At 53.8% G+C, this 51042-nt stretch carries 46 protein-coding genes, 1 tRNA gene and 2 pseudogenes; 28 read left to right on the forward strand and 21 right to left on the reverse strand.

Annotation, left to right across the window (positions count from 1 at the left end; translation table 11 throughout):
• Positions 1 to 74: 74 nt before the first annotated feature.
• On the forward strand, positions 75 to 2357 hold the full coding sequence (recJ, locus tag ACK4IR_RS08425; protein WP_409873929.1) for a single-stranded-DNA-specific exonuclease RecJ: 2283 nt from the start codon (positions 75 to 77) through the stop codon (positions 2355 to 2357).
• Between the two features lie 18 nt (positions 2358 to 2375).
• Here recJ and psb30 read toward each other — a convergent pair whose 3' ends face one another.
• A complete protein-coding gene (gene psb30, locus ACK4IR_RS08430) occupies positions 2376 to 2516 on the reverse strand; it encodes a photosystem II reaction center protein Ycf12/Psb30 (RefSeq protein WP_011057084.1) in 141 nt (46 codons plus the stop codon).
• A gap of 152 nt (positions 2517 to 2668) precedes the next feature.
• On the opposite strand from psb30, the gene larE reads away from it, so the two are divergent.
• Positions 2669 to 3499 (forward strand): ATP-dependent sacrificial sulfur transferase LarE, encoded by an 831-nt coding sequence (gene larE, locus ACK4IR_RS08435; RefSeq protein WP_409873930.1) that lies wholly within the window; start codon positions 2669 to 2671, stop codon positions 3497 to 3499.
• On the opposite strand, the gene ACK4IR_RS08440 is transcribed toward larE, so the two are convergent.
• Entirely contained in the window at positions 3453 to 4925 is a 1473-nt protein-coding gene (locus ACK4IR_RS08440) for a helicase C-terminal domain-containing protein (RefSeq protein ID WP_409873931.1), read from the reverse strand. The two genes, larE and ACK4IR_RS08440, sit on opposite strands and share 47 nt — an antisense overlap.
• Before the next feature lie 41 nt (positions 4926 to 4966).
• A complete protein-coding gene (locus ACK4IR_RS08445) occupies positions 4967 to 6460 on the reverse strand; it encodes a UDP-N-acetylmuramoyl-L-alanyl-D-glutamate--2,6-diaminopimelate ligase (protein ID WP_409873932.1) in 1494 nt (497 codons plus the stop codon).
• Positions 6461 to 6777: 317 nt separating this feature from the next.
• Between ACK4IR_RS08445 and ACK4IR_RS08450 the strand changes: the two genes are divergently transcribed.
• On the forward strand, positions 6778 to 7083 hold the full coding sequence (locus ACK4IR_RS08450; RefSeq protein WP_409873933.1) for a hypothetical protein: 306 nt from the start codon (positions 6778 to 6780) through the stop codon (positions 7081 to 7083).
• Positions 7084 to 7120: 37 nt separating this feature from the next.
• Positions 7121 to 9001 carry a glutamine--fructose-6-phosphate transaminase (isomerizing) gene (gene glmS / locus ACK4IR_RS08455; RefSeq protein ID WP_409873934.1) on the forward strand — a complete coding sequence of 627 codons (1881 nt, stop codon included), beginning with the start codon at positions 7121 to 7123 and terminating at the stop codon, positions 8999 to 9001.
• Positions 9002 to 9022: 21 nt separating this feature from the next.
• On the opposite strand, the gene ACK4IR_RS08460 is transcribed toward glmS, so the two are convergent.
• Together ACK4IR_RS08460 and ACK4IR_RS08465 are read right to left on the reverse strand one after the other, a co-directional pair.
• Positions 9023 to 9349 carry a 2Fe-2S iron-sulfur cluster-binding protein gene (locus ACK4IR_RS08460; protein WP_300873273.1) on the reverse strand — a complete coding sequence of 109 codons (327 nt, stop codon included), beginning with the start codon at positions 9347 to 9349 and terminating at the stop codon, positions 9023 to 9025.
• A 213-nt stretch (positions 9350 to 9562) separates the two neighbouring features.
• Positions 9563 to 10303 (reverse strand): FHA domain-containing protein, encoded by a 741-nt coding sequence (locus ACK4IR_RS08465; protein WP_409873935.1) that lies wholly within the window; start codon positions 10301 to 10303, stop codon positions 9563 to 9565.
• Between the two features lie 332 nt (positions 10304 to 10635).
• On the opposite strand from ACK4IR_RS08465, the gene ACK4IR_RS08470 reads away from it, so the two are divergent.
• Complete coding sequence (locus ACK4IR_RS08470) at positions 10636 to 10773, forward strand: hypothetical protein (protein ID WP_409873936.1); 138 nt, start codon at positions 10636 to 10638, stop codon at positions 10771 to 10773.
• Here ACK4IR_RS08470 and ACK4IR_RS08475 read toward each other — a convergent pair.
• A complete protein-coding gene (locus tag ACK4IR_RS08475) occupies positions 10770 to 13532 on the reverse strand; it encodes an AAA family ATPase (protein WP_409873937.1) in 2763 nt (920 codons plus the stop codon). The genes ACK4IR_RS08470 and ACK4IR_RS08475 overlap by 4 nt on opposite strands.
• Positions 13533 to 13853: 321 nt before the next feature.
• Between ACK4IR_RS08475 and ACK4IR_RS08480 the strand changes: the two genes are divergently transcribed.
• Positions 13854 to 14213, forward strand: a complete 360-nt coding sequence (locus tag ACK4IR_RS08480) for a hypothetical protein (RefSeq protein ID WP_409873938.1) — start codon at positions 13854 to 13856, stop codon at positions 14211 to 14213.
• 11 nt (positions 14214 to 14224) lie between these two features.
• Here the strand turns inward: ACK4IR_RS08480 and menD are convergent, their stop codons facing one another.
• The 3 genes from menD to ftsH3 all read right to left on the reverse strand — a co-directional run bounded on the left by menD (position 14225) and on the right by ftsH3 (position 18024).
• Positions 14225 to 15913: a 2-succinyl-5-enolpyruvyl-6-hydroxy-3-cyclohexene-1-carboxylic-acid synthase gene (menD, locus tag ACK4IR_RS08485; protein WP_409873939.1), complete on the reverse strand. Its 1689-nt coding sequence runs from the start codon at positions 15911 to 15913 to the stop codon at positions 14225 to 14227.
• Positions 15914 to 16059: 146 nt separating this feature from the next.
• Positions 16060 to 16130, reverse strand: a tRNA-Gly gene (locus tag ACK4IR_RS08490).
• A gap of 55 nt (positions 16131 to 16185) precedes the next feature.
• Entirely contained in the window at positions 16186 to 18024 is a 1839-nt protein-coding gene (gene ftsH3 / locus ACK4IR_RS08495) for an ATP-dependent zinc metalloprotease FtsH3 (RefSeq protein ID WP_409873940.1), read from the reverse strand.
• Between the two features lie 110 nt (positions 18025 to 18134).
• Here ftsH3 and ACK4IR_RS08500 point away from each other — a divergent pair, with 110 nt between their 5' ends.
• Entirely contained in the window at positions 18135 to 18950 is an 816-nt protein-coding gene (locus ACK4IR_RS08500) for a pentapeptide repeat-containing protein (RefSeq protein WP_409873941.1), read from the forward strand.
• On the opposite strand, the gene hisB is transcribed toward ACK4IR_RS08500, so the two are convergent.
• Both hisB and ACK4IR_RS08510 read right to left on the reverse strand, forming a co-directional pair.
• Entirely contained in the window at positions 18947 to 19579 is a 633-nt protein-coding gene (gene hisB / locus ACK4IR_RS08505) for an imidazoleglycerol-phosphate dehydratase HisB (RefSeq protein WP_409873942.1), read from the reverse strand. The two genes, ACK4IR_RS08500 and hisB, sit on opposite strands and share 4 nt — an antisense overlap.
• A 6-nt stretch (positions 19580 to 19585) precedes the next feature.
• Positions 19586 to 20206 (reverse strand): hypothetical protein, encoded by a 621-nt coding sequence (locus ACK4IR_RS08510; protein WP_409873943.1) that lies wholly within the window; start codon positions 20204 to 20206, stop codon positions 19586 to 19588.
• Between the two features lie 128 nt (positions 20207 to 20334).
• Between ACK4IR_RS08510 and ACK4IR_RS08515 the strand changes: the two genes are divergently transcribed.
• Positions 20335 to 21249, forward strand: a complete 915-nt coding sequence (locus ACK4IR_RS08515; protein ID WP_409873944.1) for a cell division protein FtsQ/DivIB — start codon at positions 20335 to 20337, stop codon at positions 21247 to 21249.
• A gap of 49 nt (positions 21250 to 21298) precedes the next feature.
• A complete protein-coding gene (locus ACK4IR_RS08520) occupies positions 21299 to 22018 on the forward strand; it encodes a peptidylprolyl isomerase (protein WP_409873945.1) in 720 nt (239 codons plus the stop codon).
• Here the strand turns inward: ACK4IR_RS08520 and ACK4IR_RS08525 are convergent.
• Positions 21978 to 22511 carry a DUF2062 domain-containing protein gene (locus ACK4IR_RS08525; RefSeq protein ID WP_409873946.1) on the reverse strand — a complete coding sequence of 178 codons (534 nt, stop codon included), beginning with the start codon at positions 22509 to 22511 and terminating at the stop codon, positions 21978 to 21980. The genes ACK4IR_RS08520 and ACK4IR_RS08525 overlap by 41 nt on opposite strands.
• Before the next feature lie 77 nt (positions 22512 to 22588).
• Positions 22589 to 23800, reverse strand: a complete 1212-nt coding sequence (locus tag ACK4IR_RS08530; RefSeq protein WP_409873947.1) for an MFS transporter — start codon at positions 23798 to 23800, stop codon at positions 22589 to 22591.
• A gap of 309 nt (positions 23801 to 24109) precedes the next feature.
• Between ACK4IR_RS08530 and ACK4IR_RS08535 the strand changes: the two genes are divergently transcribed.
• Positions 24110 to 25513 carry a BCD family MFS transporter gene (locus ACK4IR_RS08535; protein WP_409873948.1) on the forward strand — a complete coding sequence of 468 codons (1404 nt, stop codon included), beginning with the start codon at positions 24110 to 24112 and terminating at the stop codon, positions 25511 to 25513.
• Between the two features lie 6 nt (positions 25514 to 25519).
• Here ACK4IR_RS08535 and ACK4IR_RS08540 read toward each other — a convergent pair whose 3' ends face one another.
• Positions 25520 to 26770, reverse strand: a complete 1251-nt coding sequence (locus tag ACK4IR_RS08540) for a hypothetical protein (RefSeq protein ID WP_409873949.1) — start codon at positions 26768 to 26770, stop codon at positions 25520 to 25522.
• 296 nt (positions 26771 to 27066) lie between these two features.
• On the reverse strand, positions 27067 to 27471 hold the full coding sequence (locus ACK4IR_RS08545) for a hypothetical protein (RefSeq protein ID WP_409873950.1): 405 nt from the start codon (positions 27469 to 27471) through the stop codon (positions 27067 to 27069).
• A gap of 154 nt (positions 27472 to 27625) precedes the next feature.
• Between ACK4IR_RS08545 and ACK4IR_RS08550 the strand changes: the two are divergent.
• The 3 genes and pseudogenes from ACK4IR_RS08550 to cobA all read left to right on the forward strand — a co-directional run bounded on the left by ACK4IR_RS08550 (position 27626) and on the right by cobA (position 29610).
• Positions 27626 to 28048: pseudogene (locus ACK4IR_RS08550) on the forward strand (DUF29 domain-containing protein).
• 104 nt (positions 28049 to 28152) lie between these two features.
• Positions 28153 to 28794 carry an L-threonylcarbamoyladenylate synthase gene (locus ACK4IR_RS08555; RefSeq protein ID WP_409873971.1) on the forward strand — a complete coding sequence of 214 codons (642 nt, stop codon included), beginning with the start codon at positions 28153 to 28155 and terminating at the stop codon, positions 28792 to 28794.
• A 54-nt stretch (positions 28795 to 28848) separates the two neighbouring features.
• Positions 28849 to 29610, forward strand: coding sequence for a uroporphyrinogen-III C-methyltransferase (gene cobA / locus ACK4IR_RS08560; protein WP_409873951.1), 762 nt, complete (start codon positions 28849 to 28851; stop codon positions 29608 to 29610).
• Here the strand turns inward: cobA and ACK4IR_RS08565 are convergent.
• Together ACK4IR_RS08565 and ACK4IR_RS08570 are read right to left on the reverse strand one after the other, a co-directional pair.
• Positions 29590 to 31482, reverse strand: a complete 1893-nt coding sequence (locus ACK4IR_RS08565; RefSeq protein ID WP_409873952.1) for a chloride channel protein — start codon at positions 31480 to 31482, stop codon at positions 29590 to 29592. The genes cobA and ACK4IR_RS08565 overlap by 21 nt on opposite strands.
• Before the next feature lie 67 nt (positions 31483 to 31549).
• Positions 31550 to 32275: an NnrU family protein gene (locus ACK4IR_RS08570; protein ID WP_409873953.1), complete on the reverse strand. Its 726-nt coding sequence runs from the start codon at positions 32273 to 32275 to the stop codon at positions 31550 to 31552.
• 131 nt (positions 32276 to 32406) lie between these two features.
• On the opposite strand from ACK4IR_RS08570, the pseudogene ACK4IR_RS08575 reads away from it, so the two are divergent.
• From ACK4IR_RS08575 to ACK4IR_RS08595, 5 genes and pseudogenes are all read left to right on the forward strand, one after another.
• Positions 32407 to 32940: pseudogene (locus tag ACK4IR_RS08575) on the forward strand (AI-2E family transporter); the annotation flags it as partial.
• Between the two features lie 61 nt (positions 32941 to 33001).
• A complete protein-coding gene (locus ACK4IR_RS08580; RefSeq protein ID WP_409873972.1) occupies positions 33002 to 33454 on the forward strand; it encodes an AI-2E family transporter in 453 nt (150 codons plus the stop codon).
• 121 nt (positions 33455 to 33575) lie between these two features.
• A complete protein-coding gene (rpsD, locus tag ACK4IR_RS08585; RefSeq protein ID WP_409873954.1) occupies positions 33576 to 34184 on the forward strand; it encodes a 30S ribosomal protein S4 in 609 nt (202 codons plus the stop codon).
• Positions 34185 to 34202: 18 nt separating this feature from the next.
• Positions 34203 to 35297: a peptide chain release factor 1 gene (gene prfA, locus ACK4IR_RS08590; protein ID WP_409873955.1), complete on the forward strand. Its 1095-nt coding sequence runs from the start codon at positions 34203 to 34205 to the stop codon at positions 35295 to 35297.
• A 9-nt stretch (positions 35298 to 35306) separates the two neighbouring features.
• Positions 35307 to 35576: a YciI family protein gene (locus tag ACK4IR_RS08595; RefSeq protein WP_409873956.1), complete on the forward strand. Its 270-nt coding sequence runs from the start codon at positions 35307 to 35309 to the stop codon at positions 35574 to 35576.
• A 25-nt stretch (positions 35577 to 35601) separates the two neighbouring features.
• On the opposite strand, the gene chlP is transcribed toward ACK4IR_RS08595, so the two are convergent.
• Entirely contained in the window at positions 35602 to 36810 is a 1209-nt protein-coding gene (chlP, locus tag ACK4IR_RS08600) for a geranylgeranyl reductase (RefSeq protein ID WP_409873957.1), read from the reverse strand.
• 281 nt (positions 36811 to 37091) lie between these two features.
• Here chlP and gpmI point away from each other — a divergent pair, with 281 nt between their 5' ends.
• Complete coding sequence (gpmI, locus tag ACK4IR_RS08605; RefSeq protein WP_409873958.1) at positions 37092 to 38687, forward strand: 2,3-bisphosphoglycerate-independent phosphoglycerate mutase; 1596 nt, start codon at positions 37092 to 37094, stop codon at positions 38685 to 38687.
• Between the two features lie 352 nt (positions 38688 to 39039).
• On the opposite strand, the gene ACK4IR_RS08610 is transcribed toward gpmI, so the two are convergent.
• A complete protein-coding gene (locus ACK4IR_RS08610; protein ID WP_409873959.1) occupies positions 39040 to 39699 on the reverse strand; it encodes a MotA/TolQ/ExbB proton channel family protein in 660 nt (219 codons plus the stop codon).
• Positions 39700 to 39857: 158 nt separating this feature from the next.
• On the opposite strand from ACK4IR_RS08610, the gene ACK4IR_RS08615 reads away from it, so the two are divergent.
• Genes ACK4IR_RS08615 through ACK4IR_RS08625 form a run of 3 tightly spaced genes read left to right on the forward strand, consistent with a single transcriptional unit; the run spans position 39858 to position 41259 of the window.
• Positions 39858 to 40463, forward strand: coding sequence for a sigma-70 family RNA polymerase sigma factor (locus ACK4IR_RS08615; RefSeq protein ID WP_409873960.1), 606 nt, complete (start codon positions 39858 to 39860; stop codon positions 40461 to 40463).
• Positions 40460 to 40780 (forward strand): hypothetical protein, encoded by a 321-nt coding sequence (locus tag ACK4IR_RS08620; protein ID WP_409873961.1) that lies wholly within the window; start codon positions 40460 to 40462, stop codon positions 40778 to 40780. Before ACK4IR_RS08615 ends, ACK4IR_RS08620 begins: the two co-directional genes overlap by 4 nt.
• Before the next feature lie 38 nt (positions 40781 to 40818).
• On the forward strand, positions 40819 to 41259 hold the full coding sequence (locus ACK4IR_RS08625) for a Spy/CpxP family protein refolding chaperone (RefSeq protein WP_409873962.1): 441 nt from the start codon (positions 40819 to 40821) through the stop codon (positions 41257 to 41259).
• A gap of 38 nt (positions 41260 to 41297) precedes the next feature.
• On the opposite strand, the gene lpxB is transcribed toward ACK4IR_RS08625, so the two are convergent.
• The gene (lpxB, locus tag ACK4IR_RS08630) at positions 41298 to 42488 is read right to left on the reverse strand and encodes a lipid-A-disaccharide synthase (RefSeq protein ID WP_409873963.1); all 1191 of its coding nucleotides are present in this window, start codon (positions 42486 to 42488) and stop codon (positions 41298 to 41300) included.
• A gap of 2 nt (positions 42489 to 42490) precedes the next feature.
• Positions 42491 to 43630: a glutamate--cysteine ligase gene (gshA, locus tag ACK4IR_RS08635; RefSeq protein ID WP_409873964.1), complete on the reverse strand. Its 1140-nt coding sequence runs from the start codon at positions 43628 to 43630 to the stop codon at positions 42491 to 42493.
• 186 nt (positions 43631 to 43816) lie between these two features.
• Between gshA and ACK4IR_RS08640 the strand changes: the two genes are divergently transcribed.
• The 6 genes from ACK4IR_RS08640 (at position 43817) to ACK4IR_RS08665 (ending at position 50943) form a co-directional block, all read left to right on the forward strand.
• A complete protein-coding gene (locus ACK4IR_RS08640) occupies positions 43817 to 44254 on the forward strand; it encodes a hypothetical protein (RefSeq protein ID WP_409873965.1) in 438 nt (145 codons plus the stop codon).
• A 314-nt stretch (positions 44255 to 44568) separates the two neighbouring features.
• A complete protein-coding gene (gene cas10 / locus ACK4IR_RS08645) occupies positions 44569 to 47607 on the forward strand; it encodes a type III-B CRISPR-associated protein Cas10/Cmr2 (protein ID WP_409873966.1) in 3039 nt (1012 codons plus the stop codon).
• A 30-nt stretch (positions 47608 to 47637) separates the two neighbouring features.
• Positions 47638 to 48750, forward strand: a complete 1113-nt coding sequence (locus ACK4IR_RS08650) for a type III-B CRISPR module-associated Cmr3 family protein (RefSeq protein WP_409873967.1) — start codon at positions 47638 to 47640, stop codon at positions 48748 to 48750.
• A gap of 64 nt (positions 48751 to 48814) precedes the next feature.
• The gene (cmr4, locus tag ACK4IR_RS08655) at positions 48815 to 49618 is read left to right on the forward strand and encodes a type III-B CRISPR module RAMP protein Cmr4 (protein WP_409873968.1); all 804 of its coding nucleotides are present in this window, start codon (positions 48815 to 48817) and stop codon (positions 49616 to 49618) included.
• Positions 49619 to 49620: 2 nt separating this feature from the next.
• Positions 49621 to 50010 (forward strand): hypothetical protein, encoded by a 390-nt coding sequence (locus ACK4IR_RS08660; protein WP_409873969.1) that lies wholly within the window; start codon positions 49621 to 49623, stop codon positions 50008 to 50010.
• A 12-nt stretch (positions 50011 to 50022) separates the two neighbouring features.
• On the forward strand, positions 50023 to 50943 hold the full coding sequence (locus tag ACK4IR_RS08665; protein ID WP_409873970.1) for an RAMP superfamily CRISPR-associated protein: 921 nt from the start codon (positions 50023 to 50025) through the stop codon (positions 50941 to 50943).
• Positions 50944 to 51042: the final 99 nt, after the last annotated feature.

The raw sequence follows: 51042 nt of genomic DNA on the forward strand, positions 1-51042 counted from the left end.
ATCTAGCCAAGACTCGGTGAATGGGGAATCTCCCGCTATACGAGAAGCGTTAGCGGGATGAGCGTCAATGCCTCATGGGTGCACTTCCCCCTCAACGTTGGCGCTTGCCACCGATTGATCCAGAGCTTTGTGAGGCCTTGAAAGAGGCGCTGGGGTGCGACGCTGCGTTAGCGGAAATTTATCTGCGGCGAGGTCTGAGGACTGCGGCAGCGGTAGAAGCCTTTCTCAAGCCTGAAACGATGGCACTGCCACCGCCCAATACCGTTTTTGCCGACCTTGATCTGGCGGTGGAATTGCTGCAACAGGCGATCGCGCGCGGGGACAAGATGCGCATTTGTGGCGATTATGATGCCGATGGCATGACCAGTACGGCTCTCCTCTTGCGTGCCCTGCGCCATCTGGGTGCCGACATTGACTATGAAATTCCCTCGCGGATGCATGAGGGCTACGGTATAAATGAGCGCATTGTCCAAGAGTGCTATGAGCAAGGGGTTAAACTCATCCTCACGGTGGACAACGGTATTGCTGCTCTCGAACCGATTCGGAAAGCACGGGAGCTGGGGCTGACGGTCATCGTTACGGATCACCACGAGGTTCCGCCGCAACTGCCTCCTGCCCATGCCATTCTCAATCCCAAATTGGTACCTGCCACTTCTCCATACCATAGCGTTGCAGGGGTGGGGATGGCCTATATTCTGGCCTTGTCCTTGGCGCAGCGGTTACGAAAGTGGCGGGAATTGGTGCGCCCCCTGCGGGAACTCTGCACCCTCGGTACCATTGCCGACTTGGCACCTCTGACAGGGGTCAATCGCCGCTGGGTGAAGCAGGGGTTGCAGACCTTGCCGACTTCGCCGTTGGTGGGGGTTCAAGCCCTCATGCAGACGGCAGGTTGTGTGCCTGCAGAAAACACGTCTCTCACGCCGGCAGCCGTGGGGTTTCGCCTAGGACCGCGCATTAATGCCGTGGGTCGCATCGGCGATCCACAGGTGGTGATTGACCTGCTGACCACAGAGGATGCTTGCCGCGCTCAGGAATTGGCCGCCCTCTGTGAGGCAACCAACCGCCGCCGTCAGGAACTTTGCACCGAGATTGAAAGGGAGGCGATCTCCCACTTGGAAGCCACAGGCTTTGATCCTCAACAGGAGTGGGTGTTAGTTATTGTTCGCCCCAATTGGCACCATGGGGTGATCGGGATTGTGGCCTCTCGGCTGGTGGAGCGCTATGGGATTCCGGTGTTTATCGGCACCTATGAGGATGAGACCACCATCCGCGGTTCAGCCCGCGGTATTCCGGAGTTTCATGTATTTGAGGCTCTAGAGGCCACCAAAGATCTCTTGGTGAAATACGGTGGGCACAAAGCGGCCGGCGGGTTCAGCTTGCGGACAGACCATTTAGCCCCTTGGCGCGATCGCCTGCGGGAGTTTGCCCAAGCCTGTCTTAAAGCGGAGGATTTGCGTCCCCTAGTGACCCTTGATGCTGAAGTCTCCTTTGACCAACTGACGTGGGACTTTTATAGACAAGTGGAGCAGCTACAGCCCTTTGGTATTGAGAATCCCCAGCCCGTTTTTTGTACGCGCGGGGTCAAGATTCTTGAACAAGCGCCCTTGGGTCAGCAGGGGGAACATCTGAAATTGACCCTAGAGCAGAATGGACAGAAGATGAGTGCCAAAGCTTGGCGCTGGGGCGAATTTTTCCCGTTGCCGACCCGCGTGGATATTGCCTATCACCTGACGACCCACACATGGAATGGGGAAACCGAATTAGAACTCGAACTCAAGGGCGTTAAACCGACTTTGGCTTGGTACGTCCCTCATCCACCGAGTCACCCGCTTCCGCGGTGGTACCCCCTGCCGCCGTTGACAACCCTCCTACCCCAGTTGCGGGATCATGTCTTGCTCTACGGCTATGGCCGCCCCCATGTCCCTCCGAACCTTACTACGGCCACCCTTCACTACGATCGCCCCCGCGTTCAGCTTACTGCGGGCGTTCGCTGTCGCACCCTCATTCTTTGGTCTCTGCCGCCCTCGGCCACCCATTTGCGTTGGCTGTTGGCAACTGCCCGTCCCGACGTGGTGTATGTGGGGAACCAACAGCCGGCCATTGCTCCCCTCACCACCCTCATCCTCGCCGTTCAAAATGACCTCAGGGAAACCACCCAAGTCAATCTCTTAGCCCTCAGTCAAACCTATTGGATTGCCCCCCGTACACTGGTTGCTATTCTGCGCCACTTGGGCTACAGCTGTGAAGATTTTGCCCCCACCCTCGCCCCCACCGAGGAACTGGCTCGATTGCAGCGCTGGTATCAACTGCAAGCCAAGGATTTGGCACGGCTGGCGCAGACGTGGGGGGCTTCCTGAGTCTTGATAAACGGCGGCCTACAAATTGCCCCGCCGCACCGCCAACAGGAAAATAATCATCGGCCCAGCTATACCGATCATGGCAATCATGGTCAGTTGGGCAATCACTTCAAAGTTGATATTGCTAAGAAACTCAATAATGCCGTTGAAAATTCCCATAGGTTCTCCCCAACAATCAGCGGTAATCGGTGTCGTGATTTTATTTTAGAGCAGGGGGGCACTCCCAGTATTGGGTTAAGGGGCACTTGAGCATTCTCCTCCCATGCCTAGGCTAAACTGGAGAGCAGGATTCTCCTCAAGATTAGTTGGTGATGGGCGTGGACAAACTGGCAGCCTTACGCAATCTCATTGGCGAACTCGATCAAGCCTTAATTGCCTACTCCGGTGGCATTGATAGTACGCTTGTGGCCAAAGTCGCCCATGATGTCCTCGGCGATCGCGCGGTAGCGGTCACGGCGGTGTCCCCCTCGCTATTTCCGGCGGATTTAGAGGATGCCCGAATTCAGGCAGCGGCGATTGGCATTCGCCATGAGCTGATTGAGACCCATGAACTGGAAAACCCCAACTATGCCGCAAACCCTGTGAATCGCTGCTACTTTTGCAAAAGCGAACTCCACGATCGCCTGCGGGAACTGGCTCAAGCTTGGGGCTATGAGCATATTCTCGATGGGGTGAATGCCGACGATCTCCAGGACTATCGCCCCGGCATTGCAGCAGCCAAAGAACGGGGGGTGCGATCGCCCCTTGCCGAGGTGGGGATTAGCAAACTAGAGGTGCGCGAAATTGCCAAATCCCTCGGGCTGCCGTGGTGGAATAAACCCGCCCAACCCTGCCTCAGTTCACGCTTTCCCTATGGTGAAGAAATTACCCTTGCCAAGCTGCAACGGGTGGGCAATGCCGAATACTACCTGCGCCGGCAGGGCTGGGAACTGTGCCGCGTCCGCAGTCAGGGGGATACGGCTCGCATTGAGGTACCCCGAGAACAAATTGCCGACTTTGTGACCCTGACCGATTTGGAGAAGCTGGTGAGCCACTTTCAGTCCTTGGGCTTTACCTATGTCACGCTAGACCTCGAGGGCTTTTGCAGTGGCAAACTCAACGCGGGGATCGGGCGCGATCGCGAACCCGGTTGTAGGGACTGAGACTCTGGAGAATTTCGCGGCCATAGCTGCGCTCTGTAAGGCGGCGATCCAAAATAGCCACAAGGGTCTGCTCCTGACGCAGCGGGGCAAGGAGACGATCAAGCATCGTCAAGCACTCCGGCAAAAGATACTGGCGAAACCAGTCCTGTTTTTGCCGCTTATGCCACTCAATGCGGGCGCTCACCACCGCTTTTTCCGGTGAGGGAAAGGGCAATGTCGTCAAGACAAAGAGGGCCGGACAGGGCAACTGTGCCCCCTGCAACAGCCAAAAGTGCTCCCCCGTCACCAGGATCGTGTTCGTGTCGAGGGTGGGGGTCTCCACCTGGACCCGTGAGCCGTACAGAGCCGCCAATTGACTCGCCAACTGCTCCCGCAGGGGGACATCGCTGACCAAGATCACCGCCTGCTGCTGGCCAATGGTGCCAATGAGATCGTAGAGGCGCCGCAGAACCGCCGCGGCAAATTCGGGGGTATTGGGTAGGGGTAAATCTTCGGCAATTGTAAGGGTAATGGCTTCACTGTGGCGATCGCCCCCGAATTTAACGGTTGTTTGGGGAGGGATGCCCAGTTCCTGTTGCACATAGCTTAAGGGGGAGTCGGTCTCCGGTCCACTGCCGATGAGCACAAAAGGTGCCTGCGACCAGAGGGACTGGAAGTAGGGACGCAAATCAAGGGGATGGCCTTGGAGGCTAAAGTAGCCTAGGGTGGGGTGGCGGCGTCCCCAGAGGACCGTATCCGGCCGGTTGAGGTAATCCCGCAGTTGCGCCCATTGGGGAGGCAGAGCCTGCGGCCATTCATTGAGCAGCTCCAGCAGCGGTTGCCATTCGCCGGGGCTGAGGCGATAGTCCCCGTAGGGATTCTCAGGCCGTTGAAAGAGGTGCTGGGCCAAGTGGGCATAGATGTGGCGAATCCTCTCAAGGGCAGGGGGGATGGCCAGTTTCAAGTATTCCCAGTCGCTTGTAGTCACAGTGCAGGTCATCTGCTGGCGGGCAATTTGGGGTAGAGCTTCAAGGCCATCAATGAGGGTGACCACGTTGGGGTGGGCGGTGGCTTGGCGACACCAGTCCTCAAGGCTCATCACGAGCAACCCCTCCACAGCCGGCAGGAGGCAGGAGCTATGCTGAATGGGTTTCGTGACCGCCAAAAACGTCAGCAGTTCCGGAATTTCTTGATGCAGCAGCCGTGGCAGTCGCTCTTGGGGCACCACCAGCAGGGCAGGCTCGGCAGACAACAGCAGCGGCAGCAGATAACTCAGGCCATAGCAATGCTGCAACACTGCTCGTTGGGTCACTTGCAATAAACACCCCCGCCGCAGCCGCAGGGCACGGGCAACCAACCGCGCCAAGGTGAGATGATGAGGCCACCGGCGATCGCCACTCCTGCGTAAAAATGCCCGTAGTTGGCGGTGAACCTCTGCCTCAATCACAACCTGCTCGCTGTGGAACAACAATCCCCTATTGTGGCACGTCAGTCCTGAGTCCGCTGTTGTTTGCGTCGCTGTTGGAGGGCAGTGCGGGCTTCCTCGCGATCGTCGAAGGGGACTTTTTCGGTGCCGAGAATTTGGTAGTCCTCATGGCCTTTACCGGCAATGATTACGCCATCGCCGGGGGCTGCGGTCAAAATCGCTTGGAAAATTGCTTGGCGGCGATCGCCCTCAACGATCGTCGGCGTTTGTGGGGGGATACCGGCAAGGATGTCGTCGAGAATACGGCGGGGGTCTTCGGTGCGCGGGTTATCGGAGGTGACCACCACCTGATCCGCAAAGCGGGCAGCAATGGCGCCCATCTGGGGACGTTTTGTGCGATCGCGATCGCCCCCACAGCCAAAGACGCAGATCAGCTTGCCAGGAATAAAAGGACGGGCTGCCTTCAGCAGGTTCTCAAGGCTATCGGGGGTATGGGCATAATCCACCAGCACCGTTATGTCTTGGTCTGGGCCAATACGCACCTGCTCCATCCGCCCCGGCACGCCCGGAAACTGGCGAATGGCTGTGAGCATTGCCTCTACGGGAAGCCCCACCGCTGCCCCCATGGCGATCGCCGCCAGCACATTGGCCACATTAAACTGTCCCACCAAAGGGGAGTCTAAAGTCCCGCTACCCATGGGGGTATGCACCGTGCCCGTCACCCCATTGACCCGATAGTGGAGATTCTCCGCCCGAAAATCCGCCCCCTCGCCTAGGCCATAGGTCCAGTAGCGATCGCGGGGCAACTGTTGCGCCAGTCGCCGCCCAAAGGGATCGTCGGCATTGAGAATGGCTCTGCCCTTGAGGTAGTCGGCACCAAAGAGCTTGGCCTTGGCGGCAAAGTAATCCTCCAAATCGCGGTGGTAATCCAGGTGGTCTTGGGTCAAATTGGTAAAGGCCGCCACCTCAAACTGACAGCCCCACACCCGATCCTGGGCCAAAGCATGGGAACTCACCTCCATCACCCCAAACCGGCAACCCGCCGCCACCGCCGCTGCCAACTGTTTCTGAAGCGTCACCGCAAAGGGTGTGGTGTGACCGGCAATTTCGCAGTGTCCCGGCCACCGACTATAGAGGGTCCCCAGGAGCGCCGTTGGATAGCCCCCCCTGTTGAGGAGATGTTCCACCAAGTGGGTCGTTGTGGTTTTCCCATTGGTGCCCGTGACCCCCAACAGGCGGAGATGTTGACCGGGGTAGCCATAAAAGGCGGCAGCCAGCCGGCCACAGGCGCGTTCAATATCGGGCACCACAACCACACAGGCCTCCCCTTCACGGGGTTTGGCTTGGGGAGAGACCACTGCGGCGATCGCCCCTGCGGCCAAGGCACTCGGCCAAAAATTGCCTCCATCCACACGCGTACCGGGCATGCCGATGAACAACGAGCCGGGGCGGCACTCCCCGGAATTGATACTCAGGGACTTGACCTCTTGATCGAGGGCGGGGTGCTCAAAGGTGGGCGTAATCGCTGCCGCTGTCAGGAGTTCCCGTAGGTTCATGGCCGTGTATCTCCAGTGATAGGCCGTTTACGGTATTGTGGCACTACGGCACTTGCCTGTGAAAGATACGGAATTAGGCTTGTAGTCTCTAGAAAGGCACGTACCAGTTTGTGAAGTGTCTTGAGTTACACTGAAACCGCATGGAGGCCGGCAAAGAGGCGTAGTTGCTCAACACGGTGGCTGCCGGCAGTTGCAGGCTGTCCCTTGAGGCTCCTGTAACAATTTTTGCCCAAAGCTTGCCTTTTGTTAAAAATCCGATAATCTAGTTGATAAAAATCCGCCAAATTAATCTTTTATTAAGGTGTGGGTGTCGGGTGATGAGTGAGTGGCACAAGCTAGAGTGGAACATGGAGGATCAAGAATGGCAGGCGATCGCCAATTCTCGCCGTCAAATTGAGCAGTCGTGCCGCAGAGCTACCCAGCGGGTTCAGGGTCCCTCCCAACTCCCTTCAACCTCTTTAGACGCAGGCGGAACTTCAACGGTTTCCCCACCCCCTTCAGTTCAGCCCATCGGCATTCAACCTTGGCAGGCGGAGCTGACGAAAGAGCGATTTGCTGGCCGGTCGCAGCTTTCCCGAAAGTGGGCACAGGTGGAACTACCGCAGTTTGCCCGCCGTCGTTAGGGCATTCCTGCTGATTTCAAATTACGAGGTCTATCCCATGTGTGGCATTGTTGGCTATATTGGCCCTCAGCGAGCAACCCAAGTCCTGCTTCAGGGGCTGCAAAAGCTGGAGTATCGCGGCTATGATTCCGCCGGCATTGCCATCCTCAGTGAGGGGGAACTCCTCTGTGTGCGCGCCAAGGGCAAACTCCACAACTTGGCCGAGAAGGTTGAACAGCTCGACAGTCTTGCCCATGTCGGCATTGGCCACACCCGTTGGGCAACCCACGGTAAACCAGAGGAGTACAATGCCCATCCCCATCGGGACAGTCGCGATCGCCTAGCCGTAGTGCAAAACGGCATCATCGAGAATTACCGCGAATTGCGGCAGCAGCTCGAAGCGCGGGGGCACATTTTCCGCTCCGAGACCGATACCGAAGTCATTCCCCACCTGATTGCCGAAGCATTGCCGAGTCCTCCCACTGCCGATGGTCTTTTAGAAGCAGTACGCCAGGCCGTCCATCAATTGCAGGGGGCGTTCGCGATCGCCGTTATCTGTGCGGACTACCCAGATGAATTAATCGTGGCACGGCAGCAGGCTCCCCTAGTGATCGGTTTTGGCCAAGGGGAATTCTTCTGCGCCTCCGATACCCCCGCGATTATTCCCCATACCCGTGCGGTTTTACCCTTGGAAAATGGAGAGCTGGCTCGACTGACGCCCACCGGGGTTGAAGTCTATGACTTTGAGGGACATCGTCTGCGCAAAACCCCCCGCACCCTCAACTGGAACCCCGTCATGGTCGAGAAGCAGGGCTTTAAGCACTACATGCTCAAGGAAATCTATGAACAGCCGGGGGTGGTGCGCACCTGCCTAGAGGACTATTTACGCGCCGATTGGGAGGCGGACAGTCCCTTTAGCCCTGTGCAGTTGCCCCTAGACCCCAGCCTCCTTGAAAATCTCCAGCACATTCAAATCGTTGCCTGTGGTACCAGTTGGCATGCTGGCCTTGTGGGCAAATATCTGCTCGAGCAGGTGGCTCAAATTCCCACCAGCGTCCAGTACGCCTCTGAGTTTCGCTATGCGCCACCGCCCCTGCTTCCCCATACCCTCACCATCGGTGTCACCCAATCGGGGGAAACCGCAGACACCCTTGCGGCTCTAGAGATGGAACTAAAACGCCGTCAAGGACTGGCGGGCGCTCTTCAAACCCGTTTGCTGGGAATTACCAACCGCCCGGAAAGCAGTCTAGGCCGGCTGGTGCCCCATCTCATTGACACCCGGGCGGGCATTGAAATTGGTGTGGCCGCCACAAAAACCTTTGTTGCCCAGTTGGTGGCCTTTTACCTGCTTACCCTAGAATTGGCGTGGCAGCGCCAGTCTTGCGATCGCTCCCGTTTAGCGGAACTGGTGACCGGCTTGCGCCAATTGCCCGCCCAGATGGAGCAAATTCTAGAAGGTCAAGAACGCTATATCGAAGCCCTCTCCCACGACTTTGTCGAAACCCAAGACTTTATCTTTTTAGGACGCGGGATTAATTTTCCCATTGCCCTTGAAGGTGCCCTCAAACTCAAGGAAATTAGCTATATCCATGCCGAGGGCTATCCAGCAGGGGAAATGAAGCATGGCCCGATCGCCCTCCTCGATGCCAAGGTGCCGGTGGTAACGATCGCTATGCCGGGGCGTGTCTTTGAAAAAGTTCTCTCCAATGCCCAAGAAGCCCGTGCCCGCGATGCCCGCCTGATTGGGGTCACCCCCCTTGACGAAGCCGAAGCGCAGCACACGTTCGATGACCTTTTACCCGTGCCCGAGGTGGATGAGCTTCTTTCCCCCATCCTGACGGTGATGCCTCTCCAGCTGTTGGCCTACCACATTGCCGCGCGTCGTGGCCTCGATGTGGATCAACCGCGCAACCTTGCCAAATCGGTAACCGTTGAGTAACCCCCTTTAACGGCGCAGAGATTAGGTCAAATTCAATAAATTATCTTCCTCGTGGGTTGAGATCACACAATCAGAGGTGGGATAAGCAGCACACAGGAGTACAAATCCGGCATCCAACTCCTTGGGCTTCAAAAAGGAGTGATCCGACTGATCCACTGTGCCCTTGATGATGCGACCGGCACAGTTCACACAGGCGCCCGCGCGACAGGAGTAGGGTAGCGCAATGCCTTGGGCTTCGGCGGCATCGAGAATATACTCGTCGGCGTGAACGCGAATGGTTTTATTCAACCCTCTAGCTTCGTTGACGAGGGTAACATTATAAACTTTGCTATGATCCCGCTTTGTCATGCAAGTTCTCCTAAAATTTTCCTTGCAAGTATCTGTATCTGTGGGTTTGTCAACTTAATCCTGACTATAGAGCGATCGCAACCCCAAAGGCAGTTGTAGAACGCATTCCATCATTGATTTCATTTTAGCAAAGGAACTCAGGGGAGCGACTGTTATAGGGGATTGTTTATACTTTGAAACTATTTATCAAAGCGATGAAGGATCTGGGTTGAGCTAGTTGCCGGTTTGAGTGGCAGGTGGGGTACCCTGCGGTTGACTGGGGGAGAAGCCCGATCGCCAGACCAGTCCTGCGATAATGGCAACAACCACAAGAGCGATCGCTCCTAGACCCAGCAAGCTGGTTTTTGATCCTTGGTTCTCTTTTTCATGGACGGTTTCTTTGTTGTTCCCCTTCGGCTCGCTGTCGCTCTCACTAGCCAAGGTATCTTTTGCTGGTTCGGATTCAGGGTGTAACTGGGTGGCTCCCGCTGCCACCAATTCCCGGTTGGGGCTTCGCCGCAGTTCGCCACTGAGTTCCATACCCACAAGGGTTTCCTTGGCACCCCGCAGATCGGATTTAATGCTTTGGAAGGCAATGGATTGTAGATATTCGCTAAACTCGGTCTCCGCCATGGAGAGTATGAGATAGGAAGCCTTGGCCTTACGACCAAAAAGAATGACATCCCCATGTTCCAACTCATGGCTACTGATGCGCTTGCCGTTGACAAAGGTGCCGTTGGTGCTGGGCTTGCCGTTGACATTGCCGTCCACAAGGCGATAGCGATAGCTGGTAGTGCCGGGGACAGGTACCCGCAGGAGAATGGCGTGCTGGCGGGAAACCGTTTCTAAATCAATCACAATAGCATTGCTCTCATCGCGCCCAATGGAATAGGCTGCTGCCTCAAGAGCGATCGCCCGCCGCCCACCAACGGTATTCAAAATCAAGACATGACGTTCCTGTTGCAGGCTATTCATTATCTCTATCCCCCGTGTTTCAACAGCCCTCAAGAAATCATCCCCTCTGCAAATCTGAATACTGCCCGCCTTCATCTTGAGTTAGGGCAGGAGCAACGTTACAAATCGTGACACTTCAACAAGTGGTCTAGGCTGTGCACTTAACTTCTACCTTTGCCTGTTTTACCTAAGGTTGCTGTGATATTGATCACATTTAAGAGGGTTTTTAGGGAGCGCTACAGATCGTAACAAGTTGTTCCGTAACAAGTCGTTATCCTTAACCCCACGGCCAGAGAAGCAGCCTAAAATTAATTTGGTTAATGTGGATTCAATGGTGCTTGGAGTTGATTCCTATGGCCACGGATTTTAATCGCGGCATTATGAAGTTTGATGGTGCCGACAGCCCAGCAATGATCGCGATTTCTGCCGTTTTGATTCTCGGCTTTATTGCGGCACTGATTTGGTGGGCACTCCAGACCGCCTACGCCTAAGAGAGCGATCGCGCCAAATGGATCGTGTGCTCGGTGAGGGCTTCAAAGGTTTCATCGTGGCTGATGACAAAAAGTTGATGAAAACTCTTGAGGTTGCTGAGGCTCTCGGCCAGTTGTTGGCGGCGCAGCTGATCCATATTGGTGGTCGGCTCATCAAAAAAAGCAATATCGGTGTTGACCAGTACCCGCAGCAGGGCAAGGCGCACCGCTAAGGCAGCACACATTTGTTCACCGCCGGAGAGGCTTTTGAAGGGGCGCCAGTAGCCGCCTTCATTCATCTGAATCTCGTAGTCCGATGTCCATTGAAGCGCTACATCAGGACGGTTGAGGAGTTCGCGCAACAGGCGATCGGCTTCGGCGGAAACCGTGTGCAAATAGGCTTCACTGACGCGGGGAGCACTTTTTTTGAAAATGTCGCGAGCCGTCTCGATCAAGCAGTGGTATTTTTGGGCTGCGGCGAGCTTTTGCAACGTCTTTTCCCTTTCGGCGGCCACTGCATCAAGGTGCTTGAGGGTTGCAAGACAGTGTTGATACTGCTTTTCCTTTTCGGGAAGGGCACCCAAGAGCCGTTGATACTCCCGGTGTAAGCGCTCGTAGCGATCGCGCACGGTGGCCAGAGCGGCTAGATCAACGCTTTGCGCTTGGGCTTTGTACGCTGTTTGGGCCTTGGCAAGGGCGGCTTTCAACTCATTGGCAGCTTGGGTGGCTGTTTTCAGGGCAGCTTCATAGGTTTCTACTTGGGTGGCCTGCTGCTGGTGTTGGAGATAGGTCTCATAGCTGGGACGTAGGCGAGCGAGTTCATCGCTCAGTTGTTGCCGCTGCTCCTCAAGGGAGGCGTAGTGTTGGCGTTGCTCATAGAGGGGAGTAAGGCGAGCTTGAAGGGTGGCCTGTTCGCTGCACAAGCGCTCATAGTCGGCTTCCAGTTGGGGGGCTGCTGCCTGCTGCGCCAGTAACAGTTGCCGCTGGATATGGGGTTGACCGAGGGTGGTGCGTTCTGCCCGTAATTTTTGGAGGCGGCGTTCTAAATCCGCCAGCTCTTGGCTCAGGGGTTCTAGGGGTTGGCGGCGATCGCCCAACTGCCTCAGGGCAGCTGCCAAACGGTTGCGCTCCTCCTCTAGGGCTTGGGCTTGCAAGAGCGATCGCTCGGCGGCGACGGCTAGGGCAATCTCGGCTTCTAACTGTTCTAAGGTGCGAGTGAGGGCAGGAATGGCTTCGGGATCGGTGAGGGTTTGGCGCAGCGCCACAAGTTGATCCAAGAGCCAGTGATAATTCTGCTGAAGCTGCTGAAGTGCCTCTAGCCCCCGTTCAACGGCGGTGGCAACCAAGGAAAATAGCTGAGCAGCCCTGAGGTCTGCCATGGCCGTCGTGACCAGCGCCTCCGTTTCTGCGGCTTGGCTTTGAGCCGTATGGAGAATGGGATCGAGCGTAGCAGCAAAGGCATGGGCGGCGGTGGCGTGGTTGAGTTGGGCTTGGAGGCGCGCTCGCTCTGCTTGTTTGGCCCCCAAGGTGGCGGCTATGGGACGCTGTTGCTCTAGGGCTTGCAGCTGTTGGGTCAGTTCCCCAAGGCGAGCTTCCAGAGTTGCCGCCTCTTGCTTGAAATGGCGCAGTTCCTGATCCGCCTGTTGAGCCTGCCGGTAGCGTGCCTCAAGGGGGGCAATTTCGGCATCGAGGGCATCGGCAGCGGCAATTTGGGGTTCAAGGGCAGTGAGCTGCGCGGCAATTGCGGCGATCCCTTGGCGTTGGCTTTCAAGACACGCCAGTTGAGTAGCAATCTTCTGTTGCTGCTGCTCTAGTCTTTGGATCTGTTCTTCTAGGGCGCTGCGTCCCCGCAGTTGCTGTTCCAGTTCTTGATAGCAGGTCTCCTGTTGGCGATAGCGATCGTAGTCGGATTGGAGTTGCCGGCAGCGGGCTTGGCTTTCCCAGGCAGCGGTCAACTGCTGTTGGCGATCGCGACACAATTCCTCTTGTTGACGCAGTTGGGCTGCAAGGCGTTCACAGCTTTGCTGAAGATGATTTAGCGTTGCAACAGCAGCTTCATAATGCTGTTTTTCGGCGGCCAAGGCCTGACATTCTTGTTGTAATGCCTCGCACTGCTGGCGATCGCGCTCTAGCTCCGCCGCCAAAGCCATTGCCTGTTTTTCATACTGGGGGCGAGTCGCCAATTCTTGTTCCTGTAAGGCCAACTGGCGCTTCAGCGATGCCACCTGCTCTTGGGAAAAATTTACAAGTGCTAAGGCATTCTCAAAAGCTTGGCGATAATCGTTGACCTGCAAAATCGGCTCAAAGACTTGGCGTCGCTGGGCAGGTGGCTTGAGAAAATCTGCCGTGATCATCCCTTGAGGAATGCCAATGATCTGCTCAAAGAGATCCCTCAGGGGAAAGGCACTACGGATACCGAGGTGCTCCTGCAACCACGCTTGAACATCTTCACGCAACGAGAGACCAAGGTCTCCCACGTGGGGATCGTAAATTGAGTACCCCGTTTGCGTATTGCGCCGCACCACATAGGAGCGACCATCCACTGCTGAGATAAACTGCACCGTGACTTCGGCACGCTTAGCACCCTTGCGAATGATGGCCTTATTAAAGCCACTGCCATACCCAGATGTCGCATCGAAGAGTACCCAAGCAATGGCTTCAAAAATACTGGTTTTGCCCGCACCATTCTCACCACAAATGACGTTCACCCCTGGCAGAAACTCAAAAGTGCGATCTTGGTGGGTCTTAAAGTTTTTTAGAGTCAGTCGCTGAATTTCCACTGCATCTCTCCAAGAATGCCGCATGCTTTTACAAAAATTTACTCGGGCTTAAGTCTTGTTGAAAAAGTGGCCATTGACCGATGACTTTTTTTAGGCTGGATTTATAGTCATATCCCTGTTTCCAGAGTCAATATCAGCCTATTGGGCAAGCTTTATCCAGCACTTTCAGCTCTTGAAACCGGTGAGCCTCAGCTTGGGGGAAATGCTTGCTCTTTGAAGAATATCTCCAGTGCCTAGGGTTAATGATGTCTCACAACACTATTTTCCCCAGAAGCAGTTGAGTTGACAACTACAGCATTCCACCGTGAGAGGATTTGACCTGTGGATCTATTACATAAGCAGATTCTGGTTCTGAGTCACAAAATTGATGCCCTGTACCAGATTGTTGAACAACTCAACCAAAAGGTTTCTAAGGCCTTAGAGGAAGGGCGACTCAAGCCTTTGCCGGCAACCCCTGCCGAGCAAAATCCTCTGCCAAAACCTCGCCCTTTGGTGAGTACCCCAGAGCACAAGGATATTCTTGTGGATGATGACTATGGTCAGGTGCGCAACCTCAGTGGCGATCGCCCCCTGAGTCCAGAGATTCAAATTCAGCGGCTCACGGCACAGCTCACGGCTGCTTATAACCAGATTGCTGCTCTTGAGGAGCAGTTGCTTTCCTACCACAGCCATGGCCACTGAAGGATGAAAACTCAAACCCTGAGCTGAGCGAGTACCTGCTGTCGCCATTGGGCATTCCGCTGGCGATCGCTCCTAAATTCCAAAAGCCGTATCTTGGGCCAAGGGGTCTGGCGAAGCTGCGCCTCCACATCAGCCCAGTCCCTAAGGCAGTGATAGGGAATGCCGTAGGCGGCGGCAAGACAACGAAACTCCACCTGCTGTGGTGTGGCAAAAAAGGCCTCAAAGGGCGGATCAAACTGGCGAATGGGCAGATGCTCAAAAATGCCGCCCCCCTGATTATTGATTAAAAGTACGGTGAGACAGCCTTGGAACTGGGGGGTGATCAGCCAGCCATTGGTATCGTGCAGGCAGGCCAGATCACCGGTGATTAACAGGGTCGGTTGACCGCGATGAGCCACCCCAAGGGCACTGGACAATGTGCCATCAATGCCGTTGGCACCGCGATTAAAGTAAAAGCGATGGGAGCGATCGCAAGCAGGCCACACACTCTCGACATCGCGCACGGGCATGCTACTGGCCACAAAAATTGCCGTTTGGGGGGGCAGCCACTCCGGTAGATGGTAAATTAACTTGGCTTCGCAAAACCAGTCAATGGTCTCAAATGTCCGCCTCAGTCGCTCATGTAGCCGCTGATCGTGGTCTTGCCAGTCCTTGAGATAGGGATTGGGAGGCAGCGGGTCGGGGGGGCAGTCCATGTCTTGGGGAGCGATCGCCAGAGTCTGACAGCGACCATGGAGGGGATTATTGTTATCACCCGTCGGATCAAGACACCAGATCGGCGGATCGCAGGCCGTCAGCCACTCCCGCAAGGCTTTACTGGTGGGCAACGGTCCGAGTTGAATGACCCCCTCAGGGCGTAGATGTTCCCGCAGGCGCGCATCCCGCAGCAACAGATCGTAGTGGGCAATGCTGTAGGGCAGTCCCCGCGCTGAGGAGAGGGCATCGGCAAGTACCGGCCACCGGAGAAACCGACTCAGGCGATCAATCGCGGCAGCTTCGGCTACGGGATTCACTGTATGACTAGGGCCGGCAATCATCAGCCCCCGCTGGATTTCTTGCCATCTTTGCCAAGGAAGAGGGGCGACAACACGAGGCGGTACAAAGGGTTGTACTTGATCAAAAAAGTTCTCCGGCAGAGTCCTCTGAAAGTTGGCCTCAGGGCGCAGGTCAAGGGGATCCCGCAGGGGAATATTCAAATGCACTGGTCCCGGATCTGGCCAGAGGGCGGTTTGCCAGCTATGGCAGAGGGTTTGCCGCAGATAGGGCAGCAAGGTGAATTCCGGCAGGCTTAACTCGCGGTACTGGCGGACAGCATGACCGTAGAGATGCACCTGATCAATGGCTTGCCCCGCTTGGCAAAAGCGCAGTTCCGGGGGGCGATCGGCGGTCAGCACAATTAACGGTAAATGACTGAGGCTGGCTTCAATAATCGCGGGATAGAAATTGGCAGCGGCGGTGCCGGAGGTACAGACAAGGGCAGCGGGTCGTCCCTGCTGTTGGGCTAGGCCAAGGGCAAAAAAAGCTGCCGAGCGTTCGTCAAGAATAGGTAGCGCTTCCAAGCGGGAATGAGCAGCAGCCGCGATCGCCAGCGGTCCAGAACGTGATCCCGGACAGACAACCACTGTCCGCAGTCCCAAGCGATAGAGGGTTTCAAAGAGGACACTCGCCCAGAGGACATTCAGATTGTCAGTGAGAATCATCAATCAGCCCAGAAGCACTATCCTAGCTTGCGTGGATATACCACCAATGGCGTTCTAATCTTAAAGCCAATTTGAGACTATGAAAAAAACACCCTAGGGTTTCTGAAGCAACCGAAAATGCGTGTTTTTAAGGTATTTCAGTCTTAAGCGGGCAGCGGGAATCGAACCCGCGTCTCTAGCTTGGAAGGCTAGGGTTTTACCATTAAACCATGCCCGCAGTCCCAAGGAATACTACATTAGCACGACCCTTGGGGCGATCGCAAAGGGCAATCCTAGGGAATGGTTGCCATCTTCACGTCGTTGCGATCTAAGATGCTTTGGAGTTCCTCAGCATCAATTGTTTCTTTTTCAATGAGGACTTGGGCAATTTGGTCAAGGACGTGGCGGTTATTCACCAGTACCTCTTTAGCGCGGCGATAGGCTTGCTCCACAAGGTTGCGCACTTCGTCATCAATCGTGGCTGCCGTTTCCTCCGAGAAGTCCCGCTCTGCCATAATGTCGCGGCCAAGGAAGACATTCCCGGTTTGCCGTCCCAAAGCCACAGGTCCTAGGCGATCGCTCATGCCAAAGCGAGTGACCATTTGCCGTGCCACCCGTGCCACCTGTTGCAGGTCGTTCGAGGCACCTGTTGTCACCTCATCTTCGCCAAAGACAATTTCCTCAGCGATGCGACCGCCAAGGGCAACAGCCATTTGGTTTTGCAGGTAGGCACGGCTATAGAGGCCAGAATCCATTTGATCTTCGTTGGGAGTAAACCAAGTGAGACCCCCCGCCCGCCCGCGGGGAATAATGCTCACCTTTTGTACGGGGTCGTAGTCAGGCATCAGGGCACCCACAAGGGCATGCCCCGCCTCATGGTAAGCCACCAATTTCTTGCGGCGATCGCTCATGACGCGATCTTTTTTCTCAGGGCCGGCGAGGACGCGATCAATGGCATCGTTAATCTCATCCATTGAGATTTCAGTAAGGTTGCGGCGAGCGGCAAGAATAGCCGCTTCATTGAGCAAGTTTGCCAGATCCGCACCGGTAAAGCCGGGGGTACGCCGCGCAATTTTATCGAGATCCACATCCTTAGCGAGAGTTTTGCCACGGGCATGGACTTTGAGAATATCGAGGCGACCTTTGTAATCGGGACGATCCACCACCACTTGACGGTCAAAACGGCCGGGACGCAACAGGGCTGCATCCAACACATCTGGACGATTTGTGGCAGCAATAATAATGATGCCGGTATTGCCCTCAAAGCCATCCATTTCTGTCAGCAGTTGGTTGAGGGTTTGCTCCCGTTCATCGTTGCCACCCCCCAGACCGGCACCCCGCTGGCGACCGACGGCATCAATCTCATCAATAAAAACGATACAGGGGGCATTGGCTTTAGCTTGTTCAAAGAGATCCCGCACCCGTGAGGCACCGACCCCCACAAACATTTCCACAAACTCAGAACCGGAAATCGAGAAGAAGGGAACTCCTGCTTCACCTGCCACTGCGCGGGCAAGGAGGGTTTTACCGGTTCCGGGGGGGCCAACGAGGAGGACGCCTTTAGGAATTTTGGCTCCCACTTCAGTAAAGCGATCGGCATACTTGAGGAATTCCACCACTTCGCCCAGTTCTAGCTTGGCCTGATCAATCCCAGCCACATCATTAAACGTCACTTGGGTTTGGGGTTCCATCTGTACCCGTGCCCGTGACTTGCCGAAATTCATGGCTTGGTTACCGGGACCCGCTTGGGCACGCCGCAGTAGGAAAAAGAGCAGTACCAACAGACCAATGGGAACGATCAAGCTGCTCAGGGCACGGAACCAGAAGCCATCGTTGCTTTGAGGCAAGACGGCGATGTCCACATTGTTGGTCGTAAGAATGTCGAGGAGTTCAGGGTCATTAGGAAGATTAACAAGAACCCGTGTGCCATCTTGGGTTATGGCTTGAGCTTGAGAGCGGTCAGGGGTGATACTGACTTTAGTGATTTGCTTACTTTCGACTTGTTGGATGAACTCACTGTAGGACCATATTTGTTTGGTCGTGGGTTGGCGATCAAAAAAGGCCGTGGCCAAAGCCAGCACCACGATTGCCAGAAGAACGTATAAACCTGCGTTTCGCCATTGTTTATTCACCGATCGCCATCCTCCGTTAGGAAAAGTGAAAAGTCTTTACATAAGTTCATACTAACGCATTCTTTCGCAACCCTAGGTGAGCAGTTCCGTGGTTAAGATCATCAATATCCATGATAAGCCGTCAGAAAATGCTCGATTTAGACACCTGCTACCGGGTACTGGAGTTGGAGCCGGGGGCAACCCTAGAGGAAGTGAACCGAGCTTATCGGGATTTGGTGTTCATTTGGCATCCCGATCGCATCCCCAAGGACAACACACGGCTGATCGAGAAGGCACAAGAGAAAATTAAGCAATTTAATGAAGCGCGGGATCAACTGCGTCAGCATATTGCTAGACACGGCAACCAAACCTCCCAGCGGGCTGCCAGCCAGCGGCATCGTTCCTCACCACCGCCGCGCTATCCATCCAATCCCTACACCTATCGCAGCTATCATGCAACCCGTGAGCAGCAAACCACACAGCACACCTATAGCCAACACTATAACCATACCTACAGCAGCTATCAACGCCAACGTACTGCTGCCCCACCGCCCCCAGAGCCACCGCGCACGACACCTCCCCACAAGGATATGTCAGGGGTAAACTTACAGGGGGCAAACCTGAGCGAAAAGGACTTTGAAGGGCGCAACCTCAGCCATGCCAATCTTAGCTATGCAGATCTCAGTGATGCCTTCTTGCATCGGGTGATTCTCCACCGCGCCAACCTGCGCCACGCCAATCTCTTTCGCGCTAATCTGCTGCAGGCGGATCTCAGCTATGCTGACCTGCAAGAGGCTAATCTCATTGGTGCCGACTTGAGTGGTGCCGATTTGCGAGGCGCGGACCTGCGGGGGGCAAAAATGAGTCAGGGCAACCGTCTTTTGGTCAAACTGACCGGGGCACGCCTCACGGGCGCCATTATGCCCGATGGCCACGTCCACGCCTAGGCCTGAATTACACCTTTGGAACTGGGAATCTGCTGACTGCGACGGGGATCAAGGGCGATCGCCATGCGGAGAGCACGGGCAAAGGCCTTGAAGGTAGCCTCAATAATGTGGTGGGAGTTAATGCCGTCCAATTGGCGAATATGCAGTGTCATGCGGCTATGGTTTACCAAGGCAACAAAAAACTCCCGCACCAGTTGCGTATCATAGGTGCCAACCCGCTGGGTGGGGATCTGTAACCCATAGCTGAGGTGGGGTCGCCCCGAAAAGTCTAGGGCAACTTCCACCAAACTTTCATCCAAGGGCGCCACAAAGTGGCCAAAACGATAAATCCCCCGGCGATCCCCCAAGGCTTGATCCAAGGCCATACCCAGCGTAATGCCCACATCCTCATTGGTGTGGTGGTCGTCAATATGGGTATCGCCGCCGGCCTGCACTCGCAAATCCACCAGGCCGTGGGAACAGAGCTGATCCAGCATGTGATCCAAGAAAGGAATACCGGTGTGATTGTCCGCTAGACCGTGGCCATCAAGGATGAGTTCAACGTGAACGCTGGTTTCTTTGGTCTGGCGATCAACCGTGGCTTGGCGCAACAGAAGCGAATGGCCATTACTGAGGAGAGAGTCATTCATGAAGAGTTACTGACGCGGTTGGGGATTGGCAGAGGTGGCCGGCGGTGGACTCGCCGCAGGTGTTCCCGAGGGAATTGCCCCCGTACGCGGAAAGGGGACATCCACAAAGCCTAATTCTAGCAATTGCTGATAGGCCTTTTGTCCCAGTTCACGGGTGGGGTTTTGGCTGCGGATAATTTCCACCAAAAGGGGCACTGCTAGTTCGGGTTGGTTATTGGCGCGATAGACCAAAGCCAGTTGAAAAGTGGCTTGATCTCGCAGTTGCGCTGCTTCTAGGGCACGGCGACGGTTACTATCGGCAGCCGCAGTATCAATGCCCAAAAAGCTAGAGTTGAGGGACTGGTAAAAGTTCGAGAGTTGGTTCATCACCGTACGAGCTTCCAATAGCTTGCGAGCGGCGACAGCATAATTTTGGCTATTAACTGCGGCGGCAGCCTCATCCATCAAGCGCTTGCCCCCTTCAAGGGTATAAATTGAAGAGCTGGGCGGGGGGGTAGGATTGACAATCTGGACATTGGGGCTAGCAGACTGATTCTGCGCAAACACCGCCCGAGGAAGTACCCCCAACAGCAATATCCCAAGGAGCAGCGATGATCTTGGCCAGCGAGCAAAAGTATTCAGGGGCATGGTGCAAAGCCTTTACTTAAGATAGAAGCAGTCAAGCAGACAATCAACATCGCGTATCTTATCACCAAGTAATGATAGCCCGTGCAGGATCATAAGTTCCAATTTTCCTCCACACTGAGGCCGTGGCCATGGTAAATCCCACCCCTCAGGGGACAACTGCCCATGATGCCATTCGTGAACGGCGCCGCCAATTGCAAAGTAAACGTCGCTGGCGACAACTGGTAGGGCTTTGGCGTACCGGTGTCCTTTTGACCCTAACGGGGTCGCTGGTCTGGGGGCTGACGTTGCCGGACTGGATCATCCGCCGTCCTGAGCAAGTGGTGATTCGTGGCAATCAATTATTAAAAACGGAAGCATTGCAGGCACAATTGCCCCTTGAGTATCCTGAGTCCCTGCTGCGTTTGCGGCCACAGGAAATCATTCACACTTTGGAAACCACGCTGCCTCTACAACGGGTGACGATCGCCCGCCAACTCTTTCCGCCAACCCTGATTGTCGAAGTCCAAGAACGCAAACCAGTCGCAGTCGCCACCTGCCATCAATGCTGGATCATGAGTGCAACGGGACAACTTCAAGGGCCTGCCAGTCGCTGGTTGGTGGATGGTCTCGGATTTGTTGCCCCCTTGGGGAGCTATCAGGCTAGTGCCCTGAAACCGATGCCCACCCTCCAGTTGCAGGGGTATTTTATACCCGTCAAGAATCCACCGCGTCCGCAGACAATGGCTGTGGATGGCGATCGCCAGCAGCAGTGGCAGCAGATTCACCAAATTCTCCAGCAGCAGGATTTACCCATTACGGGCTTAGATTGGCGCAACAAAGAGAATCTAATTGTCCAAACCCCTCTTGCGCCCGTTCACTTTGGGCTAGTGCAGTGGAATAGTGCCACCTTCAAGAAACAACTTAGTGCCTTGGCCAGTCTCAAGCAGTTACCTCAGTACTTGGATCCTCGGCAAATCGTCTTCATTGATCTGGTGAACCCCGATGAACCCTTAGTGCAACTGCGGCAGCAACCGACACAGCAACTCCTTCCGCGCGGCAATTAAGGGGCAACGGCACGGCATAATAGAACGGTTAGCTTGGAGTGGCTTGGCAATGAAACCCCTGAAGTTCGGCACAATCCTACCCCGGTTGGTGATAGTGCTCAGCGTCCTTCTACTGGTGAGTTGCGCGTCACCCTCCTCAGTGGCTGACACCAGTTCAATTCCAGGAGCACAAAGTCCAACCCCTATGGCTAATTTACCTCGACTCAATGGCGATGCAACGGTCGTGCTGACGGTTAACGATCGCCCGATTACGATTCAAGTAAAGGGGGATGCTGCCCCGATTACCGCTGGCAATTTTGTGGATTTAGTGAATCGGGGGGTCTATGATGGCACGATTTTTCACCGCGTCGTTCGTGAACCCCGACCCTTTGTGGTTCAAGGGGGAGACCCCCAGACCAAAGACCCCAGTGTGTCGCCGCAACTCTACGGCACCGGTTCGTTTATTGACCCGGCGACAAATCGCCCCCGCTATATTCCCCTAGAAATTCTGGGTCAGGGCAGTGACACCCCCACCTATAGCCAAGCGGGCAAAGTCTCACCCGTTCTGAAACATACACGCGGTGCGGTGGCCATGGCGCGATCGCAACTACCCGATTCGGCCTCGGCTCAGTTTTACATTGCTCTCGATCAACTGGATTTTCTAGATGGCAATTATGCCGTCTTTGGCTATGTCACCGATGGTATGGACGTAGTAGACACGATCCAGCAGGGCGATCGCCTGCAATCGGCTAAGGTTGTCGCGGGTTTGGAAAATTTACAGCAGCCATAGAACGGCGGCGAAAGCGCTGCCGCAGGGTGGGTAACAGCCGCAGACACAGCGCGTAGGTTAGGAGTCCGGCAATCACCCCCACCCAAACACTACCAAAAATCAGAATCGTTGCCATTTGTCCTCCCTGTTCGAGGAGCTTTTCCCAAGATTGCCATTCACCAAAGGATAGGGAAGGCTGCCCCATCAGCCACCAGCCCACCTGAAAGTTAAACCAAAACAAAGGCACATAGGTGAAGGGGTTGCTCACCCAAGTGGCAAGGGCGGCCAAGGGTTTATTTCCTCGCACTAGGAGTGCAACCGTGACGGCAATGAGCATCTGACCACCAAAGAGGGGGAGCATACCGGCAAAGACCCCTGCTCCGAGACCACGGGCAATACTCTCGGTGCTACTGTGGGAGCGCATCAGACGCAGATAGTGATAGCGGAGTGATCGTCGCCAAGCATAGAACCAACGGGGCTGTCGAGAAGGCTGAGGAAAAGACAACCGCATCATAGGTGAGCTTCGAGAGTGTCCAAAGGTTGGAAAATGAGTGAATGATCGTCTTCGCTTAGCAGTTTGACATATTTTGCTTAGAGAGTGCTAGGGGTTGCGTCCTTGGGCTTACCCAATCCCAATGCCAAAAAGCCAAGAGCGATCGCCATCATCACACTGCTTTGCCAAGCAGGCGCCACCCCACCCCAGCGATCAAAGACCCACCCTGCCCATGCCGGTCCCGCAATCCCGGCTACACTTTGCAGCGATTGGCTAGCACCAATAATTTTTCCCTGATCTTGATCCCGCACCCGATTGGAGATCACCCCCCGCAGGGAGGGCAACATGATTCCCACCCCCAAGGCCAAGCCCACGACACAGCCATAGAGGAGCGGCGCACTGAAGCCACCCGCGCCGGGGACGGCGGCAATCCCCAACAAGGCGAAGGCCACCAGGAGGAGTCCCCCCAAGCTCAAGCGCTGCTCGCCAAAGCGAGGAATCAACGAACGAATCAAGCCCGCTTGGACAATCGTACTCACCACGCCAATAATCACAAAAATGATTCCCGCTTGGGCAGGTCCCCAACTCAGTTGCTGCTTCAAAAAGAGGACAAAAATACTGGTAAAGCCAGCAAAAGCAAAGTTAAAGATAAAAAACGCCATCAGTAAAGCTTGAAGTGTGCGTTGCTTGAAGAGTTCCAACCACTGCTGCTGCAAGGCAAAGCTCTTTAGGGTTAGGGGCGATCGCTGAGTTGCGGGCAATGACTCCGGCAAGATGAAATAAGCCAAGATCACATTCACCAGTGCCAAGGCGGCGGCAAACCAAATCGGTAACTTGAGATTAATGGCTGCCAAGCTGCCCCCGATCGCCGGCCCAAAAATGAAGCCAATGCCAAAGGCGGCTCCCGTTAAACCAAAGTTCTTCGCCCGATCCGCCGGGGCAGAGGTGTCGGCAATATAGGCCTGAGCCGTTGAAACCACCCCCCCCGTGAGTCCATCAATGATTCGCGAAACAAAGAGCAGCCAAGGTACCGTAGCCACAGCAAAGAGAATGTAGGAGAGAGCAGTGCCGGCAATGCAAATCAGCAACACCGGGCGGCGTCCCCAATGATCCGAGAGGGCACCCAGTAAGGGAGCAGCAATGAATTGGGCAGCGGCAAAGGCAGAGAATAACAGCGTCAAGCTCAACGCATCAAAGTTAAATCGCTCCACCAGGAAAGGCAAAATGGGGAAAATGAGACTCTCACCCAAACGGTCAATGACAATTGTGAGTAAAACAATGAATAACGGTGAGCGTAGGTTTATCCCCATTGATGTGATACGTCCTCAAGTGATGAATGCCTGACCTGTCGGGTTTTGACCCCCAGAAAAAGGCAGTACAATAAAAGACTACAACTTAACACAATACAGCCCTTTTCCCATCGATTGGACACAGCACAAAACATTCTGCTGATGAGGTGATGCAACCCATGTCTGCTTATACTGAATCGCTGAAGCGATCGCTCTTTTTGACATTCATTGCCCTGATTGCATCATTGACGATTTCCTTCTTGATGGCAATCTAAATTTACCCTGAAAATCATTTATCATCCTCTAGCAGTGATGTGAGTTGCGCAAGGTATGGCCAGTCGTTCTGCCGCTGCACCCCCCCCTCTGCCCCTATGGGTGATGTTTCGCTTGGGTCTCTTTCAGATGGGACTGGGAATGATGTCAATTCTGGTGCTGGGGGTTCTCAACCGCATCCTGATCAAGGAACTGGCCGTACCGGCCACATTGGTGACGCTAACGATCGCCATGCATCAATTTGTCTCACCGGTGCGGGTGTGGTTTGGCCAGCTCTCCGATGCCCATCCCATCAGGGGCTATCATCGCACCGGCTATATCTGGGGTGGGGCGTTGGCCTTTACCTTGGTCACCTACGCCATTGTGCAAGTGATCTGGCAGGTGGGCCAAAGTTTAGAGCAAGCGGGCTGGAGTCTGGTCACCCAAGGGTGGATTGGCCTATTGGGAGTGCTCTTTGCCGCCTATGGCATTTGCGTCAGTAGTAGCTCGACCCCCTTTGCGGCTCTGCTCGTGGATGTCTCCGAGGAGGAGGATCGCGGCAAATTGGTGGGCATTGTCTGGTCCATGTTGACGGTAGGCATTGTGGTGGGTGCCATTCTCAGCAGTGTCCTGTTGCGGCAGTTGGAGCTAGAGGCCCCCGTTGAACTCCTACAACAAAGTGTGAATCGCCTCTTTTTGGTGGTTTTGACGGTGGTTTTCGCTCTGGCGATCGCCAGCACGTGGGGGGTTGAGGCCAAGTATTCCCGCTACCATGTGCGCAGTCGTGCCTGCGACAACCCCGAAAACATTACCCTTGGTCGTGCTCTGAAAATTCTCACCGCCAACTCGCAGACGTGGCGCTTTTTTCTCTTCCTTGTCCTGATGACCCTGAGTTTATTTATTCAGGAGCCGATTCTGGAACCCTTTGGCGGGGAAGTCTTTGGCATGACCATTGCCGAAACCACGCGCTTGAATGCCTACTGGGGCATGGGTACACTTGTGGGCTTGAGCTTCACCGGATTTTTAATTGTGCCGCGCCTTGGCAAGATCCGCACCACCACCTATGGCTGTTGGGCAGTGGCCTTGATGTTCTTGCTGCTGATCATTTCAGGTGTCACTCAGCAGGTGTGGCTCTTTCAGTTGCAACTCTTTCTCTTTGGTATTGCTGCCGGAGTGACAACGACGGGTGCCCTAAGTTTAATGCTGGACTTAACGGCAGCAGAAACGGCGGGGACATTTATTGGGGCTTGGGGCTTAGCTCAGGCGATTGCGCGGGGATCAGCCACCGTTGTGGGTGGGACGGCTCTCGATATTGGGCGTCAACTTTTTGGCGTGCCGATCCTCGCCTATGGCTTTGTCTTTTGTCTGCCGATGCTGGGAATGCTGGCCGCCGTCTTGCTTCTGAAACGAGTAGATGTGCGTCAATTTCGGCAACAATCTCAGGTGGCAATCGCCAAAGTCTTGTCTGAAGACTTGGAATAGAATCACCTACCAGCGGGCAAAGAAGGAAAAATCCAACTTGCCAAAGTGGGTGACATGGGCGATATTAAAATGCTCCAAGCAATTCACCAGCCAGCGCACCTTGCCGCGACTAAAGGACTGATAGTGGTTAAACAAGATCGCAAAGCGTTTTTCGAGATAGGGCTTCACCTTCTTGCTGAGGAGAACGACCTTAAGCAATAGGCCAATAGTTGCCACCGTCCCGAGGTTATTGAGCAAATCCACAAAAACAAGATGGTTGGGATTTTGGGCACTCTCCACCACTAAGTAATTGAGGGTTTGGCTACACGTGCGCACAATAGTAAATTCATTCAGAGGCTGGGGCTGCTGAAAGAGGGGCAGCGTTTCTAGATACTGGTAAAATCGCTGGCGAAAGCGACCCCGCCCCACGTCCCCTGTGGTGTCCGTCAAGTAGTGAAAGAAGGCATCCCGAAAGTCACGGGTGGACTTCAGGTGTTGCAGCCGCTGCCCAAATTGACTGGCCAAGTCGCGATAGGTGCGGCGGCCATCCACCTTACCGACAAAATGTTGAATCGAGGTTTTCACTTCTTGGTCAGAGAGCAAGGTGGGATTTTTTACCAGTGGAATGTTGTTATGCCCCTGAGCACGGCGAAACTCACTGGTGAGGTATTGACTCAAGTTCATTTCAAATTGCTGCGTTGCTTTTTGCTGGAACTCTTGAATGCAGCGCAGTTCTTCGGGGGCCGTATCATCTCCCACGAGGCAGTGGTTGTACAGATAGGGATAGCGACGAATCAAAGTAGCAAGGGGGCGATCGCCATTTTGCTGAATTTGTACAGGATCTTGAGCATCCTCTTGAAAGAACTGAACGAGGCGCTGAAGTTTTTGAAAGGCTTCGCTCTCTAAATAATCCTTGAGTAGCAGCCGCAGTTTACGCACAATCGGTGCCCGACTCAGCCCCCCTGCCGGCATCGCCACAGGGGTTTGTAGCATTGCTAGAAATTCAGGCACAGCCCCTTGGAGCAAGGGACGCGACTGCCAGCGGTTAATCAAAATGTGGCAGCAGCGATTCATAAAAGGACGGAAATTGTCCGCCACCCGTGCCCCCGTCACAATCCGATCCATCGCCTCCTGAATCTGGCGATTGGGGTAGGTGTAGCCCATGAGAAAGAGGGCACGAAACCGCTCAATGACTTGCTGTGGACTCTCACGCTGCACGCATTCCAGCAAGTGATCGTAAATGAGTTGGTAGTCGTTTGCTTTGATCGAAGTATTCATAGGGGAGAATGCGCTCCTAAGCCACGCTGCTACCGACAGTGCTGGAATTCAGGGGCACAACTGAGAGGCTCTAACACAACTGGATCATAAAAGGCAATAAAGCACTATCTTGTGATCGAAACCACTATTTTTTCGTGATCTTAATCACAAAAATGAGCTAGGTACCTTTGATCGCTGACTAGCGCAAACGCCCTACTACTATTCTGATGATAAGCAACAAAACAATCAATGGACAACTACCTACAAAAATTGGTGCTAAGTTCTCTCCTCAAGAAAGTTTTTACGCTTCGAGAGGATCAGCGCCCCTGATACCCCGAAAGCTGAGCTAAGCCCTCTAAGGGATAAACTCCTTCATAGCGTTTACCGTTGATTTCCCATGTGGGATAGGCACGGATATTGGCCTGCTTGCACAGTTCCGGTTGGCCATTGGTGCCGCGCGCATCGCACTCAATATAGTTGATGGTCTTAAACGCACTGCCAAAGAGTTCTTTTTGCTTCATACAAGCGGGACACCAGTAGGCACCGTACATCTTGGCATTGATTTTCTTCAGGTGGTTTGCCAACCGTTGCGGAGAAATGGTCTGACTGGTTCCCTGCGCCATGACCATATCGGGAGATTGAAAGATGGACAAACGCGGCACAAGGGCGATCGCCAGCCCCACACCCAAGCTAAACAGGAGATAGCGCAAGGAGTTTTTCATCGAGAACCATCCACCAACCCAATTTAACCCAGTATAGTGTACTGCATTCCACACAGTACCAGAGCTAAAGACCCTGAGAAACGTCTTGTAGTTCCGTTATTCTGAAAATTGAATTCTAAAATGAGTGAATGTTGGCACGCCTTATCTAGCACCAATGAAGCAGCAGTACGACCACGATTACAGTGCGTGGATTGCACAAACAGTAGCATTATTGCGAGAAAGACGATGACAAGAGCTAGATCTGCCCCATCTCATTGCTGAGGTAAAAGTGAACGGCGCGCCATCAATAGCCAGTTAAGCTGTCTGCTGCTATACCTCTTGAAGTGGCAATATCAACCCCGGCGCCGCTCCGATAGTTGGTTGGATTCGATCACGGATGCCCGCACTCAAATTGAGCTGACTATAGCTGATAGTCCTAGTTTGGGGAGGAATTACCCAGCCAGCCAACTTTCCACAAGCTATGAATGCGCTCGCCGCCAAGCAGCAGAACAAACGGGTTTACCACTGAACATTTCCTGAAACTTGCCCTTATTCCCTAGAGATGGTCTTGACCCAGAATTGGCTCCCCCAAATGTAGTTAGACGATACATTCGCTTAAAAGACTACATGAGGTGCGTTCGCGCCTGCCTTGCCGTTAAACTAAAACTACGTTATGGCGGCAGTGCCCTTGCGGATTCTTTAATGGCAGCAATTTTTGAAGTTCATCCTGTTAACCCCCAACCCCGCACGATCGCCCAAATTGTTGAGGCTCTCAAAGAAGGGGCAGTCATGCTCTACCCCACGGATACGGTCTATGCCATTGGCTGCGACATGAACCACAAAGGAGCGGTGCAACGGGTACGCCAACTCAAGCAACTCTCCAACGATAAACCCGTCACCTTTTTGTGCTCTTCCCTCTCCAACATTGCCCAGTATGCCTATGTCAGCGATTCTGCTTACCGCCTCATGCGTCGCCTGATCCCAGGACCCTATACCTTTTTGCTGCCGGCAACCAAACTGGTGCCCCGCCTTGTCCAAAATCCCAAACGCAAAACCACGGGAATTCGTGTGCCTGACCACGTCGCCAGCCAAGCCCTATTGAGCGCCTTGGGCAATCCCATTATTTCCACCTCAGCACGACTGCCCGACGACGAGACCTATTCCGTGAATACCGCAGCTCTTTTCGATGCCTTTGACAAACGGGTGGATTTGATTGTGGCTACGGGGGAACCGCCGGGACAACAAATGTCGAGTATTCTTGATCTCACCGTCGAACCCCCGTTACTGGTACGCAAGGGACAAGGGTGGGAAGCGCTACCGACAGAACTGGTGACTGTTGAGTAAACTACTCTAGTCCTTCGGCAGGAGGCCAACCGTTACCCAAGGTTTGAGTCAAGAATGAGTGCATCACCATTGATTGGCAAAGTATATTTGGTGGGCGCAGGCCCCGGCGATGTGGGGCTACTGACGGTGCGTGCCAAGACGCTACTGGAGTCGGCGGATGTGGTGCTCTACGATGCCCTGATTAGTCCGGAAATTCTTGCCCTGATCAACCCCCAAGCGGAAAAAATCTATGTGGGCAAGCGGCGAGGCAACCATACTCTCTCCCAAGCAGAGATCTGCCGCCTGTTAATTGAGTTGGCGCAGCGCCATGCGGTCATTGTGCGCCTCAAGGGGGGAGATCCCTTTGTCTTTGGCCGAGGGGGTGAAGAGTGTCTTGCCCTTGTCGAGGCGGGCATTACGGTGGAAGTGGTGCCGGGGGTTACCAGTGGCGTGGCTGCCCCTGCCTATGCCCAGATTCCCCTTACCCATCGCGACCTGAGTTCTTCGGTGGTCTTTGTCACCGGCCATGAGGCCGCCGGTCGCTACCAGCCGCGGGTGAATTGGTCGGCTCTGGCAACGGCGGTGGATACGATTGTCATCTACATGGGACTTCACAACCTGAGGGAAATTGTGCCGCAACTCCTGGCGGGGGGGCGATCGCCCCAAACCCCCTTGGCCTTTATCGAAGCGGGAACCACTCCGCAACAGCGGGTAGTCGTGACCTCCCTAGAAGGCGCGATCGCCACCTTTGACGAGGCACAGATTCAAACGCCTGCCTTGATTGTCATTGGTGAGGTCATTCACCTGCGCTCCCAATTAGGGGGAGGTCTCCACTAGGTCTGAAGAAACAGGTTCAGGTTCTAGGGGCAGCGACAGCATCGTGCGCTCCAAATAGGGCAATAGCTTACGTCGCGTTTGATCCAGAGAATAGGCAAGGCGAATATTCTCTCTGGTGAGTAGTCCTAACACCCGTTGCGAGTTGTTGCGATCCACCACAGGCAACTGCCTTAAATCCCGCGCTGCCATGCGATCGAGGGCGTCCTTCAGGGGTTCATCATCATAGGCTAGCAATAGCTCCCGTGTACAGACACTTCCCACCGTTTGTGTTTGATAGGCTGTTGTTTCTTGATCCGACTCCCAGCGGGTCAGCACCCGATTAATATCCCCAAGGGTAACCAACCCAATTAAGTCCTGCTGACTATCGGTAACAAAGGCACAGTAGCTCTTTTTCTCAATTAGTTGCAAGCCAGCTTCAACCACAGGCGTCGCCTCGCTCAGAAACAGCACCTCCGATTGCATGGCTTCCGCCACAGAAAGATTGGAGGGACTTTCCTCCTGCTCCTCCTTCTGGGTCTGAGCGCTGGGTGTCAATACGGGCAGCTCACCCGGTCTTTGAACACTAAAACTATTCACGAGCCAGACACTCAAGCCCACCGCTGCCATCAAGGGCAAAATAATGCGATAGTCCCGCGTCATTTCAAAGAGCAGCAAAATAGCGGTTAAGGGGGCATTGACGCTAGCGGCAAGGACGGCTGCCATTCCGACAGTTGCGTAGGCGGCGGGGGCAGCAATACTATTGGCAAACATCGGTAGCAGCATGGGCAACACTTTACCGTAGGCGGCACCCAAGGAGGCGCCCAAAAAGAGTGCCGGTGCAAAGATGCCCCCCACTAGACCACTGCCTAAACTCACTGCGGTCAGCACCATTTTGACGGGGAGCAACACCAACAGCAAGCCGAGGGAAAAGTTCACATCTCTGAGAATCGCTTCCACCGTTTCATAGCCAATCCCCAGCACTTGCGGTAAATACAAGGCGACAAGGCCAACACATAACCCACCCATGAGAGGACGCAGCAGTACGGGAATGCACCCCAAACACTGCATTGGCGGAATCTTCCCCTGAAAGACTTGGGGAAACCACTGGAGTAATTGCCTATAGGCAATGGCAACGCCGTAGGCCAACAGTCCCAAGCCCAAATACAAGGGCAACTCAAGGGAACTGCGCACCTCATAGGTGGGCAAATCAAAGGCGGGTTGTGACCCCAAGCCAATTTGGGTAATCAGGGCAGAAATCACAGCGGCCAAAAGCACCACACTCACAGCCGTTGTTTCAAAGGTGGTTCCCAATACCACCTCTAGGGCAAAGAAGACGCCGGCGATCGGCGCATTAAAGCCTGCTGCCAAACCTGCCGCTGCCCCCGCACCGAGGAGTAACTTTTGCCGTTCTCGCGAGACCTTTAGGGCTTGACCAAGGAGGATGCCGATGTTGGCGCCCACTTCCACACTAGGGCCTTCTGGACCAAGGGAGGCACCTGTACCAAGGGAAATTGCCGCCGCAAGGGTTTTGGCAATAGGGCGAATGAAGGAAATTTCCTTGCCAGCTTCTACAGCCCCCATCAATGACCTCAGGTTAGGACTAAAGTCTTGAACAAACCAGCGGACTGTCCCCACCAGCAAGCCTCCCAGTGCAGGGACACAGGCGAGCGTCCAACTCCCCCATCCACCAATAATCCCCATGAAATCCTCAAGAACAATGTGATGAATCGTTTCAATCAGGTAACGAAACAGCAGCACACTGAGGCCGGCACTGCCACCAATGAGTACCGCCAAGACTAGTACGACTGTTTCCGGGGGCAGTTGTAATTGATTGAAAAAGCGAGTGAGGCGAGATTCAGCAGTCAGAAAAGAAGGGGAGGAGGGGGAGGACACTGGTGGAAAAAACTTACCTGAAACGGAATAGCTCTAATTTAATTATGCACAATTTCCAGAGGAGACGCTAAAAGGGCAACAGTTGCGGTGTCACACGGTAAAAGTAGGAGTGCAGCCACCATAGCAAAGCAGCAAAAATGGCCACTCCCCCATAGGCAGGGCGTAAAAATTCCTGCCACACCAGTTGTTGCTTGCCTTCCCAAATGGCTTTGAAGGGAATAATTGAGGTGCGGGCTTTCAGGGCAGTAAACGCTTCGCCATGCCGTGCGTACCAGCGGCGATCGCCATGCCAAACGCCAAAGCAGTGATGGGCAATCAAACCAAGGGAGGTCAGCAGGGTAAAGGATGTGCCCAGCCACAGCGTATGCGCCACACACCAGATCACCTGTCCCCACAACTGCGGGTGACGGGTAATGCGAATAATCCCCGTTTCATAGAGGTGAATCTCTGGCTTTTGGATAGCGGCAATTTCCAGCAAGTTAAAGGTGGCCGGATAGAGAAAGAGAAACGAGATCGCCGACAGACCCCATACCAGCGCACCCATTCCCGGTACCCCTTGGAGTTGCCACAGTTGAACGCCGTCGTAGCGATGGGCCAAAAAGTAGAGAATCAAAAGGGTGGCCAAGGGTAGGCTCACGAGGGCAAAGAAAATGCGATAGAGGCGGGCACCCACCCGCTTTTCAGCCCAAGGACGCAAGCTCGCCAATCCACTGTGGGCGATCGCAAACAAGAGGAGTAGCCCCACCATGATCCATTGAGAAGGGGTTTGCCAACTGTGCTGATCCACGCCCATCTCCTCCCCAGGGTTGAGAACGCTTTCTATCATCCCAAAAGGGCAAAGGTGTTGTAAAGCAATGTAACTAGGCCGAAAATTCCGCTCTATAGGCTATAGTCAAGGCGTTAAGGGCATCCAATTCTCCTCCTATGTTCAATTGGCTCGATCGCCTCGAAAACCGTCGCCTGCTGCGTCTGCTTCTGCTTTTTGCTCTTGGCTGGATTGGGGTGCAGCTTGTGTACTACTTTGCCTACGTCTTACTGGTCTTTCTTTTTTCAGCGATTCTGGCGTTTTTGCTCAACTATCCTGTGCGCCGGCTCAAGCGTTACTTGCCCCATGGTTTTGCGGTTACCCTTGTCTTTCTGGGGACATTGGCACTGTTCATCGGCTTTGGGATTACCCTTGGGCTGGCGATTGTAGATCAGTTACAAGCCTTAATCACCAGTTTGCCTGAGCAGATCGATCTGTGGATTGAGTCTCTTGAGAAAATGCAGCAGTTTTTCAGGCGCTGGAATCTGGACATTAATTTCCGACAACTGGAGTCAGAATTGCGCAATTTTACGCTTGCGGGCATTCAGTTTGGCTTTGGTAAACTCCAGTCCGTTTTTGGTCTCTTTCTGGGCGGCATTATTGTTGCTGTGGTTACCTTCTTTATGCTGCTGGAAGGGGAACCGCTGTGGCAGTACCTGTTGAGTTTTTTGCCCGACCCGTGGCGCGATCGCCTACCCTTGGCCTTAAAGCGAAATTTTCTCGGTTTTTTTTGGGGGGCGTTTTCTCCTTTCGCTATTTTTTGGCGCCTCCGTTTTTGGGGTGCTCCTGATCTTGCAGGTGCCCTACGCTTTAGCATTGGCAGCCATTGCCGGCAGCTTCGATCTCATTCCGGGCATTGGCGCCACCCTTGGAATTGGACTGGTCTGTTTGGTTTTGCTTCCTAGGGGATTGTTGCTGAGTTTACAGGTGCTGATTAGCTGCATTGTCCTGCAACAGGTGGAAGAAAATCTCCTGATGCCGCGAATTATGAAAGATTCCGTGAACTTAAATCCAATCGTTCTGTTCTTTGCCCTCTTGGTGGGGGGAACGGTGGGCGGCTTGGTGGGGATATTTTTGGCCATTCCGCTGACGGGCACAATTGTCAGCCTTTTGAATCTAAAGGCTTTGCAAGCAGGTCGTGAGACTACCCCTCCCTCCTCACCTTAGGCTTGCGATCGCCCCCCGCCTCTTGATATGCTAGACAAGCTGATCAAGTTGCCCTCGGCACATCAGTTTGTCTTTATTTTTTGATTGGACACCATCATCACTGTAGGTTGGGTATAATTGCATGGCTCGATATCGTGGCCCTCGTTTGAGAATTGTCCGTCGTCTGGGGAACCTCCCCGGTCTAACCCGCAAAGATCCCAAGCGGAGCTATCCCCCCGGTCAGCACGGCCAAGCCCGCAAAAAGCGTTCGGAATATGCCCTGCGCCTTGATGAGAAGCAAAAGCTGCGCTTCAATTACGGGGTCTCGGAGCGGCAACTCGTACGCTATGTGCGCAAAGCCCGTCGCGTGAGTGGCTCTACGGGGCAGACCCTCCTACAGTTGTTGGAAATGCGGCTGGACAACACCGTCTTCCGCCTTGGCATGGCACCAACGATTCCAGCAGCCCGCCAACTGGTAAATCATGGCCATATTCTGGTCAATGGCTGCAGCGTTTCCATTCCCAGCTATCAGTGCCGCCCGGGGGATGTGATTACCGTCCGCGATAACGAGCGATCGCGTCGCTTGGTGGAAACCAACCTGCAAAATCCTGGCCTTGCCAATCTTCCCAGCCACTTGGAACTCGATAAAAGTACCCTTACCGGCAGAGTCACCGGTATCGTCGAACGGCAGTGGGTGGCTCTTCAAGTTAATGAACTCCTCGTGGTTGAGTACTACTCCCGTAAAGTCTAGAGTATCGCCGCCCTTCCTATGGCAGAAGCCTATCTTCTGGAAAAACTCCGCACTGTTGAGCAAACCTTTACGGAACTCACCCGTCGCTTGGCGGATCCCGATGTAGCGGTCAATCCAACAGAATTTCAAAAGGTGGCTCGTTCCCGTGCGGCTCTAGAGGAAACAGTGAATGCCTATCACGAATGGCAGTCCCTCAATCAGCAACTCGTGGATGCCCGTCAACTGCTCAAAGAAGCGGTCAACGAACCTGAACTGCGGCAAATGGCTGAAGAGGAAGTTGCCGATCTCAACCGCCGTATTGCTGAACTGGAGGAACGCCTGAAAATTTTGCTGCTCCCCCGTGACCCCAATGATGACAAAAACATCATGCTGGAAATTCGTGCCGGTGCCGGGGGAGACGAGGCAGGCATTTGGGCAGGGGATTTAGTGCGGATGTACTCCCGCTATGCCAAAAGTCAAGGCTGGCAAGTCACGTTAGTCAGCGAATCACTGGCTGAAATGGGCGGCTTCAAGGAAGCCATCCTTGAAATCAAGGGCGATCGCGTCTATAGCAAGCTGAAGTTTGAATCCGGTGTCCATCGCGTGCAGCGGGTACCTGTCACTGAAGCAGGCGGACGAGTCCATACCTCAACTGCCACCGTGGCGGTGATGCCCGAAGTGGACGAAGTGGAAGTCGAAATCGATCCCAAAGATATTGAACTTACTACGGCACGATCCGGGGGTGCGGGTGGCCAAAACGTCAACAAGGTGGAAACGGCTGTTGACCTCTTCCACAAGCCGACAGGTATTCGCATCTTCTGTACCGAAGAGCGTAGCCAGTTGAAAAACAAGGAGCGAGCGTTTCAAATTCTGCGGGCAAAGCTCTACGAAATGAAGCTGCGGGAACAGCAGGAGGCCATTACTTCAATGCGCCGCTCTCAAGTAGGTACAGGCGATCGCGCCGAAAAAATTCGCACCTACAATTACAAAGATGACCGCGTCACCGATCACCGTTTGGGACAAAACTTTAGCCTCAGCAGTGTCCTAGAGGGTGATCTCGAACCGATTATCCAAGCCTGCATCAGCCGTGATCAGCAGGAGCAACTGGCGCAACTGGCTGCCGAACAAACCTAGGAGGAGGAAATGACCAAATTTGTGGCTTGGGGACGCTACTGTGAGGATGTCCTCGAACGGCGTGTCCCCCATCGCCAAGCCCACCTCGACGGCCTTGCGGCTCAAAAAGCCCAAGGGGTGCTCCTGACAATTGGCCCCACCAAGGATCTGCGCTACTTCTTTGCCCTTTACGAGGCCGACAGTGAAGAGACCGTGCGCCGGTTAATCGAAAGCGACCCCTACTGGCAGCATCAGGTCTGGACGGAGTACACCATCCACGAATGGATCCAAGCCCTCTAGGGGAGAGGGCAGCGGCAAAACTCACCTAGGGAGCAAGAGCATTGCCCCGCATCAGACTACCAATGGTTTTTGCCGTAATCTTCAGCTGCACTAAAGGATTGGCAGGGACAACGGTCTTGTAGAGGTAGCTATCGAAGGTAAGCTTTTGTACATCAATATCGCTACACATCTCCACAAAAGCCTCACGGGTAGCATCGGAGCGATAGAAGACCCGTTGCAGCAGATCCAAGACTAGGTAGGTCATGCCGTAAGCTTTATCCCAGCGCTTCAGGTACAGCTTGAGATCTGCTTCGGTGGGGATACGCCGACCGCTGTTGGAGGTTTCAACAATGGTTTCGGCACACATGCGGGCTGACTTGGCGGCAAAGTAAATGCCTTCCCCGGAGGACTTGGTGACGGTACCAGCGGCATCTCCGACGAGGGCAACGCGACCGACCACCCGCCGAGGCCGAGGATGCTCAGGAATGGGGTGGGCTTCGACTTTAATGATTTGCCCCCCTTCCAGTTTGGCAGCAGCGCGGGCGCGGATTCCTGCTTGCAGTTCCCGAATCCGGTCTTTGTTCACCTTCATGGTGCCGGTGCCCACGGCCACATGGTCGTATTTGGGGAAGACCCAAGCATAGAAGTCAGGGGATACATCATCCCCCACGTACATTTCTGCTAGCTCATTGTAGTAGGCCATTTTGTCCTCAGGCAGGCGGATGCGCTCCTGATAGGCAATGGCATAGTTGTAATCGCCGGCATCAATTTCCTTGGCGATGCGGGAATTTGCTCCATCGGCACCAATCACCACATCCACTTCGAGGGTATGGGCTATGCCATCCTCTTGGACATAGTGTAGGGTGTAGGGCTGATCGCTAGTGGTGGGCTGCTCCAGCTTAAAGACGGTGGCATGGATCAAGTTAGCACCTAAATCTGCTGCCCGATTGCGCATAAAGCTATCGAGGACTTCGCGGCGGCACATCCCGATATACTCGTGCTCCTTGAGGGTGTGGCCAATGTTCACCTCGATATTGGAGGGGGAAATCATTTTCATTTTGCGCACGCGGCGGTCAATGATTTCCGGCGGCAAGTCAAACTCACTGACCATGCACAGGGGGATCGCACCGCCACAGGGCTTGGCATTGTCTAATTTACGTTCAAAGAGATAGGTCTGGATTCCGGCTTTGGCTAAGGTTTCGGCGGCTGAGGAACCCGCTGGACCCCCACCAACCACTGCTACCCGAAGTGACAACGGACGACTCCCAATTTTGACTAACAAACAACAGTTTGGATACTATCACGGCAATTTTTTGTCTTCAAGGATTTAATCCCGAAAAGCTGCATCTGTAACAGTTTTCAACATTTGGCCAGCTCTGATCCGCTAGGATAGATTTATCTCTTGACTGAGAATTGAGCCAGTGTGCGAACTGTAACAGAAGTTACCCAATTTGTCTCTCGCGGTCGAGAATGGTATCATTTGCGAGGTTGTAAAATTTGCACCCTTTCCCAGAGAAGTTAAGGTAGGGCATTCACATGGCATTGTCTCCTGTTGCGCCCGTTGTTTTGATGGTTTTGGATGGCTGGGGCTATCGCGAAGAGACTTACGGTAATGCGATCGCCAGCGCCAATACCCCTGTCATGGATAGTTTGTGGCAAGCCTACCCCCACACATTGATTTACACCTCTGGGAAGGCAGTGGGGCTCCCTAGGGGACAAATGGGGAACTCCGAGGTGGGGCACTTAAATATCGGTGCCGGGCGCATTGTTCCCCAAGAGTTAGTCCGTATTTCTGATGCCGTTGAAGATGGCAGTCTCTTTACCAATCCTGTCCTTGTAAATCTCTGCCAAACGGTGAAGGAGCGCAACGGCAAGCTGCATTTTATCGGCCTGTGTTCTGCCGGGGGGGTGCATTCCCACATTCATCATCTCTACGGCTTGGTGGAACTGGCCAAACGCCATGCGTTACCCACCTGTATCCATGCCATTACCGATGGTCGCGATACCCCACCCCGCGATGCAGCGGCTGTCCTTGAGGAATTGGAGCAACGCCTGAAAACCATCGGTTGCGGACGCATTGTGACGGTGAGTGGTCGCTACTATGCCATGGATCGCGATCGCCGCTGGGATCGTACCGAGGTGACCTACCGCGTCATGACCGGCAATGAGAATATCCAACCCCTACGGGCGGTGGATGTGGCCAGTAAGTCCTATGCCCAGGATATTGGCGATGAATTCATTGTGCCCACACGGATTGCGGAAGGCGCCGTCGAACCCGGCGATGGCGTAGTGTTCTTTAATTTCCGCCCCGATCGCGCCCGCCAACTCACCCAAGCCTTTATTGACGCTGATTTTAGCGGCTTTGAGCGGACGCTAATTACCCCTCTAGAATTCGTGACCTTTACCCAATACGATGTGAACTTTAACTGTGGTGTTGCCTTCCCACCCCAAAACCTGAATCATATCCTTGGGGAAGTGATTGCCGAGCATGGCCTAAAGCAACTACGGGCAGCGGAGACGGAAAAATATGCCCACGTCACTTATTTCTTCAACGGCGGTCGTGAGGAACCCTTCCCCGGCGAAGATCGCATTCTCATTCCCAGTCCGATGGTGGCTACCTACGATCAAGCGCCAGCCATGTCTGCCCCTGCTGTTACAGAAGCGGTCAAAGCAGCGATTGAGAAACAGGAATATGCCCTCATTGTGGTTAACTTTGCCAACCCCGATATGGTGGGACACACGGGGCAGTTGCAGGCAACGATTCAAGCGATTGAAACCGTGGATCGCTGTGTCGGCGTATTGGTGGAAGCGACAACAAAAGTGGGAGGCACGTTGCTGATCACCGCCGATCATGGCAACGTTGAGTACATGATTGATGAGGACGGTAACCCTTGGACAGCTCACACCACCAACCCCGTCCCCTTTATTTTGGTGGAAGGGGAGAAACGCAAAATCCCCGGCCATGGTGGAGATGTCACTCTGCGGCAGGATGGCTGCCTTGCCGATATTGCGCCGACCATTCTGGAAATTTTGGGGCTGCCTCAACCCCCTGAGATGACGGGGCGATCGCTGATTGTCAGTGCCCCCTATGAAACCCGCCCGAATCGCACCCCGGTCTCTGTGAAGGTTTAAGGGCGTTCTTCGCCAGAGAGCAGCAGCACAAAACAAAATTATGAACCCCCCACCGCTGATGCGGTTTCTAAGACCCCAGTTTCCGTTTCAGCGTGAGATTTCTATCTCTAAACTCAATCCCCTTAAACAACAGGAATCGCCGTTTCAGTCTCTAAGTCATAGATTCGTAGGCTAATTCAGGCTCAGAACCAAACTTAGAAACAGGCGTTGAGGTCTCAATCGTGAATGAGCCAAACCACTGCTGCTAAGAGGGTTGATAAACAATCGTGCGGACACTAGGTTGATTCCGGTCTTGCTCATGATTTTTCATTTTGCTGCGCAGGTTGAGGGTGATGCTCAAATTGAATTGGTACTAGAACAATGTTTTTTCGGGTTCCCCTTTGATCCGCTGCTCTAGCCATGCCTGGCGATAGGTGAGTTCTAGCTCGTTACCAGTGCGGCGAAAAATTTGTGCCTGTTGCAGGAGAAAAGCTTGAAAGAGCCGCTGAAACGCAAGGGCAATGATGGCCACCACCAAGCCAAAGGCGGTACTAATTAAAGCCTCGCTAATCCCTAGACCCACCCCTATGGTTGCGGGGGTGCCAATATCCCCCAAGCGAATCGAACTGAGGGCACTTATGAGACCCAACACCGTTCCTAACAAACCCAACAGCGGTGCCATGGTAATTGTTGCCTCTAAGACCTTTTCTCCCCGCCGCATGGCACTCAGTTCCTCATCGGCAGCGGCCTCTAGAGCTAGGCGAAAGATTTCTGGGTTGGTGTCAATCAGTTGTAAGGGGGTATAAAGGAAGCGACCAATGGGTTGATCGCAGGCATTGGCGGCCAATTCCAGGGCTTCTTGCCAATCGTGGCGAGCGGCATCCAGAATCTGCTCAGCCAGTTTCGTCTCTCCTCGGAGAACAATACTCCAAAACCAAAGCCGCTCAAAAATGGTGCCTAAGGTCAAGATCGAGAGAATCAGTAGTGGCCACATGGCCAAGCCACCACGGTTAAAAATTTCAGCGATATTCACGATCAGTTCCCTGTCAGAGCATCCGAGGTTTAGTATAGTCCAGCGTGGAGCCGCAATTGTTGTCCAAATTCTAGCGAACTGTGCTGTCAAGGGTCTTGAACCGCTGTTTTCGGTGCCCCGTCTAAATAGATGATCACGTTAATGGAGTGATACCTCGCATGAGCGTATCTTTACCCCTATCAGTGGCAACGGCATCAACGGATATCGTACCCCGACCCCAACCGAGCGATCTTGATCGGCGGATTATTGAGCAATGCCTTTCCGGACATCCCAATGGGTTTCGGGAGCTATATCAGCGGCATCAACAACGGGTGCGATCGCTCCTGTTTCAGTTGTGCGGTGCGGTTGCCCTTGATGATTTGGTGCAGGAGGTTTTCCTGCGGGCATGGAAGGGGCTGGGGGGTCTCAAACATGAGGCAAAGTTTTCCACATGGCTCTACCGCATTGCTTGGAATGTTGCCTGTGACTATCGGCGCCAACTGGCTACGCGCAAATCGCGACAACAGGAATACCTTTATCAACTAGAACCTCTCACCCTTGGGCCAGATCTACGGCAATTGCACTATGAGGATTTGGTGCAGCGGGGGCTGGCCACACTACCCCTAGAGTACCGCAGCGTTCTGGTCATGCATGACCTCCAAGGCTTACCCCAAAAGGAAATCGCCGAAATTCTGCGGATTCCCGTGGGTACGGTGAAATCCCGTCTCTTTCGTGCCCGTGGCATTTTGCGCACTTACTTTAGCGAAGCTGGAGTCAGCCTATGAAACGTGAACCCCCACCTGCGGAGGATACAACCTTGGTGAACTTTCTACGAACCTATGCGGGTACACCACCCCCGGCCTCTCCCCATTTGGAGCAGCAGATTGTTCAAGCAGCCGTCCGTCAACATCATTTGAACAAACAGCGTTGGCAAGTAGTCCATATCCTCGGAGCCGGGGCGATCGCTACCCTGAGCAGTGTGTGGTTCCTCCAACCCTCAATTCAAGTGGCACAGCAGACTCCCCCGGACTCGGTGGAAACCTTCATCGCGACCAATTGGCAGGCCATGTTTCAGGAGGCCGACCCCTCTCTTTTCGAGTAATTCATCATTCCAACTATTGATATAAGGAGAACACAGCTATGTGGAAAAAATCCCTTGCAGCGCTTTTGGTATGCAGCGCCTTCAGCCCCTTGGTGGCGATCGCCCCCCCAACTTTAGCTGACCCCAGTTACGGCGGACCTCGCTGGGGAGCGAATCTGGAGAATCTCAACCTCACCCCAGAGCAACGGCAACGTTTGCAAGCTGTGCGTCAACAATACCAAAGCCAAATGGAGCAAACCCGCACCCAACTGCGGCAAGCCAAAGCAGAACTGCGGCAGATGATGAGCGGCAACGCCTCCGAAGATCAAATCCGCAGTAAACACCAACAGGTGCGCCAACTGGACAATCAACTGGCATCTCTGCGCTTTGAAAGTATGCTGGCCATGCGCGGCATCCTCACTCCCGAACAACGGCAAGCCTTAGCCAGCCAGATGCAGCAACGCCGTCGGGGTAATCGCCCCATGAAACCCCAGCAGTAGAGAATTTGCTCACTAAACACTTAAGCCAGTTAGTTGACTTACTCGTGTAGGGTCGCTGATCCTGCACGTTTTCTGTTGACCAGCAGATTTAGAATTTCTGTGGCGGCGCGCTCCACCACGCCGGGGGTACCCATGGCAGCTCGCATTTCGGCATAACCCGCCTGCATGGCCAGACGCTTCTCAGGATGATCAAGCAACGCAAGGGCAGCGGCGGTAATGTTGGCTACGGTGGCTCGCTCCTGAAGTAGCTCGGGGACGATTTCTCTGTTTACAAGCAAATTGGGGGGAGAGACGAATTTGAGATCAAACTTCAAGAAGCGTTGATAGAGCCACAAACTGAGGGGATGGACGCGATAGATCACCACTTGGGGCACATTCAATAGCGCCGTTTCTAGATTCACCGTGCCGGATTTGGCGATCGCCAGATCCGCTGCTGCCAGAACCTGCAGTGAATCCTCCGCTAGGGTGACGTGGAGGGGATACTGCTTGAGAACCGCTTCAATGACCGGACGATACTGTCGCAGAGATAGGGGTAACCAAAAACGGGCTTGGGGATAGGCTTTGGCGATATTCGTAGCAGCGCCTAGAATCAGGGGCAAAAGGGATTTGATTTCCTGTTTGCGCGACAGGGGTAAAAGGGCGATCGCCAGCTCATCGGCAGCAATGCCCAAGCTCTGCCGTGCCGTCTCACGACTGGGAGCTGCCGCAATGCGATCCAACAGGGGATGCCCCACCCACACCACATCGGCGCCGTAACGACGGTAATAGGTAGCTTCTTCGGGAAAAATGGCAATCAGGCGATCGCTGAGGGCAACAATTTGCCGAGTTGTCTTGAGGCTGTGGGACCAGACCCATTCTTGGGGAGCAATGTAGTACACCATCGGCACAGAAAAGTGCCGGCGAATAAATCGCCCCATGGCCACATTGCCGCCAATGTAGTCAATCAAAACCACCAGATCGGGGGGGTGCTGCCGTAAATAGCGGCGCGCCTTAAGTTGCAGCGCGATCGTCGGCTTAATCAGCGGCAGGGCTTCCAGTAGCCCCACAGAGCCAATCCCGCCGGTATTAAAGAGCAGTTTTGCCCCTGCAGCAGCCATGCGATCGCCCCCAAGGGCAGAAATTTCTAAGGGAATTCCCCGTTCGGCGGCCAAGCGATAGAGTGCTTTCACCAGCAGGGCACCCTGCAAATCCCCGGAGACCTCCCCTGTGCTGATGAACAAATGCGCCATGCCTAGCCCCGTCCTGCCGCCACCGGTTGACAGAGTTGATCGGCAAATTCCTGTTCACTGGCGGCCATCTCCTCGACGGCGGCGGCCATAATCTCAGGGATGGAGTGTCCGGCTGCATATTGAGCCAGCCATTGTTGGGCCGTATTCCCCTGCCGCAGGAGTTTCTTGATCGGTGCCAAAAAGCAGCTAAAGCCTTGGGCTTTGGCGATCGGCCAGACCTCTTCATAGAGTTCAGCTATCCAAGCGGTTGCCGTGAGTTGTCGGCGATCGCGCCAATGGGTCAATACCGCCTCAAGGCTATTTTGGGCAGCAAGCTGCTCGTTTTCATCGGCCAGTTGAGCCAACCTCTCGCCATCGTCCCAGCGCAGGGGATCCAGTTCAGGGGTGTCGAGCATTTGCAGAACCCGCGCTTCCAAAAGAGCGGTAATTGCCAGTAGGGCAATGGGATCCGTAACCAGATCACAAATTCGTAGTTCAAGGCGGTTCAGATCATAGGGTCGGCGATCGCCATTGGGGCGCACAGAACTCCACAGATGCCGCACATTCTGCATTGTGCCCAGTTGAAGTTGCCTTTCTGTCCACTCGATGAAGTGGGCATGGCTGGTAAAGAGGGGCGCTTGGGGCGGTGTTTTGGGAAAGATGGCCCAACGGGTGGAGTGATAGCCCGTTACCTTGCCGTCGAGAAACGGGGAAGACGCACTCAGTGCCAGAAATAGTGCTGCCTCCATCCGTACGAGCCGACAGGCACGGATCAATTCTTCTGGATGCCGCAGGCCGAGGTTGATGTGGACACTGGCGGTCACCACCCGCGTGCCGTAGGTTTGCTCAATGTAGGTGTGGTAAGGGTTTTGGGGGTCAGAGCGATAAAAGTGTTGAGTGTCTCCCAGACTGAGGGTGCTGCCGGGGACAAGGGTCAAGTCCCCCAAGGACTTCAAGTAGGCTCGCAGCCGAAAGCGAGGACGCAGCAGGTCGCACAGGGCTTGATCATAGAGATACACAGGGGGCGTGGTGAATTCCACATTGCGGCGATCCGGTTCGCGCACAAACCCCGGCAAATCTTTCACAATTCGATCCGACAGTCCCACAATCTCGCCGGTGGGTTTACCCGTGTAGAGTTCAACCTCAAAGCCCTTTGACAGCATGGCATCCCTTTAACTGAGTTGGGTCAGCGGTCAACCCCGCGTAGATTGGGAGTTTTTAGCTACTTAGCCACAATACCATGCCCCCGCCCCTGCCGCATATATGAACAGTCGTGAAATCGCCACTGTAATAAAAATCTGATACGATACCCTGTAATTCAAACTACACGAGCCACCAGGAGTTTTCGCATGTTTGGTCAGCGGCGAGTCCAGGCAGATGTGCGCGTCGGTCGTCTCTTAGATCAATTGGGAATTCACTACCGAGTGGATGAGGATGGAGATTACCGCGTTGTTTTTGAGTTGGGCAACGGGCGATCGCAACAGGCCTTTATTGACTCGCAAACGCAGCAACTCGGCAGCTATGAAATTCGCGATGTCTGGTCGATTGGTTACATTTCCGACGGCCATTTGGATCAAGAAGTAGCTAATTACCTGTTGATTGAGAATGCGACCAAGAAAATTGGGGCTTGGGAATTGCGCCCCCTTGCTGACAATAAATACATTGCCGTCTTCTGCACTAAAGTCGCCGCTGATTGCGATGCAGAAGCGCTCTATACGAGTATTCGCGTTGTTTTAGAAGTAGCCGACGAATTGGAGAAAATTCTTGAGGCAGGCGATAAGCTATAGCATTTCCCAGTTTCCTTTTCGAGGAGGGCAAAAACTTTGCTGCAACGCAATAGGAAATACGCAAACCATCTCCTTGGGAAGACCCTGTGGAAGCTAACCTAGGAATCTAGGCGTGAGCCAATTTGGCAAATCTCTCGAAAGCCGCCTCTTATTGTCACAATTTTTGTAGTTAATATAAAAAATCGTTAAGAATTACAAAAAAATAGTTCACTTTTTTCCTGCTGCATATCCCGCCTAACTATACTGGATAAACTATTAGCTGCTGCGATCGGGTGACCTAGTCGCAGTGGAGTGAATTGTCTTGAGGAACCTGTATGTATTACGAACGTAAACTTTTTGCCCTGCTTCACGATCCCTATCTAAAGGCCTTGTACCGCAATAAAGGTCTCAAAGGCGCATGGCAACAGGTGTCTTGCCTAAACCGGCATACCCAACAGTTGCAAGATTGGTGGAATAAGCACGGTGGCGTTACAGCAGATCATATTGCTTCGGCCAGCGATCGCCTGAGCTTTCAAGGGGGGATGATGACCCCGCCGACTCAAACAGGTAACGTCACCCAAGTAGAAATTGCCCACCCTATCACCGGTGCTAAAAGTCATCTCAACTTTTCTTTTGCAGGGAGTCTCAGCGATGAGAATTTAGCTGAAATTGAAGCGCAGTCCATCTGGAATCAGATTCGCCAAGAAACTGACGCCGAAAAAGTGTTTTGGTGGTTTTGGCGATTTTATGGTGAAGCCATTGCTAACCATCAGAGCATTAAAGGTCAAGCAGTTTATGCGAAAGATATCTTGCTGCTGCCTGCTGACACACGCATTCCCGACTGCCCCCTCGAAGCCCATGCCTCCATTACTGCTGCCTTGGCAGGGACACTGTTTCCTAAAAATGCCCAAAATGGGGATAAGCCGCAGCATCCTTGGCTATTGATGTTTTCCTTTGCCCCAGTTCAGGACTTTATCAAATCGTCCCGCAAGCTCCTAGACTTTTGGGCCGGTTCTTACCTGCTTCACTACCTTAGCGCTAGGGTGTGTTGGTTTCTCGCCGAACGCTATGGCCCTGATGTCGTCATTACCCCCAATCTTTACAATCAGACAATCATTGACGCCTTTCTACTGCAAAAACATCCCGACTTTAAAGGCTACTTTGAGGAATTTGGCATTGCCAAACCTGTTGATCAAGGGCAACCCTCCCCTACCTTGGTGACAGCAGGCTTTCCCAACGTGATTACCGCTCTCATTCCTGCCGCCGATAAAGACACTATTGGCAAAGAACTTCAAGATCATCTGCGGCAGATTTGGCTGGATCTTGGCAAAGAGGTGCGTGAAGCCATCAAAGCCAAAGTCCGCAATAGTTACGACGACAAGTGGATTAACCACATTCAGCAATGGATTCACAGGCAATTTCCAGAAGCAGAGCAAGAGGAGTTAAAGAAAGAATTTCTCAGTTGGCAGCAAGGAGGACAGTGGGAGTGGAATGCTCTTTGGGAAGCTCAATTAGAAAATTTCTGGCAAAGCTACTGGATTGCGCTTCCCCTTGGGAATCCAGAAAAAACGCTCACTTGTCAGCGGGGAGCATCCACCTACGCAAGCTGGAAAACCGCTCAAACCACCTTAGCAAAAGCACAGGAGCCGCTGCCCACTAGCGTCGAGGAAAATGTCTATACCACTATTAATGTCGGCACTTGGTGGCCGCTATTGCAACAGCGCTTGGGGCAAGCCCTCTCCGCCATCAAAAACACCCGTAACTGGCAGTTTCCTGCTTCACCGGGAGAGCGTTCCTCGATTTCCGGCGTCTATAGTGCCCTGCACCCCAATCTGCTGTACCGCGATCCCTTCCGCGAGGGACATGGCCTGCCTACTAGTTCCCTGCGCCTGTTTTGGTATGTGATGAGCCAAGCCTTTCCGGGGCTATTTAATGGCAGTGAGCGTTTGAATGCCATTGAAGTCACCAAGCGGATGGCGTGGAAGCATGGCGGTGTGGCTAAGTCCTTGGGGGTTGAGTGTCCCGAAGATGACTATGAAAACTTAGTGCGTTTTCCCAATGCCAGCAGTATCGCTGCTGCGCGCTTTATGGTGGCGTGTCCCGATCAGGTCAAGCAGTATTGGAAAAAATTGAATCGAGAATTTACTGACGATCTGGATTTACAGCCCTATCGCGATCGCTTTGGCAGCAAAACTCGCCGTCCCACCCATATTCCCCAAGTGGATGCCACGCTCGGGGATTACAACGGTGTCATGTTCTTAGCCAAGTGGTTGGCAGAAGATGTAGGGCTTGAAACCAAGGAGGAGTTGGCAGCCCTGCGCAGTGCGGTGGATTGGACGCAAAAACAAATGGGTTGGGGCGATCGCTCCCCCGCTGACTGGTGGTGCATTCTCCTCGCCGATGGCGACAACATGGGAGACTACGTGCGTGGTCACAACTTAAAAGCCTACCGCGAGTACGTTGCCGGCAATATCGTGCAGCAAATCAACAAAAATGCAAATCTTCAGAACTGGAAGAAGTTAATTGATAACACACCCAAGCGCATGGGACCTGCTACCCATGTGGGCTTAAACCGTGCTCTTTTGGATTTCTCGAATCGGCTGGTGCCCTACCTTGTGGAGCAACGTCACTGTGGTCGGGTGGTTTATAGCGGTGGCGATGATGTCATGGCCATCTCGCCCTTGGAGGATGTCCTCTCGGTGATTCATACTCTGCGGCAAGCATGGTGTGGTGGCACGGATCCCGGCGGGGAGTTTGAATCCTGCGGAGGTTACTGGCAAACGGTTGAGGGTAGCACAGCGGCTCAAGCCTTGGGAATGCGTCGCCTCTTTACCATGGGCGAGGAAGCCACGCTGAGTATGGGGGTAGTCATTGCCTACAAAAGTGTGCCGCTACCCACTGTTTTAGAGCACCTCTGGCAGGCCGAAAAAGAACGGGCGAAAAAACTTCCCGGCAAGGATGGTCTTTGCTTTCGAGTTCTCTACGGTTCTGGGAATGTTTTGGAAGCCCTGATGAAGGGCAACCTCCTTGAGAACTGGTGGAAAGTTCTTCAACAGGCAACGGACGATGTTAGCCCTCTTCTATACCGATTGATTGCAGAACTGCCACAGCACTGCTGGCTAAGTCAAGAACATGTGACTCGGCGGGCGATCGCCAGCATTGCTAGCCGCCGTGAGAAAAACTTGCCCGAGGAATCCATTGAAAACCTCTGCACTTGGTGCGATCGCTGGGAAGACTGGGCACTTCAACATCAAGGTCAACCGGGAACTGACTTCCCAGACCTCCTCAACCTGTTGCGACTCATGGCCTTCTTTATTGACAAACGGTTTTCTCCCATTGCCCACAACAGCGCAACTGAACGTTCCTACGCATGACCTACGGAGTAACTCTTGGAGATTCACCTTATGGATAACCTACACTGGTATCGCCTTGACCCTCTTGATGTCCTCTTCTTTCGCGATTCCCGTCCCTTTCAACCGGGTGAAGGGTCTTGGGCAAAAAGTCTCTTTCCGCCGTTGCCGATTACCGTCTTTCAAGCGCTGCGCTCCCTGTGTCCCCCCTACCAAGAGCGTCGTCAAGATTTGGAGTTTATGGGGCCTTTCCTCATTGATGACAAAAATCAGGTGTGGGTTGCTACGCCCAAGGATTTAGTCTGTGTCGGCTCGAAAAGCAACGAAAAAGCCGATATGAACGATCCGGCCGACCTGAGCACAGTCAAGGGATTTGCCCGCCTGCAACCGGCTCCCACCACTGACCCCGCTTGGCAGTATATTTGCCACCCTCTGCCGGGGAAACTGCGCCCAATCGTCGAGCCTGCACTGGCGGAGAATGAACAACTCCAAGGCCGCCCGGCTCCCCTAATGCGCTTGGATGCGCTTGTGCTCTATTTACAGGGAAACTTCTGCGAACTCAAGCCCCAAGAGCATTTCCACTCTCTGCCTTGGTCTAGTCAAGTTCTTCCCCACATCAAAATGCAAATCGAAAGTCGCAATGTGGAGGAAGAAGCAGGCTACTTTACGGAAGTGGCCAACCGACTGCGTCCCGGCTGGGGATTGGTGGCAGGTATGAGCGTCGCCAATCTAAAAGGGGTTGTCCGCCTTGGGGGCGAGGGTCACCATGCTCAAGTGCAGCCCCTCAACGAAAATCCCCTAAAAGCTTTGACAGCATTTCAGGGCACAGGTCAGGAAACCTTGGCCTATGTGCTGACGCCAGGGCTAGCCCAAGCAGTTGAAGGAATGCCCCTTTATAGTCTTTATCCCCATGACTGGCAAGACCTTATGGGCGTCGTGGGCGATCGCCCCCTTGTGGCCGGTGGTATCAGTACCGTCACCCGCCGCAGTGGCCACACTCAGGTCAGTTATTCCGTGCAGCGTGCTTATGTGCCAGCGGGCACCCTCTACTACTTTGAACAGCCCCCAACTCCTCAACCTCAGCAACTCCTCAGTGGTGTGGCCGCCAAAGCCCGTACCACCTTTGAAAAACTTCACTATGGCCAACTACTTTGGGGCACTGCATAATTTGCGCAAGTCCAATGGATAAACATGTGAGCACTGATACACGTTGACCTCATAGTGGTGATTGATGATGTTTGACATTGCTTACCTTTATCTGCTCTCTCCCCTGCACACAGGCGGCACGACCCAAGAAGGGAACCTGCTTGGCATTGCAAGGGAATCCCACACCGAGCTGCCCTATATTCCCTCCAGTACCATTCGGGGTCGGCTGCGCGCCAGTACTTCACAACAAAAACGCAACCGTCTCTGGGGCAATACCATTGAAGATGTCATGGGCGGTGAAAACACCAACCTCACCCAAGGCCAAGTGTGGGTGGGGGATGGCTTACTTCTGTGGGTTCCCGTCCCTTCCCTGAGTCATGGTGTGATCTGGATTAGTTGCCCAATGCTACTGCAACGCTGGCAACGCCTCACGGGTCAGTCCTTGGAGACAGTTGCTCCCTACAGCACCAGTTTAGGCGACAACAAACCTATCTATCTCAAAGATGCAATTCTGAAACACGACCAACTCGCGCCTTGGAATAACTGGGAAGAGTGGGTTCCCATCTGTAAGGAAACCCAAATTAATCGGGTCTTGGTTCTACCGGATCAACACTGCAAAACCCTGATTGAAACCAGCCTCTGGCGACAGGTAAAAGTGAAACTCAACGAACACAAAACCGTTGAGGGGGGCTTTCGCTACGAAGAGGCCATTCCTCCCGACACGCTGATGTACTTCCCGTGGGGTACCGTTGCCCAACTGAATGGGGCAGCCACCAAAGCCAAAAGCGACCTACAGGATGTTTTTGATAGCTATCCAATTCTGCAAATTGGCGGTCAAGAAAGTCTTGGCCGAGGCTTTGTCAAACTTGTTGTAACTCCTAGGAGCTAGCTATGGCCTTCGATCCACGCACAATGGCACAGCCTGTCTATGAAGCCTTGAACGAACTGCGGCAGAAAACTGGGGATGACACTCAGCTGCGGGAGCAAAAAAGCCAAGCCGTTGAACTTTACACCTACCTCGCCACTTGGGGACTCATGCGCCTCAAAGCAGAAGAAGCAGCCCTCAGTCAAGAGGGAAAGAAAAAAGTTGTCAAAGCTTTTTTCCGTGTCCTTGAGGAAATAGCCCATGTTAAGAATTTGGCGAATGCCAAAGGCTTGGACACCCTGAAGGACCTCGACACAGAGTCCTATCTTGGCCTAACGGGCTTGGGATTACAAATTGCCCGTGAATTTAGCTTCTGGACAACTGCCCTCTACGCCGACATCAAAGGTGAAGAATAGGAGCACCGCAAAATGACCTCTGAAAATCCAGCCCTACAGCGCCCCACCACCAACAAAGCAGCGCAGCGCCCAAATTCAGGAAATTCCGGCAATCCTCCCCGTGGTACAGGTAAGGGTGGGGGTAACCACGGGAAGAGCAATCAGCCCCCTCCCTCGCCTTGGTTAGGACATCCCCTTGATCCCAATCCTGAACCTAATTCAAGTGCTGGCTTTGTTGAATACCTGCGCTGGATGCGATCGCCCGATAGCCCAACCAAAGATGGCACAAAAGTTCAATTAGTCACAATGGCAGAGAAAGGTGACTATACTGCTCGCTTGGAGGTTTTAACACAGCGAACTCGCGACATTGCCGGTGCAGAGAACTGCTTTGAAGTCACCTGCCCATGGCGCATCCGTGTTGGTGGCCAGCGGGGTCCTGAAAGTATGCTTTTGCCGGCCTTCGATAACTTAGGAATTCCCTATATTCCCTCTAGTACATTGCGGGGTGTGGCGCGTGCCCAAGCCTTGCGAGAATTGCGATCGGAAACAGAAGTTGCCAAGTACTTTGGTTCTCTAGAGGCAGCACAGGCCGATCAAGCAGGCAAAATTATTTTCCTTGATGCCTACCCCTTACCCAAACAAACCTACCCCTTACCCAAACAAAAGAAAAAGAATGGGGGACTAGCGTGTGATATCGCTAACAACCTTTGGTCATGGGAAGGAGACTCTCTCAAGTACAAAGCGAATCCTAATGTGTTCTTCTCTCTGCGAGGAGTTTCATTCCTCATCGGCCTGCGACCGAGAGATGGCGTCTCTCGTGACATTTTGGAAAGAGTAAAAGAGTGGTTAATCCTTGGTCTGAAGCAAGGCATTGGTTCTCAAGTCAATACAGGCTATGGTGTTTTAGTAGAATCCACAGCACAAAATCATTTGAGCACGGCTTCTTTAGTGTGAATTTTACAGTTCAAGGCCAACTGATCCACGGTTGCCAAAAATTTGCGTCGTGGAAATGGAACGACGAAAAACAAGAATGGGAGATGCGGGGGCAGCCAG

It is taken from the genome of Thermosynechococcus sp., assembly GCF_046299635.1.
Lineage (GTDB): Bacteria > Cyanobacteriota > Cyanobacteriia > Thermosynechococcales > Thermosynechococcaceae > Thermosynechococcus.

What these genes read in the sequence shown, in the direction of transcription:
- recJ (WP_409873929.1), top strand. Translation starts at nt 75, where the DNA reads ATGGGTGCACTTCCCCCTCAACGTTGGCGCTTGCCACCGATTGATCCA.
- psb30 (WP_011057084.1), bottom strand. Translation starts at nt 2,516, where the DNA reads ATGGGAATTTTCAACGGCATTATTGAGTTTCTTAGCAATATCAACTTT.
- larE (WP_409873930.1), top strand. Translation starts at nt 2,669, where the DNA reads ATGGGCGTGGACAAACTGGCAGCCTTACGCAATCTCATTGGCGAACTC.
- ACK4IR_RS08445 (WP_409873932.1), bottom strand. Translation starts at nt 6,460, where the DNA reads ATGAACCTACGGGAACTCCTGACAGCGGCAGCGATTACGCCCACCTTT.
- ACK4IR_RS08450 (WP_409873933.1), top strand. Translation starts at nt 6,778, where the DNA reads ATGAGTGAGTGGCACAAGCTAGAGTGGAACATGGAGGATCAAGAATGG.
- glmS (WP_409873934.1), top strand. Translation starts at nt 7,121, where the DNA reads ATGTGTGGCATTGTTGGCTATATTGGCCCTCAGCGAGCAACCCAAGTC.
- ACK4IR_RS08460 (WP_300873273.1), bottom strand. Translation starts at nt 9,349, where the DNA reads ATGACAAAGCGGGATCATAGCAAAGTTTATAATGTTACCCTCGTCAAC.
- ACK4IR_RS08465 (WP_409873935.1), bottom strand. Translation starts at nt 10,303, where the DNA reads ATGAATAGCCTGCAACAGGAACGTCATGTCTTGATTTTGAATACCGTT.
- ACK4IR_RS08470 (WP_409873936.1), top strand. Translation starts at nt 10,636, where the DNA reads ATGGCCACGGATTTTAATCGCGGCATTATGAAGTTTGATGGTGCCGAC.
- menD (WP_409873939.1), bottom strand. Translation starts at nt 15,913, where the DNA reads ATGATTCTCACTGACAATCTGAATGTCCTCTGGGCGAGTGTCCTCTTT.
- ACK4IR_RS08500 (WP_409873941.1), top strand. Translation starts at nt 18,135, where the DNA reads ATGATAAGCCGTCAGAAAATGCTCGATTTAGACACCTGCTACCGGGTA.
- hisB (WP_409873942.1), bottom strand. Translation starts at nt 19,579, where the DNA reads ATGAATGACTCTCTCCTCAGTAATGGCCATTCGCTTCTGTTGCGCCAA.
- ACK4IR_RS08510 (WP_409873943.1), bottom strand. Translation starts at nt 20,206, where the DNA reads ATGCCCCTGAATACTTTTGCTCGCTGGCCAAGATCATCGCTGCTCCTT.
- ACK4IR_RS08515 (WP_409873944.1), top strand. Translation starts at nt 20,335, where the DNA reads ATGGTAAATCCCACCCCTCAGGGGACAACTGCCCATGATGCCATTCGT.
- ACK4IR_RS08520 (WP_409873945.1), top strand. Translation starts at nt 21,299, where the DNA reads ATGAAACCCCTGAAGTTCGGCACAATCCTACCCCGGTTGGTGATAGTG.
- ACK4IR_RS08525 (WP_409873946.1), bottom strand. Translation starts at nt 22,511, where the DNA reads ATGATGCGGTTGTCTTTTCCTCAGCCTTCTCGACAGCCCCGTTGGTTC.
- ACK4IR_RS08530 (WP_409873947.1), bottom strand. Translation starts at nt 23,800, where the DNA reads ATGGGGATAAACCTACGCTCACCGTTATTCATTGTTTTACTCACAATT.
- ACK4IR_RS08535 (WP_409873948.1), top strand. Translation starts at nt 24,110, where the DNA reads ATGGCCAGTCGTTCTGCCGCTGCACCCCCCCCTCTGCCCCTATGGGTG.
- ACK4IR_RS08540 (WP_409873949.1), bottom strand. Translation starts at nt 26,770, where the DNA reads ATGAATACTTCGATCAAAGCAAACGACTACCAACTCATTTACGATCAC.
- ACK4IR_RS08545 (WP_409873950.1), bottom strand. Translation starts at nt 27,471, where the DNA reads ATGAAAAACTCCTTGCGCTATCTCCTGTTTAGCTTGGGTGTGGGGCTG.
- ACK4IR_RS08555 (WP_409873971.1), top strand. Translation starts at nt 28,153, where the DNA reads ATGGCAGCAATTTTTGAAGTTCATCCTGTTAACCCCCAACCCCGCACG.
- cobA (WP_409873951.1), top strand. Translation starts at nt 28,849, where the DNA reads ATGAGTGCATCACCATTGATTGGCAAAGTATATTTGGTGGGCGCAGGC.
- ACK4IR_RS08570 (WP_409873953.1), bottom strand. Translation starts at nt 32,275, where the DNA reads ATGGGCGTGGATCAGCACAGTTGGCAAACCCCTTCTCAATGGATCATG.
- rpsD (WP_409873954.1), top strand. Translation starts at nt 33,576, where the DNA reads ATGGCTCGATATCGTGGCCCTCGTTTGAGAATTGTCCGTCGTCTGGGG.
- prfA (WP_409873955.1), top strand. Translation starts at nt 34,203, where the DNA reads ATGGCAGAAGCCTATCTTCTGGAAAAACTCCGCACTGTTGAGCAAACC.
- ACK4IR_RS08595 (WP_409873956.1), top strand. Translation starts at nt 35,307, where the DNA reads ATGACCAAATTTGTGGCTTGGGGACGCTACTGTGAGGATGTCCTCGAA.
- gpmI (WP_409873958.1), top strand. Translation starts at nt 37,092, where the DNA reads ATGGCATTGTCTCCTGTTGCGCCCGTTGTTTTGATGGTTTTGGATGGC.
- ACK4IR_RS08615 (WP_409873960.1), top strand. Translation starts at nt 39,858, where the DNA reads ATGAGCGTATCTTTACCCCTATCAGTGGCAACGGCATCAACGGATATC.
- ACK4IR_RS08620 (WP_409873961.1), top strand. Translation starts at nt 40,460, where the DNA reads ATGAAACGTGAACCCCCACCTGCGGAGGATACAACCTTGGTGAACTTT.
- ACK4IR_RS08625 (WP_409873962.1), top strand. Translation starts at nt 40,819, where the DNA reads ATGTGGAAAAAATCCCTTGCAGCGCTTTTGGTATGCAGCGCCTTCAGC.
- lpxB (WP_409873963.1), bottom strand. Translation starts at nt 42,488, where the DNA reads ATGGCGCATTTGTTCATCAGCACAGGGGAGGTCTCCGGGGATTTGCAG.
- gshA (WP_409873964.1), bottom strand. Translation starts at nt 43,630, where the DNA reads ATGCTGTCAAAGGGCTTTGAGGTTGAACTCTACACGGGTAAACCCACC.
- ACK4IR_RS08640 (WP_409873965.1), top strand. Translation starts at nt 43,817, where the DNA reads ATGTTTGGTCAGCGGCGAGTCCAGGCAGATGTGCGCGTCGGTCGTCTC.
- cas10 (WP_409873966.1), top strand. Translation starts at nt 44,569, where the DNA reads ATGTATTACGAACGTAAACTTTTTGCCCTGCTTCACGATCCCTATCTA.
- ACK4IR_RS08650 (WP_409873967.1), top strand. Translation starts at nt 47,638, where the DNA reads ATGGATAACCTACACTGGTATCGCCTTGACCCTCTTGATGTCCTCTTC.
- cmr4 (WP_409873968.1), top strand. Translation starts at nt 48,815, where the DNA reads ATGATGTTTGACATTGCTTACCTTTATCTGCTCTCTCCCCTGCACACA.
- ACK4IR_RS08660 (WP_409873969.1), top strand. Translation starts at nt 49,621, where the DNA reads ATGGCCTTCGATCCACGCACAATGGCACAGCCTGTCTATGAAGCCTTG.
- ACK4IR_RS08665 (WP_409873970.1), top strand. Translation starts at nt 50,023, where the DNA reads ATGACCTCTGAAAATCCAGCCCTACAGCGCCCCACCACCAACAAAGCA.